This is a genomic window from Brevibacillus dissolubilis (assembly GCF_006170445.1).
Taxonomy (GTDB): Bacteria; Bacillota; Bacilli; order Brevibacillales; family Brevibacillaceae; genus Brevibacillus_B; species Brevibacillus_B dissolubilis.
Map to the genome: position 1 here is coordinate 114,865 of NZ_VCNA01000011.1, position 43,313 is coordinate 158,177.

General features: G+C 52.8%; 40 protein-coding genes and 8 tRNA genes (1 of these 48 running past the window's edge). 8 read left to right on the forward strand and 40 right to left on the reverse strand.

Annotation, left to right across the window (positions count from 1 at the left end; translation table 11 throughout):
• From FGI41_RS19500 to FGI41_RS19520, 5 genes are all read left to right on the forward strand, one after another.
• A protein-coding gene (locus FGI41_RS19500; RefSeq protein ID WP_139491998.1) for an ArsR/SmtB family transcription factor crosses the window boundary here: on the forward strand, positions 1-888 show its 3' portion. 189 nt of this gene lie to the left of the window's left edge; only the last 888 of its 1,077 coding nucleotides appear in the window; its start codon lies beyond the left edge, outside the window; the stop codon is at positions 886-888.
• Positions 878-2,209 (forward strand): MFS transporter, encoded by a 1,332-nt coding sequence (locus FGI41_RS19505; RefSeq protein ID WP_176560358.1) that lies wholly within the window; start codon positions 878-880, stop codon positions 2,207-2,209. The genes FGI41_RS19500 and FGI41_RS19505 overlap by 11 nt, the downstream gene beginning before the upstream one ends.
• A 105-nt stretch (positions 2,210-2,314) precedes the next feature.
• A complete protein-coding gene (locus FGI41_RS19510; protein WP_139492000.1) occupies positions 2,315-3,259 on the forward strand; it encodes an AAA family ATPase in 945 nt (314 codons plus the stop codon).
• Entirely contained in the window at positions 3,256-4,512 is a 1,257-nt protein-coding gene (locus FGI41_RS19515) for a DUF58 domain-containing protein (protein ID WP_139492001.1), read from the forward strand. The genes FGI41_RS19510 and FGI41_RS19515 overlap by 4 nt, the downstream gene beginning before the upstream one ends.
• Positions 4,509-5,810: a DUF4129 domain-containing protein gene (locus FGI41_RS19520; protein ID WP_139492002.1), complete on the forward strand. Its 1,302-nt coding sequence runs from the start codon at positions 4,509-4,511 to the stop codon at positions 5,808-5,810. The genes FGI41_RS19515 and FGI41_RS19520 overlap by 4 nt, the downstream gene beginning before the upstream one ends.
• Positions 5,811-5,847: 37 nt before the next feature.
• On the opposite strand, the gene FGI41_RS19525 is transcribed toward FGI41_RS19520, so the two are convergent.
• Complete coding sequence (locus tag FGI41_RS19525; RefSeq protein WP_139492003.1) at positions 5,848-6,147, reverse strand: hypothetical protein; 300 nt, start codon at positions 6,145-6,147, stop codon at positions 5,848-5,850.
• Between the two features lie 179 nt (positions 6,148-6,326).
• On the opposite strand from FGI41_RS19525, the gene FGI41_RS19530 reads away from it, so the two are divergent.
• Positions 6,327-7,142 (forward strand): DUF2935 domain-containing protein, encoded by an 816-nt coding sequence (locus FGI41_RS19530; protein ID WP_139492004.1) that lies wholly within the window; start codon positions 6,327-6,329, stop codon positions 7,140-7,142.
• An 81-nt stretch (positions 7,143-7,223) separates the two neighbouring features.
• On the opposite strand, the gene FGI41_RS19535 is transcribed toward FGI41_RS19530, so the two are convergent.
• The 23 genes from FGI41_RS19535 to FGI41_RS19645 all read right to left on the reverse strand — a co-directional run bounded on the left by FGI41_RS19535 (position 7,224) and on the right by FGI41_RS19645 (position 29,803).
• On the reverse strand, positions 7,224-8,321 hold the full coding sequence (locus FGI41_RS19535; protein WP_139492005.1) for a citrate synthase/methylcitrate synthase: 1,098 nt from the start codon (positions 8,319-8,321) through the stop codon (positions 7,224-7,226).
• Positions 8,322-8,483: 162 nt separating this feature from the next.
• Positions 8,484-9,383, reverse strand: a complete 900-nt coding sequence (locus FGI41_RS19540; protein ID WP_139492006.1) for a LysR family transcriptional regulator — start codon at positions 9,381-9,383, stop codon at positions 8,484-8,486.
• A gap of 83 nt (positions 9,384-9,466) precedes the next feature.
• Positions 9,467-11,140, reverse strand: a complete 1,674-nt coding sequence (locus tag FGI41_RS19545; RefSeq protein ID WP_139492007.1) for a S8 family serine peptidase — start codon at positions 11,138-11,140, stop codon at positions 9,467-9,469.
• Positions 11,141-11,352: 212 nt separating this feature from the next.
• Complete coding sequence (locus FGI41_RS19550) at positions 11,353-12,459, reverse strand: NAD(P)H-dependent flavin oxidoreductase (RefSeq protein ID WP_139492008.1); 1,107 nt, start codon at positions 12,457-12,459, stop codon at positions 11,353-11,355.
• A 93-nt stretch (positions 12,460-12,552) separates the two neighbouring features.
• Entirely contained in the window at positions 12,553-12,933 is a 381-nt protein-coding gene (locus FGI41_RS19555; RefSeq protein ID WP_139492009.1) for an ACT domain-containing protein, read from the reverse strand.
• Positions 12,934-13,083: 150 nt separating this feature from the next.
• Entirely contained in the window at positions 13,084-15,099 is a 2,016-nt protein-coding gene (locus FGI41_RS19560; protein WP_139492010.1) for a cytochrome D1 domain-containing protein, read from the reverse strand.
• 28 nt (positions 15,100-15,127) lie between these two features.
• Positions 15,128-17,182, reverse strand: coding sequence for a hypothetical protein (locus tag FGI41_RS19565; protein ID WP_255298548.1), 2,055 nt, complete (start codon positions 17,180-17,182; stop codon positions 15,128-15,130).
• Between the two features lie 240 nt (positions 17,183-17,422).
• Entirely contained in the window at positions 17,423-17,743 is a 321-nt protein-coding gene (locus FGI41_RS19570; protein ID WP_139492012.1) for a DMT family transporter, read from the reverse strand.
• A 47-nt stretch (positions 17,744-17,790) separates the two neighbouring features.
• Positions 17,791-18,144, reverse strand: coding sequence for a DMT family transporter (locus FGI41_RS19575; protein WP_139492013.1), 354 nt, complete (start codon positions 18,142-18,144; stop codon positions 17,791-17,793).
• A 6-nt stretch (positions 18,145-18,150) separates the two neighbouring features.
• A complete protein-coding gene (locus FGI41_RS19580) occupies positions 18,151-18,744 on the reverse strand; it encodes a TetR/AcrR family transcriptional regulator (RefSeq protein WP_139492014.1) in 594 nt (197 codons plus the stop codon).
• Positions 18,745-18,957: 213 nt separating this feature from the next.
• On the reverse strand, positions 18,958-19,134 hold the full coding sequence (locus FGI41_RS19585; protein ID WP_139492015.1) for a cold-inducible protein YdjO-related protein: 177 nt from the start codon (positions 19,132-19,134) through the stop codon (positions 18,958-18,960).
• A 108-nt stretch (positions 19,135-19,242) separates the two neighbouring features.
• Positions 19,243-19,629, reverse strand: coding sequence for a VOC family protein (locus FGI41_RS19590; RefSeq protein ID WP_139492016.1), 387 nt, complete (start codon positions 19,627-19,629; stop codon positions 19,243-19,245).
• Positions 19,630-19,644: 15 nt separating this feature from the next.
• On the reverse strand, positions 19,645-20,337 hold the full coding sequence (locus FGI41_RS19595) for an RDD family protein (protein WP_218015245.1): 693 nt from the start codon (positions 20,335-20,337) through the stop codon (positions 19,645-19,647).
• Positions 20,338-20,463: 126 nt separating this feature from the next.
• Entirely contained in the window at positions 20,464-21,045 is a 582-nt protein-coding gene (clpP, locus tag FGI41_RS19600) for an ATP-dependent Clp endopeptidase proteolytic subunit ClpP (protein WP_139492017.1), read from the reverse strand.
• A gap of 44 nt (positions 21,046-21,089) precedes the next feature.
• The gene (locus FGI41_RS19605) at positions 21,090-21,491 is read right to left on the reverse strand and encodes a hypothetical protein (RefSeq protein WP_139492018.1); all 402 of its coding nucleotides are present in this window, start codon (positions 21,489-21,491) and stop codon (positions 21,090-21,092) included.
• A gap of 1 nt (position 21,492) precedes the next feature.
• Positions 21,493-22,056 (reverse strand): winged helix-turn-helix domain-containing protein, encoded by a 564-nt coding sequence (locus FGI41_RS19610; RefSeq protein WP_139492046.1) that lies wholly within the window; start codon positions 22,054-22,056, stop codon positions 21,493-21,495.
• A 252-nt stretch (positions 22,057-22,308) separates the two neighbouring features.
• Positions 22,309-23,766 carry a SulP family inorganic anion transporter gene (locus FGI41_RS19615; protein ID WP_139492019.1) on the reverse strand — a complete coding sequence of 486 codons (1,458 nt, stop codon included), beginning with the start codon at positions 23,764-23,766 and terminating at the stop codon, positions 22,309-22,311.
• Between the two features lie 261 nt (positions 23,767-24,027).
• Positions 24,028-26,016: an Ig-like domain-containing protein gene (locus FGI41_RS19620; protein WP_139492020.1), complete on the reverse strand. Its 1,989-nt coding sequence runs from the start codon at positions 26,014-26,016 to the stop codon at positions 24,028-24,030.
• Positions 26,017-26,173: 157 nt separating this feature from the next.
• Positions 26,174-26,323 (reverse strand): 50S ribosomal protein L33, encoded by a 150-nt coding sequence (gene rpmG / locus FGI41_RS19625; protein ID WP_139492021.1) that lies wholly within the window; start codon positions 26,321-26,323, stop codon positions 26,174-26,176.
• A 58-nt stretch (positions 26,324-26,381) separates the two neighbouring features.
• Positions 26,382-27,596 carry a GTP-binding protein gene (locus tag FGI41_RS19630; protein ID WP_139492022.1) on the reverse strand — a complete coding sequence of 405 codons (1,215 nt, stop codon included), beginning with the start codon at positions 27,594-27,596 and terminating at the stop codon, positions 26,382-26,384.
• Between the two features lie 75 nt (positions 27,597-27,671).
• On the reverse strand, positions 27,672-28,280 hold the full coding sequence (locus FGI41_RS19635) for a DUF4269 domain-containing protein (RefSeq protein WP_139492023.1): 609 nt from the start codon (positions 28,278-28,280) through the stop codon (positions 27,672-27,674).
• A 21-nt stretch (positions 28,281-28,301) separates the two neighbouring features.
• Positions 28,302-28,958 (reverse strand): response regulator, encoded by a 657-nt coding sequence (locus FGI41_RS19640; RefSeq protein ID WP_139492024.1) that lies wholly within the window; start codon positions 28,956-28,958, stop codon positions 28,302-28,304.
• The gene (locus FGI41_RS19645) at positions 28,955-29,803 is read right to left on the reverse strand and encodes a sensor histidine kinase (RefSeq protein ID WP_139492025.1); all 849 of its coding nucleotides are present in this window, start codon (positions 29,801-29,803) and stop codon (positions 28,955-28,957) included. Before FGI41_RS19645 ends, FGI41_RS19640 begins: the two co-directional genes overlap by 4 nt.
• A gap of 137 nt (positions 29,804-29,940) precedes the next feature.
• Here FGI41_RS19645 and FGI41_RS19650 point away from each other — a divergent pair, with 137 nt between their 5' ends.
• Complete coding sequence (locus FGI41_RS19650) at positions 29,941-30,657, forward strand: LysE family transporter (RefSeq protein ID WP_139492026.1); 717 nt, start codon at positions 29,941-29,943, stop codon at positions 30,655-30,657.
• Positions 30,658-31,005: 348 nt separating this feature from the next.
• Here the strand turns inward: FGI41_RS19650 and FGI41_RS19655 are convergent, their stop codons facing one another.
• From FGI41_RS19655 to lepB, 8 genes are all read right to left on the reverse strand, one after another.
• On the reverse strand, positions 31,006-31,827 hold the full coding sequence (locus FGI41_RS19655; protein WP_139492027.1) for an urease accessory protein UreD: 822 nt from the start codon (positions 31,825-31,827) through the stop codon (positions 31,006-31,008).
• The gene (ureG, locus tag FGI41_RS19660) at positions 31,824-32,507 is read right to left on the reverse strand and encodes an urease accessory protein UreG (RefSeq protein WP_139492028.1); all 684 of its coding nucleotides are present in this window, start codon (positions 32,505-32,507) and stop codon (positions 31,824-31,826) included. The genes FGI41_RS19655 and ureG overlap by 4 nt, the downstream gene beginning before the upstream one ends.
• A gap of 28 nt (positions 32,508-32,535) precedes the next feature.
• Positions 32,536-33,252: an urease accessory protein UreF gene (locus FGI41_RS19665; RefSeq protein WP_176560359.1), complete on the reverse strand. Its 717-nt coding sequence runs from the start codon at positions 33,250-33,252 to the stop codon at positions 32,536-32,538.
• Positions 33,253-33,265: 13 nt separating this feature from the next.
• Positions 33,266-35,356, reverse strand: a complete 2,091-nt coding sequence (gene ureC, locus FGI41_RS19670; RefSeq protein ID WP_139492030.1) for an urease subunit alpha — start codon at positions 35,354-35,356, stop codon at positions 33,266-33,268.
• A 1-nt stretch (position 35,357) separates the two neighbouring features.
• On the reverse strand, positions 35,358-35,693 hold the full coding sequence (locus FGI41_RS19675; protein ID WP_139492031.1) for an urease subunit gamma: 336 nt from the start codon (positions 35,691-35,693) through the stop codon (positions 35,358-35,360).
• Positions 35,694-36,026: 333 nt separating this feature from the next.
• Positions 36,027-38,849 (reverse strand): bifunctional diguanylate cyclase/phosphodiesterase, encoded by a 2,823-nt coding sequence (locus tag FGI41_RS19680; protein ID WP_139492032.1) that lies wholly within the window; start codon positions 38,847-38,849, stop codon positions 36,027-36,029.
• 178 nt (positions 38,850-39,027) lie between these two features.
• Positions 39,028-40,389: a methyl-accepting chemotaxis protein gene (locus tag FGI41_RS19685; RefSeq protein ID WP_218015246.1), complete on the reverse strand. Its 1,362-nt coding sequence runs from the start codon at positions 40,387-40,389 to the stop codon at positions 39,028-39,030.
• Positions 40,390-40,762: 373 nt separating this feature from the next.
• On the reverse strand, positions 40,763-41,344 hold the full coding sequence (gene lepB, locus FGI41_RS19690) for a signal peptidase I (RefSeq protein ID WP_139492047.1): 582 nt from the start codon (positions 41,342-41,344) through the stop codon (positions 40,763-40,765).
• A gap of 243 nt (positions 41,345-41,587) precedes the next feature.
• On the opposite strand from lepB, the gene FGI41_RS19695 reads away from it, so the two are divergent.
• Entirely contained in the window at positions 41,588-42,523 is a 936-nt protein-coding gene (locus tag FGI41_RS19695; protein WP_139492034.1) for a PhzF family phenazine biosynthesis protein, read from the forward strand.
• A 61-nt stretch (positions 42,524-42,584) separates the two neighbouring features.
• On the opposite strand, the gene FGI41_RS19700 is transcribed toward FGI41_RS19695, so the two are convergent.
• The 8 genes from FGI41_RS19700 to FGI41_RS19735 form a co-directional block, all read right to left on the reverse strand.
• Positions 42,585-42,658, reverse strand: a tRNA-Gly gene (locus FGI41_RS19700).
• Positions 42,659-42,662: 4 nt separating this feature from the next.
• Positions 42,663-42,739 (reverse strand) — tRNA-Arg (locus tag FGI41_RS19705).
• An 18-nt stretch (positions 42,740-42,757) separates the two neighbouring features.
• Positions 42,758-42,833: transfer RNA gene (locus tag FGI41_RS19710), tRNA-Gly, on the reverse strand.
• A 17-nt stretch (positions 42,834-42,850) separates the two neighbouring features.
• A tRNA-Leu gene (locus tag FGI41_RS19715) sits at positions 42,851-42,933 on the reverse strand.
• Positions 42,934-42,959: 26 nt separating this feature from the next.
• A tRNA-Lys gene (locus tag FGI41_RS19720) sits at positions 42,960-43,035 on the reverse strand.
• Between the two features lie 7 nt (positions 43,036-43,042).
• Positions 43,043-43,117: transfer RNA gene (locus FGI41_RS19725), tRNA-Gln, on the reverse strand.
• Between the two features lie 3 nt (positions 43,118-43,120).
• A tRNA-Thr gene (locus FGI41_RS19730) sits at positions 43,121-43,196 on the reverse strand.
• Between the two features lie 37 nt (positions 43,197-43,233).
• A tRNA-Asp gene (locus tag FGI41_RS19735) sits at positions 43,234-43,310 on the reverse strand.
• Between the last annotated feature and the right edge of the window lie 3 nt (positions 43,311-43,313).

Here is a 43,313-nt window from a genome sequence, read left to right on the forward strand (position 1 = left end):
GAGCTGGTAGAGCGGCACAATACGTGGAAAGCCTTGCTTCAGCTGTTGCATCAGAAGAGTTTCGAGGATATTCAACAGTTTTTGTTCTATATCCAAGAGTTGACGGCAAGTGACCTGCGCTATGGCTGCCTCCCCTATCTCGGGATGCCTTGGCAGGAGCTGCGCCGATTGGCAGCGGAAGGAAGCGTGGATGCGATGCAGGCTCTGCTGGATGAGGTGGCTGGGCATGCCTTTTTCCCTTCTCTCATCTCTTATGTCTGTCAGGTGGATGCGGATGAGCTGCGGCGTCATCTCTGTGATGTGACGGCGGGTTGGTACTCGGCAGTGACCGAAACTGAGCAGGAGCAGATTAGAGGCATCCTTGCGCGGGATGCCGGGGAGAAAATCGCGATGAAAGACAAGCTCCATCCAGAGGCATTGGTGGAATGGGCGACAGGTGGGCTTGCCTATGCACCGGAGCCTGCGGTGACACGGGTGCTGCTCATTCCGCATGTGACCTACCGTCCGTGGAACGTCCACGCGGAGATAGAGCAGACGAAGATTTTTTATTATCCGGTGGCCGATCACAATCTGGAGGCGGAGCCGGATGTCTATCGTCCTGCGCTCTCCTTGGTGCAGCGGTATAAGGCATTGGGGGATGAGCACCGCCTGCGGATCGTGAAGCTGTTGATGGAAAAGGAACGGACCTTACAGGAGCTGACCGAGCATCTGGATCTGGCCAAATCGACGATCCATCATCACCTCTCTCTGCTGCGCTCGGCTCAGCTGGTCGGGGTGACCGATGGGGTGTATGAGGTGAAAAAGGCGGGGCTTGCGACGATGGATGCGGAGCTGCGCCATTACTTGGAGCGGCAGGCGGCTTTGCGGGGTGGCGAGGATGAGCGATAGGCCGCAGACGGGTTCGATCGGCGGGGAACATACGCGGGTGCTTGGAAAACATATCGGCGGGGAGCGCTCCCTCTCCCTCTGGCGTAACCGTCCGTTCGTGATCCTGTGGGCGGGTGAGGCAGTGTCACAGCTAGGCGGGACGCTGGGGGTGCTGGTCTGCTCGGTCTGGTTGTATGAGCTGACTGGCTCTAAGGAAGCGATCGGCGGGTTTTGGCTGCTGTATCTGCTCCCCTCGCTTCTGCTGCAGCTGGTGATCGGGCCGTATCTTGACCGCTGGGACCGCAGGTGGGTGATGGTCATCTCCCAATGGTTACGGGCGGCGGCTTTTGTGCTTCCTCTGGTGCTGATATGTCTGGGTGTCCAGGAAGCGTGGCCTGTCTATGCGGTGGCGCTGGTGAACGGGTTGGTGCAGCCACTGTATGTGCCTTCTGCTATGGCCCTTTTGCCGATGCTGTTGGAAAAAGACCACTTGATTCAAGCCAATGCGTGGATCGATGCCACCTCGCGGCTGATGATGGTGCTTGGGCCGCCTGTTGGCGGGATGTTGGTTACGGTCGTGCCGGTACAGGCTGTCTTTTTGTTCGTGGCGATGGCCTATGCGGCAAGCGGGGGATGTCTGCTGCTGATAAAAGGCGGGAAGCCGGCTACACTCCCTCCTAAAGAAACGTGGGTACAGCAATTCACCGCCGGACTGATCTATTTCCGCAGACAGCGTGTGCTGTTCTGGCTGGGGATGTTTCTCGCCTCGGTACAGCTGGCGGTCGGGGTGACGATGGTATTGAATCAGCCGTATGTGCGGGACGAGCTGGGCGGTGATTCGTTTCAATACGGAGTGTTCATCGCGGGGTTTCCCTTGGGGTACTTCTTCGGTTCGCTGTTGGTCGGACGGCTGGGTGATCGGTGGGATCGGCGGTACATGATGCTGGGGTCGCTGGTGATCGGTGGCAGTACCTTTATCCTACTTGGGCTGGTGACACAGATGTGGGTGGCGGTAGCACTGGAGATTCTCTCAGGAATGACTGCGCCGTTTTTTCATATCCATAGTACCAGTATCTATCAGCGGACCGTGCCCAACGAGCTGCTGGGTCGGGTCTTGTCTGTGCGGCTGTTGATCATCCGTAGTGTGATGCCGCTCGGGAATCTGGTAAGCCTCCCGCTGGCAGAGTGGTTCGGGGTGCGCATGGTGTTCGTCCTGATCGGGGTGATCATCTGTACGGTGTCGCTTGCGGGGATGCTGCTGCCTGTCTTTCGGTTTTTGTCCGATGAACTGTCAGATGATGATGCGCCAAGCGGTCTATCAGCATCTCGGGCTACTCATTAGAATGCGCCGCAATCGACCCGCCCCTACTTACATAATGGGAATCTTTGATTATACTAGAAGGATATCTCTATCCCTACATTTATCTTTCTATAAAGGAGCGTTTCCATGCCTCAATCCAAGGTTCAGAGCCTGCTAGATACAATCAACCGTGTTATTGTCGGAAAAGAACAACAAGTCCGTCTTTTGGTGGCTGGACTGCTTGCGCGTGGTCATGTGCTGCTAGAAGACCTGCCGGGTATGGGCAAAACCGTACTCGCTAAGACACTGGCACAGTCTGTCGGCGGGACGTTCTCGCGGATTCAGTTCACCTCTGATCTGTTGCCGTCTGATGTGGTCGGTCTGCATTATTTTAATCCGAAGACAAGTGAGTTTGAGCTAAGACGCGGCCCTGCTTTTGCCGATGTGCTGCTGGCCGATGAGATCAACCGCGCTACCCCGCGTACCCAGTCTGGTCTGTTGGAAGCGATGGAAGAGCGCCAGGTGACGATTGAAGGGATTACGCTGGAGTTGCCGCAGACATTTTTTACGATTGCAACACAGAACCCGATCGAGTCAGAAGGGACGTATCCGTTGCCGGAAGCGCAGTTGGACCGCTTTTTGTTCCGTCTGTCGCTGGGTTATGGCTCACGGGAGGATGCGCGTGAGATGATGCGCCGCTTCCGTACCGATACTCCGCTGGAAAAAGTAGAGCCGGTGATCAACACGGGTGAACTTGTTCAGATGCAACAGGCGGTACGTGAGGTGCATGTGAGTGAAGCCGTGGAGAATTATATCATCGATCTGACCGAAGCCTCTCGGGCGCATAAAGCCGTCCAAGTCGGAATCAGCCCGCGTGCGATGCTCTCGATGGTGCGGGCCGCCCAAGCGATGGCGTATATCGCGGGAAGGTCGTTCGTACTGCCTGATGATGTAAAAGAGATCGTACCCGCCCTGTTCGCTCACCGAATCGTCCTGACGATGGAGGCAGAGCTTCATGTGCTGGAGCATGAGGTGGTGGATGAAATCCTGCGGAGCGTGCCTGCTCCTGTCGAAGAGGGCGCGCGCGGATGATGAACACGTATACCGCATTTCGCCTGCTCGGCGCACTGTTTTTGTTCTATGCGCTGGTGTCTGGCTCGTGGTTTCTCTGGCTGTTCGGGGGATTCTTCTTTTTCCTGCTGGCTGTTCATCGGTGGTGGTCACCCCGAATCCCCCACTATGTGAGCGTCTCCCTCTCCGCTGAGATGACGCGCGTGATGCCCCATACGCCTGTCGAGATCCGGGTGACGATGCAGAACCGTTCGTGGTTGCCGCTGGCTTTTGCCCGTGTAAGCTTTTCCCTGCCAGAGTCGGTGCAGGTGGAAGGAGCAGATGAGGTGAAATGGATCAATAAGCGCAACTACGTACAACTGGTCATGCAACTCCCCCGCCGCGCGCAGGTGGAGCGTACTTTGACCCTGATTCCGCAGAAGCGCGGGGTGATCTGGCTGACCGAGATGAGCACGGAGATCCTAGGGCCGTACGCCACAGAGGTCAGCAGGCATGATATCCAAGCCGAGCTGTCACTGTTGGTCTATCCCGAGGTGCAGGCGGTTCCTCCACTCTCGGTCGGGCATACACAGCCACAAGGCAACCGCTTGTCCGCCCAACGTCTGCAGGATGATGTCACCTTCATGCGCGGGATTCGTCCATATGCGGCGGGAGACAGGCTGAAGCATATCGACTGGAAAGCAAGCGCCAAGACACGAGAGTTGCAGACACGCCAGTTTGAATATACGGCGTATGCCAATTGGGTGATCGTCGGGCACATCCTGCCTTCCTATGACGCGCGGACGCAGACCAGCAATGATACCATCAATGAAAAGACAATCTCCCTGATCGCCTCACTCGCCACCCGGTGCCGCCGGGACAATCAGATGTACGAACTGCTCCTCAACGTCAAACAGCGTGGAAAAGAGTGGTTTCATCTGGCCCAGGGCAACAGCAAGGCACACCATGTGCAGGTGATGACGCATCTGGCGAAGTTGCATCAGTACTTGCCTACTTCTTTTGTCGTGTTGCTTAGGCGGCTTACACATTCCTGCGAAAAATCTGCGTGGGTGATCGTCACGCCCCGGCTGGATGAGGAAGTGCTTGCGGAAGCGGGGATGCTGGCTCGGCGTGGGCATGCAGTGATCGTATTTGACACTTCGGAAGACAATCCGATGCCACGCCGGATCACGCCGCAGATGGGTGGCGGGGCGAGACAGCTTGCCCAAGAGAACATGGGAACGACGCCATCGATCGCCAGAGGCTTGGCTCACAAGGAGGTGCGTCGCATATGAGATGGGATCAGTCCCTGCGCTGGATGTTGATGCTCTCGCTGGAGGCACATCTCGGAGTAGCACTTTTGGTCTTGCTCGGCTTTCTCTCTGCTGATTTTGGGACGATGCTGGCTTTGGCGGTTGGCGGCTCTCTTCTACTTGCTCTGGGTGGATGGCTGTATCAAGGCGGCGGCCGGAGCATGGTGCTGGTGGTGATGCTGTATCCGCTCGTAGCGGTGGTCGGGCTTGTCAGCTATCTGTTGGTTGGTTCCGCTCTGGTGGCGGTCGTATTGGCTGGTCTGTTCTACTGGCGGATCATGACGGTTGTGCCGTTGCAGTTGTACGACTATGATTATCTGCGCCGTTTTTTCAGTACGGCCGTGGTGTATGGCGCGACTCTGGCCATCATGGCATTCTCAGATAAGGGGCATACGGCGGATGTGTTCGGGATGCTGGCGGTATTGGTCGGCTGGTATGCACTGGTCGGGTACGGAGAGTATCTGACACGGGAGCTTCCCTCCGGTATGTCGGTGGATCAACGGATGCTGGCGAGGCTGACGTGGCAACAGGCACAGGTACAGCTTGGCCTCACCGCTCTCTATGCACTCGCGGGCAGTCTGGTGCTGGGTGTCCTCTGGGGCGTCTGGCTTCTGCTTCAAGACCCTGCCAAAGCAGTCGCCTCCTATATCTTCACCCCGCTGTTTCAGTTACTCGAAGGCGGGCTTGCTCAGTTGACCGAGAAGACCAGCCAGAATAAAAAAGTCCAAGACCTGCTTCAACCCGGCGGTTCTGATCATCCCGGCGCAGACGGCTCTCTCGCGGACGGCCCTTCTCTCGCTACACTGGCGATGCCTTATATCACGGGTGGTCTGGTGCTGATTGCAGTGCTCGCGATTAGCTGGTGGATCTGGAAAAGACGGAACATGTCCCAGATCGATGCCCCGCCTGCACCTGTCACCACAGCCGCTCCTGCTCAAGTAAGCGTGATTCATCCTGCCGATACAGGCTCTGACGGACAGAGCGACCAACTGCGATCACTTGAAACCAAGTGGAGCGTGCCAAAAGACGATCCGGTTCGCCACACTTACTACCTTTTTCTTCGCTATATGGCGGGACAGGGGCTTGTCATTGAGCCGGATGAGACCAGTCAGGAGTTCTTGCGAAGAGTCCGTGCTGTGTGGACGGATGCGGCAAGAATCTTGCTGGCAGAGAGCATTACGCGGGTGTATGAACAGCACCGATATGGACAAGGCGGTATAAAGCAGGAAGATATAGCGCAGCTGCTAGAAGACTTCCACGCCCTAGAATCCGCTCCATAGAGATCGTAAGCACGCATAAAAGAAGACCATCCCGCTGTCACACTGGCGGCTGATGGTCTTTTTTGGTCTTGCGTACGAGGCATTGATTTCTCAACACGGATTTGAGGTATGCATCCAGTTCTTTTTCTCCTGCATACTGGTACTGCTCCAGTTCCGCAAGCGGCAACTCGATCTCCATTTTGCTGTGAACGGCTTTTTCGCCTTCCAGCCTGAATCCAAGCTTGGTCAGCAGGGCGTCCCTTTGCTGTTCCCGTGTCTGTTGCTGTTCCTGTGTCTGTTGCTGTTCGCGCTGCCGTTCCTGTCCTTCCTTTGCAACCGAATCTGGCCGTTCTATCATCTGCTCGACCTCCTTTCTCCATGCGGACGATGCCCATACCCACGCCCAGACGCTTCGGCTCATCTCGTCGCCTTTTCCCCCATCGTATCACACCTCCCGCAATTTTTTTACCTGATCTGTGACTCAACTAGGCATAGGCACATATCTTGGGGATGTAGAAATAAGGAGGGAAGACACCCGTGAGCACAGGCAATTTTGTTGAAGCCGCTTTGTTTGAACATCGTTTTTGGTTGCAGGTGATGGGGGATCATGGCCGGTTTATTCTGGAGACCGTTTCCCCAAAAGAAATGGAGATCGCCAAGCGCGCCCAGTATTTTGTGTTTGTATTCGATCATCTATTGGCACAGTCCCGTCAACCACTCTCCGCGGGTGAGCTGTCCACGGTGACCCAACAAGCCAATTACTATACCGCCGAGATCCGCCAATTCAAGCTGGATCTGCTCGCCATGCATCTTCGTTCAGAGATTGCGATCGGTTTGACACCGACTTTCTTTAATCATATGGTCAATGAAGCTGAGGAGTATCTGCGTGTCCTTGGGTTCCTGCTGGCAGGCGAGGTACCGCCGCCATGCCATCCGTTGCATTATCACCTGCTCTGGCTGCCAGACTCGGTCGGTCACGCTGCGGGGATTGCCGATAATCTCGACCCTGTAGAGAAGAAGCTGAAGAAAAAACTCATGGAGTATATGAAGCAGTTCGAAGTGTTCTTCATCAAAGCAACGGAAATGGCGGGGTATCTGCGCACCAACATCAGCCAATTCCCTGCCCTGAGCCGTTTTAACACCGATGTCGAGCTGGAGATGAAACTGTTCACTAGCTTCCTCAAGGAAATCGAAGAACTGGAGCTGGACGAAAAAGTCCTGGCACGACTCAACGCCCTGATGCCGGATCACATGGCCCGCGAGCAATGCTACTATCTGATCAAGCTGTCTGAGGTCTCCATCGTCGAGCCGCTCGAAGGCTGTGATCCGACCAAGCCACGCACGATGGAATAGAGGCTACAGTCAGTCAAAAAAAGAGTACCTCCTTCGCCGGATGACCAGCGAAGCGGGTACTCTTTTGCATGTGATTGTATGTTACTCAGGCATTGGGCCGGTATACTCGGAGCCTGGACGGATGATGCGGTTGTTCTCAGCCTGCTCCAGTGCATGGGCGCACCAGCCGACAGTACGGCTCATCGCGAAAGTCGGGCTGAAGATAGAATCATCAAGACCGACTGCACGCATGACCGCTGCCGCGTAGAATTCTACGTTCGGGTAGAGCTTGCGGCCTGGTTTGTATTCATCAAGCAGCTTAACACCGAGGTCTTCGATATGGGTCGCAAGGTCAAACCATGGATCTTCTCCAGTCAAGGAAGAGGCTACGACGCGAAGTGCTGTCGCGCGCGGGTCAATGGTTTTGTAGACACGGTGTCCGAAGCCCATCAGACGCTCACCGCGTTCGAGTGCGCCGCGGAGCCAAGGCTCTGCATTTTCCTTCGTGCCGATCGCTTCGATCATCTCGGTTACCTCAGAAGGTGCTCCACCGTGTAGCGGGCCTTTCAGTGCGCCGATGGCAGCGGTTACAGCAGAGACCAGATCAGAGCGGGTCGAGGATACGACGCGACAAGTGAAGGTAGAAGCATTCATCCCGTGCTCTTGTGTCAGGATCAGGTACGCATCAAGCGCGCGCACATGTGCCGGATTTGGCTCTGTGCCTTTGAGCATGTAGAGGTAGTTGGCGGTGTGGCCCAAATCGGTACGAGGAGCCAGTGGTTCGCGCCCTTCTACGCGTGCAACACGGTGAGCGATAATCGTCGGTACTTTGGCAGTAAGAGAGATCACCTGATCCATTGTCGGCGGCCAATCATGACCAGGGGTACCCAGAGCAGATACGCCTGTACGAAGCGCACTCATCAGGTCGACATCTGCCGGGAGCGAGTCGATAATCGCTTTGACATGTGCAGGAAGTTCACGCTCCGCCTTGAGCTTGGCGTCCAGCTCAGCAAGCTCTTGCTCACTTGGCAGATGACCGTACCACAGGAGGTGTGCCACCTCTTCAAATGTGTTGTTAATCGCCAGATCGCGTGCCCAGTGACCACGGTATACCAACAAGCCGTTCAAACCGTCCACCAAGCTCAGTTTTGATTCAGCAACAACGATACCTTCCAGACCGATCGCAAGAATTTTTTCCATAAAACGTTCACTCCTTTCTCTTGACTTTAGTATAACCATGAACTTCTAAAAGCGGAAATAAAATAAATCGACGTGTTTGATTATGATTCATAATCAATGGAGCACATTTTCATTCATGCTTTTCCTGGGAAATGTTCAGTTGAACTTTTCAGACAACGTAGGTTAATACACCTGTGGCAAAGGCGGGTATAAGCTGGACAGGATATCGTTAAAGCGCTGGGCAGCCGGACTCGTGTTGATTTTTGGCGTGACCAGATAAGACGCTACCTTGGGCAGTTCCAGACCAGGAGTGGGCAGCTCCATGAATCGGTTCTCGAACAACTCACGGCTGATCGAAGAACGCGGCAAAAAGGAAACCCCCAGCCCTTCCTCAATGAAGCGCTTGGTCACATCCACATGGGAGACGGCCATGGTGCGCAGGACAAAACCGCGCTGGCGCAAAGCAATCAACAGCTGATCCCAATACACCGGATGATTATGAGTCAGCAGGCGGTTGTTCGTCAACTCACTCTCCCAATCAGGCAGCGGTGCATCTATATCCCCTCCATTGTGCGGGACAGCGAAGACGACCGGGTCTGTCTTGATCAGATAGGCGGACAGCTGAAAATTACGCGGGATCATCCGCGACAGACCGAGGTCTGCCTGTCCGCTCTCTACCATGGAGCCGATGTTGGCGGAGTCGGTAATCAGGATCGAAATGTCTACTTCTGGGTCTTGTTTGGTGTATCGGTGCATGAGGCTGGGCAACGACGTACGGGCAATCATGGGAGAGACGGCCAGACGAAGTGTCTCCCGATAGCCTTGTCGCCAAGAGACCATATCCTCCATCCCAGCCTGCCACGTATTGAGCAGATCCTTGGCATAGGTGAGAAAACGTTTGCCGGCGGGCGTCAGCTTGACCCGTTTGCCGCTTCGGGTGAACAGCTCCATCCCCAGCTCTTTTTCCAGCAGACGGATATGCTGGGTCACAGTCGGTTGGGCGATGAACAGCGCTTCTGCGGTCTGGTGAAAATTCTCGTAGCTGGCGGCCACCAAGAAGGTCTGTAGGATTTTCAGATCGATAGAAGATCACCTCGGTTCATAGGGAAACCTCGTCTGTATCGGCACGGACGAGGTTTCTTACTCTTATCTTCTATTCTAATTGATTAGTAGCTAACTTTCACTTGATGAATCCAAACTTTGTCAGTCGGAGCATCTATGGACTCATCCTTGAGGTAGCGGAACTCCAGCGTATGCTTGCCTGCTGTAAGCTCTCGCGCCGGAGCAGCGGTCTTGGAGACATCACCAGATGTACGCAGGATCAGACTGCCGTCGAGATAGACTTCGAGGAAATCAGCCCCGGACTCGGTCGCAAGCTCATAGTCGAAGCTAAGCACCGCCCCGTCTTTTACCTCAAACATCGCGGCAGTGGACGTCACACCATTGTCGCTGATCCCGCCGGATTCCAGGATCGGCTCCCCGATCAGATTGGCACCTGCGTATGACCAGTCTCCGTAAAAATCAGTACCGTGGAGAACGGTTGTCTCTTCGATCACAGGTACCACCGGGAGCATCTCGGACGTCAACTGCACCAGCCCGCTGCCGTACTCGTCGTCTCTGCCTGCTGCCCCGAGATCAAGCGCTTGTTCTTTCATTTTTTTCACCAAAAGGGATGCTGGATAGTGCGGGTAGGCGCTTTTCAGCAGGCCGAACGCCCCTGCGGCATTGGCGACCGCATTGGAAGTACCACCGAACGGTTCATAGGTCGGGACGCCATCATAGGTGACTGGAGCGATCGTATCGGTCGGAGCGACAAAATCAAGCTGTGGTCCATAGCTGGAGTAGACGACACGGGTAAGCTCTGGGCTGACCGCACCGACAGAGACCGTAGCCGTGTAGCGTGCGGGCCAGACGAGACCACCATCCCAGCCTGGTCTTGGCTTGGCTGGATCGGCATAGTTGCCTGCCGCCGCTACCATAGTTAAGCCGCTTTGGTAGGCGCGGATGACAGCCGCTTCGAGTGCGGAATTGTATTCTTTCAGCGAAATATTGAAGGTGACGATATCGATTCCGTTGTTCAGGCAGTATTCGAGTCCGCTGATCACATCGGTGACGGTTAGTTTGGCATCATCGCTGTGGATCTTGAGATTGGTAAAATTCGCACCATAGGAAGCGCCATAGACGCGGTCTGGATAGTTGGGTGCGACATTGTCGGCGATCATCGCCATCACTCCGATGGTTGCCGTACCGTGGCTGTACAAGGGCCAGTCGTAGCGGTTGGTAGCCAATGGGCTGATCAGCACATGCTTGATCTCATCCGTATTGATGGCGGGATGGTCGTTGAGTCCCGTATCCGCTGCGGCAATCTCAACGCCTTTTCCGGTGTAGCCTGCCTGCCAGAATGTACGCAGACGCATCGCATCCGTGCCCCAGTCTGGTTTGGTCGGGTCAAAGAACGGCACTTGCTCCTCAGGCTCGTCCAGCATGATCTGTTCGACTTGTGGATGACGCTCCAGCTTGGCTGCCGCTTTGGCGTCGAGGGAGACGCTTATGTATTCTGGGATGAGTTCGAAAGTTTTGATAATTTTACCGCCGGCTTGTTGGATTTCGTGGGAAAAGGATGCGGCTTTGGCGGCTTTTTTGCCTTGCGAACGGAATTTGACCAAGTATTGCTTGGTGTCGGATTGCTTCTCTGTCTGTCCGGCGGATGTGGCTTGTCCTGTTGTGGATGGTTGGAACTGCTGGTCTGCCGTCTTCGCACTGGCACCATCAGTCAGTACGGCGGCATGACCTGCTGTGACCAGACTGGTGGCTAAAGCGAGGTGTACCATTTTTTTCATTTGAAAAGACCCCCTATTTATCTAATACATGTTACAAATGAATAATATCATTATTCATAATTTTCTTTCATTTATATTTACTTAATTATTGTTTATTTTTACAGTTTTTCTAAAAAACAAAACACCTTCCTGCTCTGGCGCGGGTTACTCGGCACGTCCGAGATCCTGTTTTTTGAGCAGTAAGGTGTTTTCTCTTTTCCGTTTTCTCTTGGTTATCCCTGCAAAGCTTGAATACGCCGTGCTGCCACTTGGGCCTCGCGCATGATGGTCTCGACGATCTCGCGTGCTGGTTCTGGCTCGCGGAGCTGGGCGACACCTTGGCCTGCCCAGAGAGACATATAGTTGGCATCACCGCGACGGGCTGCAGCTTGGCGGATTTCGCGGGTCAGCGCGTTTTGGATCGGGTATGGCAAGGCGGACAGCTCGGCTTGAGCGAACGAATCCAGCATCCGGTTGGAGAGACCGCGTGCCGGACGCCCGGAGAAGGCACGGGTGATGGCAGGCTCCGTCTCTTTGGCTTCCAGTAACCGGGCTTTGTAGCTGGCATGGGCGGTGCTTTCCTCGCAGGCGAGAAATCTCGTACCCAGCTGTACCGCGTCTGCTCCCAGTGAAAGTGCGGCGACCATCCCGCGTCCGTCCATGATGCCACCAGCGGCGATAATCGGCAGGTCTGGCAGCGCCTCGCTTACCAGTCCGACAAGTGGCAGGGTTCCGATGCAGGCCCCGTTATCCTTTTTCCCGACCTGATAGGTTCCACGGTGTCCGCCTGCCTCTCCCCCTTGGGCGACGATGGCATCTACGCCTTGCGCTTGCAGAGCTAGTGCTTCGTCCAGAGTTGTCGCCATGCCGATCAGCTTCATCCCGCGCTCCCGGGCGATCGTCCCGTACTGATTCGGCAGAGAAAATGCACAGCTAAACACTGGCACACCTTCATCGAGGATCACCTGAAAGCAGTCGTCCAGATCATCGACAACGGTCGGCAACTCACCATTCCATGCTTCCAGACCGACTTCGTGACGCATCTGGTTGAGCCACTGTACCAGCTCGTCAGACACCACTGGAGTCTCGGTCAGAGTAGAAGCATCGTACAGCAACAGATTGACGGCAAAAGGCTTCGTCGTCAGCTCCTGAATCCGGCGAATCGCTTGGCGCAAGGCATCTGCTGACATGTAAGCGCCGCCCAAGGTACCCAGCCCACCAGCCTCAGATACCGCTGCGACCAGCTCCGGTGAGGTGATATTACCTGCCATGCCCGCGAGGACGATTGGTTTTTCGATACCGAACTGCTCACAAAAACGAGTTGTAAACGGAGATTTCATTCACTGCCACTCCTTTTTATCAGTACGTCTGTTTAGAGAAGGCTTATCTCATGCTCATTACCAAAAGTACCCTCATGATAATTCAGAACCTCTTTATGGGTTCAACACTTCATAGCCCGCCTGTGCCAAGACTTCGAGCGCTTTGTCGAGCGTATGTTCCTTGACGAGCAGATAATCGGTATTGTAAGTCGAGATCGCAAAAATACTGATTTGATTCTCCGCCAGCGGCTGTGTCAGTCCCGCAAGAATACCGGTCAGTGAAAAATCGAGGATGCCCTCTACCTTGACCGCTTTCCAGTTGGGTTCGACATGCTCATACTCCGCTACGTAAGATTCAGGACAGACGATGGACAGCTCATCCTCTGTGCGGGTAATGGATAAAAAACCGTCAGACTGTGAGACCCAATTGGGAATGTTGGACTCCGGCGGCAGTTTGACGACAGCATATGTGCCTCCCTGTACGCTCAGTTTCATGCAAAATCCCCCTTATCGACATAGAATTTGTCGGATTTTATACTTCCATATTATACCTTGTCTTGTCAAAAAAGAAACACTCGGTCTAATTGACTGAGTGTTTTCTTGATTTTATGGGTGAACCTGATGATTCAATCGTACGCTTAGGTGTTATTCAATCGAGTTGACATACTCCACAAGCGCTTCGATCTCGTCCTTGCTCAGCCCTTGGACATTGCCATGCTTGCCTGCTGTGTTGCGGGTCACCAGCACGTCATAGATCGTTTGGGCGCTGCCATCATGCAGGTACGGAGCTGTCGCCCAGACACCGCGCAGTGTCGGCGTATCGAAAAAGCCTGGTTTACGCGGGTTTTGGTAGTGACCGCGACCGTCGCCTTTTGGATTGCCGACATCTGCCTTGGTGCCTGTACCGACATCGTGGATGAATGCCGTGTTGGCGGTCGTCAGCTCACCTGTCTTCGCATCTACAGCCTTGGGACTGTCCGTGAAGTCGGTGTCTGTCGCGTGGCAGGTGATACAGCCTGCTTTGCCGTTGAACAGCTCTTCGCCGAGTGCTGCTTGGGCTGTAAGCTGACCGTCTGGCTGGCGGTACGGGCTTTTTGGTACGGGGAATGTATCGACGTGGTCGAGATAGGCTTCGAGCTGGTCGTACATCAGCTGCACGTCCGGCGGGAGCGGTTGGGTCGGGTCGAATTTCATCATGCCGCCCATCTCATCCTGTACCGTATGCAGATAATCCGCGAACTCATCCCGGCCTCCATCCCATGTCATCAAGCCTGTCTTGGTAGCGAGGACGTTGCTTGGTGTGTTGCGCGGCCCTTTTGGCGTCTGGAGCGTAAGTCCGTTGATCTCCCCATCGAAGTGACAGGAGGCACAGCTCATCCAGTTCTTCCCGGTGATATCTGCCGCGTATTCATCGCTGTTGGCCGAGAAAAAGATTCTCTTGCCCGCCCGGACATCGACCGGAAGCGGGTCTTCGCTGATCAGGCTGATCGCATCGCCGTCCACTTGGGGCTTTTTGTACGGGTCATTGCCGCCTGTGGCGATGGTGACGAGATCATGGCTCATCGCGTTGTGTACGTAGAGTGTCTGACCGTCTGGGGAAAGCACCATGCCTCGCGGGTTATCCCCTGGGATGCGGCGCAGCAGATGTGTCGCTTTTCCTCCGCGCTTCAGGTCGAAGGTCAGCAGATCCTCGCTCCCACCCAAGACGACGAACGCTTTGCTTGCGTCCGGCAAAAAAGCTACGTCGGCCGGGTTGGAGACGATTTCTGTTTCATTTTTGGTGTTTGTGATATTGATCTGTTGGAAAAGATGCTTGCGCTCGTCTGCCTGCTCAGCCTTCTTCGCCGTGTCCACGATCGAGACGGTCGGGAAGATGGTGGATTCGAATTGAATGTTCGTATCCACATTCGTAAGCAGATGCGGAAGCCAAAGCAGCTTGCCGTCCGGGGAAAAAGTCATGTTCTCCACCATGCCGGGGAGCCCTTGGCTGACCTTGGGATCATGGCTGGCAGGCTCCGGGGTCTCCGCGAGCGGGATCACCTTATCCACCTTGAGTGTATCGGTATTGATCGCGCTCAGGTGGCCGTGGATGTAATGGCTCACATACAGGGTTTTGCCGTCTGCGGAGATAGCCAGGCCGCGCGGTTCAGCGTCTACCTTGATCTTCTCGGTAACCTTGCGCGTCTGGGTGTCGATCACAGCGACATAACTGCCCCGATACGACGTGACATAGAGACGGCCCCCATCAGGGCTTGTGACGATGCCGAATGGCTGGAATGGCACATCGATGGTTGCAGTCATCTTTTGCTTGGACAAATCAATCACATCTACCTTGTCATCGTACATCGCGGTGACATATGCCACCTGATTGTCCGGCGAGAGCGCGATATTGCGCGGCTCTTTGCCTACTTTGATCTCGGCGGTCACTTGGCGTGTCTTGGTATCGACTACGGTGATCGTCGGCACGTCGATGTTGGCGGTAATCACCTGTGCCCCGTCGCTGGTCATCGCGATCGGACGGCTTTCTGCGGCTGTGCTGCGTGTCACCTGTGCAGGGGCGGTCGTCTCTTCGTTGGTTCCGATCTGACAGGCGGACAGAGTGAGCATCAGGCCCACTCCGATCCCCAACCATTTTCCGTACCGTTTGCCTTGAGGGTTCATCAAGGGTCATCCTTTCATTGCCGTTCGATTACTTCGCTTGCTTGATGACGACCGGAACCAATACGGGTGCAATGCCGTTCGGGCCGCCTGCCGCTTGGATCTGCGGTACCGTGTCGCCGTCGGTGTTGCCTTCTTTGGCCTTATCGGTCTTCTCCAGATACGCATCGCCTGTATCCCAGAATTCGCTGGTCTGCATCCCCTGTTCGAGGGTTGGGCCGTTGATGACATTGCGGTAGAAGCGGGTGTAGGTATCTGTCAGCTTGCCGAGTTCAAGGGAGGTGTACTTGTCTTTGTCGGCATCGGTATTGACGAGGTTGAGCATCCCGATGCGCAGGGCAGCAGAGACTGCGCCGGCTTGGAAGGAATCATAGGTGTAATCATCCACCTTGTCAGCAGTGTCGCGGAATGCGGATGCTTTTTCATCCCAGAAACGGGTAAACACGGTATCGTAGAGCTTGCGGGCTGCGTCACGGTATTTCTCATCCTTGGTCGCCAGGAACGCTGCATTGAGACCGCGGATTGCGCCGAGCTGAGCTGGGAGTGCCTTGGATTCTTCTTTTTTGCCTGTGCCGATGGTGTAGCTGTTGGCAACGAGGCCGTCTTTTTCATCAATCAGCTTGGTCATGATGAAGTCTGCTTGTTTTTTGATCATGCTAAGTGCTTTTTCACCCTCTGGCGTATGCAGACCTTCTGCCGCATCTCCGTTGGCATAGCCGAGTGGCAGACCGTCTACAGCACGTACGAAGAGACGGAGCGCTTCGATGGAGTAACCGGCTTGGAAGGTATCGACAGTGTTGCCTTGTCCGTTGGCTTCACCGGAGTGCTCTTGAACCAGTGTGCCTTCTTGGGCATTCCAGTGCATCGCTTCCATGTTGGCAAAAAGCGTATAGAGTACATCGCGGTTGAGCGAGTATGGGTCATCTGCTTTCACATCGTTGGCGGTGTCTGCATCCAAGTTGGCCGCAGGTGCGGACGGGAATGGCTTGCCGTCGAACAGTGCGAGGAAAGCAGGGTTCTTATTCGGATTAGCCGGGCGCTGGTCGGTTGTGCCGTAGAATTCAGAAGCGGCCCACATCATCAGCCATTGGTCTTGGAGCAGACTGCGCTTATCGGTGACACGCAGTTCTTTTACTGCCGGGAACTGCTCATCGCCGTTCTCGATCACCTGTACCGCATGCGGCAGATAGACGAGTCCTTTGGCTGGGTCATACTTGGTTCCTGCGGTAGCGCCGAGCTTGCCGTCCTTGGCTGAGATGAACAGGTTGTCGCGGATGAAGGAGAGCTTATTCCAGACACCTTCAGTCAGGAATACCCCCTGCAGGCCGTCTGCCGAGCTTACGCCAAGACGGATATTGGCATCACTGTCCTGTGTCGCGGATGTCGCTTCCAGCTCCTCATCCTTGTCAACCGTGTGCAGACCACCCATGAAGTCGCCGAGCCACAGTGCCTGCTTGAGGAACGTACCTCCGAGTGCAGACGGGGTCAGAGTCTTATCCATCTTGCTGCGGTCCCAGCGCAGGGTACCGTAATCTACCTGATACTTCGGAATATACTTGCCGTCTTCCCCATCAGCGAATTTGCTTGTATCCACTTTGGTAATATAATGCGGGTCACCGGACGAATACTCCAGATACGTCGGGAACATGTTTTGGAAAATTTCATCTGGAGCATACCCGACCGCATCCGCCAGCTCAAAATAACGCTTCGCCAGTGCCTCACGCCCATCACCGCTGCCCGCACGCTTCAGGTTGACCGGACCGTTGGCGAGATGCAGGCCAAGACCAGACTTCTCCACGACCTCATACAGCGCCTCTTCGGAGTATTCGTATGATTCCACCCCTGCTGTATAGTCAAAAGGTGTCGGAGAATCCAGCTTCCCCACATCCAACAGATCAAGATCAAGCCCGAGCGTCTCAGCCAGCGGCTCCCCAGACAGCTCGAACTCCGCATAGGCAAACATATTGCCCGCTGTATCGAAGGTATGATTGGTCTTCGTCACGTTATAGGCTTGTGACCCACCTTCTTTTCCCTTCTCATCACCTGAGGTGGAAGCCGGAGTCGTCTGTCCGGTACAGCCCGCCATCAGTGAAGTAGAGAGCAGGATGACGCTGAGTGGATATGCACGATATTTTTTATCAAATAAAAAAGACACGATAATGCCTCCCATTTTTTAATTCATCTAAACATATAAGCAAATGATAATGAGATTTATTCTCAATGATTTCCGCCTCTAATTATAAAGATTATGTCGACTTCTGTAAATGAAAAAAGCCAGCCCTCCAGATTTCACCTGTCAGACTGACCTTCCCCACCCTTTATTCTTTTAATGACCGGACGTCACTTTCAATCCTATGGCACCGATCATGATCATCATCAGGAATAGGACCCGCTTCCAGTCCCGCGACTCTTTGAAAAAGAGCATCCCCAGAATCACACTTCCCGCCGCTCCGATCCCAGTCCAGATCCCATACGCCGTGCCGATCGGCAGACTTAAGAGAGCAAGCGACAAGAAATAGAAGCTGCTGAACCCAGACAAGATTGCCCCTAGTGTCCATTTCTTATTTTTATAGCCGTCTGACAGCTTCAGTGAGGTGACCCCTGCCACCTCACTGAGACCTGCCAAGAACAGATACAGCCACGCCATGTTGCGATCATTCCTTCCACTGTCTATTTCCCTGGATGCTTTTTTGTTTACGATGCAGATCTCTCTTCTTTTCCGCCTTCTTCATCAGATGAGACCAGCTTCAATCCGACGATCCCGCTGATCAAGAGCAGGACGAACAGGATTTTGGCGGTGTTCGCCACTTCGCCCAGATACAGCATCCCAACCACTGCCGTCCCCACCGTACCGATCCCGGTGAATACTGCATACGCCGTCCCAATTGGAATCTGCTTCATCGCCTTGGAAAACAGATAAAAGCTAAAAACGAGCAAGGTCACCGTCACCACACTCGGCCAAAAAATCGTAAACCCCTCCGAATACTTCAACCCCATCGCCCAGACCACTTCAAGAAGCCCAGCGATCAATAGATACATCCATGGCATGCCACACTACTCCCCTTTCTTCGTCTCCCGTATCCCTTCCCAGAAAAAGCCCCAGGCCACCTGCAATCGCTTCTGGTAGGTCTCTCTGTCGTAATAATGACTCTGCGTGAACAGTCCGTCGAGCAGGCAATAATACGCCCCGAGCAGATCATCCGTATCACGCGGCTTAATCGTGCCCGCTGCGATCCCTGCCTCAAATACAGGCTTGAGAAAGCTGGACTGAACCCCTTCCATCTCCATGAACTTGGTGTGAATCGCCTGCTTCATCTCTTCCGGACTGAAGAACACCACACGCTTAAAAAACTGCATCTCATCACTCTGATATCGGCCCGAGTAAAATTCAAGGATCGCAAAAAGCTGCTCCTCCACGCTCTCCATCTGTGCAATCTCTGTTTCGGCAAACGACTGAAAGCTCTTCATCTCCGTCTGAAATGCCTCGTCGAGCAAAGTGAGGAAGAGATCGTCTTTGCTGGCAAAGTGATTATAGATAGATGGCTTCTTGATCCCCACGCCCTTGGCGATATCGGCTAATGTCGTACCTTCATAACCGTGCTGGGCAAACAGGGACAAGGCCACTGTTTTGATTTTTTCATGGTTCATCGTCGAGATTAGACCCCTTCCGCAAAACTAACTACCGTTAGTTAACTGGTTATTATCTTAACACGAACTCCCCCACTGCTCAAGGCAGAAATAAAAAAAATCACAGCCGCCATCATTAGGCAGCTGTGATTGGTGGACAGCCTGTCCTCCATTCCCAAACATGAAGCGAAGCCATCTGCTGTGTTGTTGCATCCGGCTCCGCCTTGCACTCTATTATTCTACGCGGATATTTTTCATTTCTTCAACCATTGCACTGCTGCACAGTGGGCAGACAGGCTCTTCTGCCGTAACAAATTCTTTGCGTGACCAGCAGTGACAAGCTGAACATTGCCACACCATTGTGTCCTGATACACATGCTCTTTTACGGAGCGCTTCGAATAATAGGCCATGTTGTCCTCCTATTCGTTGGATTGTTAGTCTATTCTATGCGACACAGGTTGGCAATAGTACCTGTACGTGCGAGGAATCCATCACTCTCGCAGGACAGGTCCTATGCGTCATGATCCCATAGGAGTGCAGATTTCTATATAATGCCCATCTGGGTCAGCAACATACGCGACAGTCTGTCCCCAAGGTTTAACAATTGGCTCCTTCAATACCGGAACGCCCTGCTCACGAAGCCGGTTAACGGTGCCTTCCACATCCTCGGTCACAAATCCCACTTCAAAGGTCTGGCTGCTGCCCTCGCCCTCGGGGACCTGGAGCTTGGTCGTCTCACGGGCATTCCCGCGATCAAACAGGGAAAGAATCACCGCACCTGTATCCAGTTCGATATAGGTATCGTGATCCGCTCTGACTGCCAGACCCAGCTTGTCGCGATAAAACTCCAAGGACTTTGCCACATCATGGACATATAGGATGACATATCTCATCGACAATTGCATCTGAACCGTCCCCTTTTATGGTTTGATTACGTACGTACCGGCAATCAGGTCATGCATCGCCTCTTTTTTCTCTCTCATGCCCGCCATCATAAATCCGATGCAGAGCGTGAGACCGGACAGCGCTTTGGACCAATAACGAAGAGATGCTTTGCCAAAGGTCAGACGGTTTCCAGCTCCATCAGTCACGATGAGAGCGAAGACGCGCTTGCCCACGGTTCCCTGCCACGATGAGCTTTCCATATAAGCACAGTACAGCCACGGGCCAACAAGTAAAAACAACCAGCTAAAACTCGTACTGACCTGGTTCGCCATATAATTAGGAATCATCAAGACGACACTATCAATCAATACGGCACTCACACGTACCCAAAATCCCGCGTACGAGCTATTTTCAGTAATGACATAGCCACTTGATTCTGCCGCTGGTGCAGGCTGATCAGGTGCCGGATAGAGCTCTTGCTGCTGCGGCTCAGTCGACAGTGCTTCATGAAAAGTAGCCACTTGCTGTTGGCGGGCTGCTTCGGCTAAGGCTTCTGCCGCACCGGCACGCGCAGCTTCTTGGCGCATCTTCTCCGCTTCTTCCTCGGCTCGGCGTTGTACGGCTTTTTCATGGGCCTCCTGGTCTCGTTGGGCAGCCAGATTGTTACCGCAGACGATACAATAGCTGGCATCAGGATTGGCTCCTGTCCCGCATCTGGAACAATTCATGACTCTTCCCTCTCCTTCTTCGTTCCAATCGACTATGGCAAGTGTACTGATATTTCCCGTTTTTTTCAAGTTAAATCGGCACAGAGAAAAAGCCGCAGGCGAGATGCCGTGCGGCTTGGATGAAGCTTACACCTTATCGATTACCTTGTCGATCAGACCATAGGCGAGGGCTTCTTGGGCTGACATGAAGAAGTCGCGGTCTGCATCCTTTTCGATCTTTTCATAGGGCTGACCGGTACGCTCTACGTAGATATCATAGAGGGTCTTCTTGGTCTTGAGGATATGCTCGGCGCGGATTTGGATATCGGACGCCTGACCTTGGGCACCGCCCCACGGCTGGTGGATCATGACTTCGGAGTTCGGCAGGGCGAAGCGTTTGCCTTTGGCACCGCCAACGAGCAGGATCGACCCCATGGAAGCAGCCATCCCGATGCAGATCGTAGAGACATCCGGCTTGATGAACTGCATCGTGTCATAGATGGCAAGCCCGGCGATGGTGGAGCCGCCTGGGGAATTGATGTAGAGGCTGATGTCTTTGTCAGGGTCGTCAGCAGCGAGGAACAGAAGCTGGGCTACGACTGCATTGGCCACCTGATCATCGATTGCACTGCCGACGAAGATGATGCGGTCTTTCAGCAGACGGGAGTAAATATCGTACGAACGCTCGCCACGACTGGTAGACTCAACAACCATAGGGATCAGATTCATAGGAAATGCCTCCTTCTATTTTTAGATGGGTATGAAAAGCAGGATTACGCAGCGAGAGCAAGAGCGCGGCACATCACTGTGCTGGTGAAGCGTGCCTGTGCACGGATGGTGGTGAAGCCGGATGATACCATGACCAGTTTGACCGGTTGGACAGGAGTGCCGACTGCCCATGTGACGACAGTGGTCTCTTGCATAGTAGCCCGTTGTGGGGCGGATTGGAATGGAATCACGTTGTCTGCCTGTGGTACGGGATCGGCGTCAGATGGGTTGTTCGTTGCAGGAGCGGTGGTGCCAGGCTGCTCCCATGTGATGACGGGCGTGCTCTGACGTTGGTGGGTCACTGTAGTCTGGAGCTGTTCTGCGGTCTGATTCTGTCCGCTTGGATCGTGGCCGGACTGTTGCTCCTCCTCCTGCTCCTGCCCGACTGTCTTGATCGGATTGCTCATGTTATGCCCCTCCTTGCTTGGGTTGTGGATAGACGGCAAGCATGACATTGTACGCTTCATTCGCTGATGATGACGGATCGGCAGATGGCTCTTCGCTCTGATACTTCGCGGCCAGTTGTTGGACGAGTTGGACGTATTCTTCGACGAATGCGCTGCGCTGTTCGGCGCTGGCGAGTGTGATCTGCGTATGTAGAGTGGCGCTTGGGATGACTTCGGCCTGATCGGATTGCTCCATGAGCTGCAGGGCATCCTTTTTGATCCGTTCTGCTGTGGTAATCATATGCGAGAGCGAGCCTTGGTCTTTCAATTTCTGGGTGGTCTCGGGATGAAGTCCAAGCGATTCAGCCAGGACGAACGTACGGGCAATCGCCTGATACAAGACCTCTACCAGATTACGCACCTGGCGTGTGCCGATGCGCCTGACCAGCCCCACCTTCTCCAATGCTTTGAGGTGGTAGTTAATCCGCTGAGGGGTCTGACTCATCGTGCGTCCCAATTCGGCTGCGGAGGCCGGTACGATCAGATGGGCAAGAATCTCTGCCCGCAATGGATTCAAGAGTACCATCGCCTGTTCAGGTGCTTCGACGAGGTAGGTGTCTAGTTGCTCGGATGGTGAAGACAAGTGCAGATTCACCTCCTAATAAAAGGATTGATTCACGTAAAAACATTTTATTACGTAAATCGATTGTTGTCAAACACTGGACACAAAATGGTTATTTGCCTACTCTGACAGGATAACAACAAAAAACCTCCTGCCAGCCTAGCTTACAAGCTGGGTCAGCGGGAGGTTCTTCTTTTTTTACTATGGATGTGAGTATTAGTGGCCGGATGGGACGCCGAGACCGACGCGATCCACCAGTGATTTGCTTTCTTCGTTGAGACCAATCAGTTGAACGGTCTTACCTTGGGATTGATATTTATGAACGACTTTGGAGATCGCTGTGACGGCTGAGAGGTCCCACACATGCGAATGCGAAAAGTCGATCATGACCGTATCCGGGTCACCTGCCGGATCGAACTGATCGATAAAATGCGTCATCGTGCCAAAGAACAGCTGACCAGAGACCGTGTAGACTTTGCTTGCGCCGTTGTTTTCGAGGCGGGTCGTGGTACGCATACGAGCCATTTTCCACCCGAAGATCAGGGCACTGAGGACGACACCTGCGAATACGCCCTTGGACAGGTCATGTGTTGCGACGACGATGGCTACGGTGACAACCATGACGAGGGCATCTGGACGCGGCATTTTGTTCAGTTCCATCACGGATTTCCAGTCGAATGTACCGATGGATACCATGATCATGACACCGACGAGTGCGCCCATCGGGATCTGTCTGACGACGTCACTTAGAACCAAGATCAGGAACAAGAGGAACGTACCTGCCACGAATGCGGACAGACGGCCTCGGCCTCCTGATTTGACGTTGATCACAGACTGACCGATCATCGCACAGCCTGCCATCCCACCGAAAAAGCCGGTGACGATGTTGGCGATGCCCTGACCTTTCACTTCGCGGTTCTTCGAGCTTTTGGTATCTGTCATCTCATCAACAATGGTTGCGGTCAACAGAGACTCCAAGATACCAACAATCGCCAAGGCGAAGGAATACGGAAGGATAATCCACAAGGTGTTAAGCGACAGCTCCACTATCGGGATATGGAACAGCGGCAATGCGCTGGTGATCTGTCCCATATCGCCTACGGTGCGGACATCCAGTCCCATCGTAATCGACAGAACCGTCATCACGATGATCGCAACGAGCGGCGATGGGACTGCTTTGGTCAGACGCGGCAACAGATAGATAATCGCCAGTGATCCCGCCACCATCGCATACATGATCCAAGACGCCCCGACAAAATGAGGCAGCTGCGCCATAAAAATCAGAATCGCCAGTGCGTTGACGAACCCAATCATGACCGAATGAGGCACGAAGGTGATGAAGCGCCCTACCCGCAGGATGCCTAATCCGTATTGAATGATTCCGGTCAACACGGTAGCTGCAAACAGATACTCAATCCCATGCTCCTTCACCAAGGTCACCATCAAAAGTGCCATCGCCCCTGTAGCCGCCGAAATCATACCCGGACGACCACCCACAAAGGCAATCACCACCGCGATACAAAACGACGCGTACAAGCCCACCATCGGGTCTACCCCGGCAATGATCGAAAACGCAATCGCCTCTGGAATCAGCGCAAGCGCAACCGTCATCCCGGACAGTACGTCACCACGGATGTTGGAGAACCATTCTTGTTTTATTGTAGCTAAATTCATCTCGTACCTCTCTTCCTTGTTTGGTAGACAAAACTTGACTTTCCCCTCTCAGAAAAGTCGGGCCGTTACTCACAAGGTTCAATTATACCGAGTATACGCTGTGATAGCGAATGGGGCGGTAAGGATGAGGTACGATTAGATTGTCCATATGGCGCTATTCTCTCGATCCCTCTTTTTTACGTATCTATCACACTTATCGCACACATAAAAAAAACCCGTCCCCAGATTGAAAATAGGAGACGGGTGGTATGAGTCAGAAAGTTAGTACGTGGTTGAATTGAAGTGAAGCCCAGTAGCCGTGACGGTATTGTCGGGATGAATGATGACATCTACGTGACCGACTGTGTCTCCCGGTTTGAGTGCCCCAATGGTTTCTTGAAAATTATTTATGGAGAAGAGAGCACGAGGGTCCACATTCACGGTAATTTCCGCCATGGATACCGTTGATTGCTTAAAGACTGGCCGGGAGATGCGGATGCTGTTGCCGTTGATAGACTCGACTACACCTGATTCAAAAAAGGCGATGGTATCCGCTTGCGCTGGTGTTGCGCTGTCATCCTGGGCCATGTCCATTTCAATAGCTTCCCCATAGGTGCGGTAATGATCCTTGTACGTAATCAGCCCCTTTGCGCCAATTTTCAGATCAGCAAGGGTGGCCGGTTGGCCGTTGATTTGGAATACGGTATCTTCCGGCACTTCAAAGAACCGCAGCCATTTATAGTAAGAGGAATTGTCTTCTGTAATGATGCTGGAGTTCACAAGGTCTACCGCGATCACTTTGACATTCTGTTCGGTCGTCCAGACGATCTCAGACACAACCAATTTGGTGGCGTAGAGCTTTTTATCTTTGATCACACCATCTGCTTGGAGGAATTCACTGTACGGCTTGATCTGGTCGAGGGTAATCGGAGTATCGTTGTCCATGATGATGGTCTGATCGTCCACCACAATCGTAAGCGGGTCTATGTGATACGTGTCGTACGGAATGTATTCGCGTATAGCCTCTGCCACCACAATTCCATTGGCAACGTCTACGCTTCTGATCATGCCGCCTTTTACCGTGAAGGCCGGGTCTTCTACGATGATCTTGCAGGTATCTTGATACTTACCGTCAGCAGTGGAAACCGTGATATTCGCCACACCGGTTTCCATCGACATCACATGGACGAATCTGCCAGAACCGCCCACCACGGCAACTGCTTCGTTGTCACTGGTCCATCTCAGGCTGTATTCATCTGCTCCTTCTGGCTGGATCGTGGCGTCGAGGCTGATTATTTTATTTGGTTCCATCAGTACTTCATGCTGATCAAGTGTAACACGGGTGATCGCGTTCGGGTCTTCTCCCGGATAGGCTGGAATATCGGTAAACGGACCTCGGATATGTACCATGGTAGCTTCGATTTGGTCACCCTTCAGAATCCCTTCCACATGGCGCACGGTATCACCAGGTTGAATCTCATTCAATGTATCTCCCGTGTTATCACGGGCAACCAGTGCATTCGCATTCATCACCAGCGAAGCGGTCGGCATATTCGCTGTGGCAGGGTCGTATGCCGGGTTGGTGATCTGGATCGTCTTGGCGGCTTGATCCACAGACTCGACCACACCGTTCTCGATGAAGACAATCGTGTCTGCCGGATTGGTGTTCGGACCCTCTGGCTGTGTCATATCGATGCTTTGAGCCTTCCAATAAGTGCGGTCATAGATCAAGGATTCAATACTGCCTTCTGCCCCGACTTTCAAGTCAGCAAGGGTGGCGGCTTGTCCATTGATCATCAGAGGTGTACCCGCCGGCACTGCAAAGGTAAACCAGTAGCTGTCATAGTATTGCAGAATAATACGGGAATTCACAGGGTCTACTGCCTTGACTGTACCTGTGTATGTCCCTCCGCCAATAGATTGCATCACCTGAACCTTCGTCGCATGCAGGACGTTTCCTTCCAGCACACCTGTCGCCATGTCCAATTCTTCAAACTCATGAATCTGGTCAAATGGAATCGCTTCTCCCTGACGCTCGATGATCGTCTGATCGGTGACAAGAATTTTGAGCGGGTCGGCATAATAAGGAAACTCTAATTCAGGGGAAAATTGCAGCGGAGACTCTACGATGATCGCGCCTGTATCTTTGTTCAAGCTTTTGATCATCCCCCCTGTCACTGTCGTAATTGTCTCAGCGCCTGCGGCAGTGCCGAAGGACATCAAGAGCATGGCGAAAACCAAGGCATGTACCAAATACCGTTTTGCCATCATGAAAACTCAACCCCTTTAACTTAATTAATTTAATTAACAATGTAATCATACTGTTTTTTGCTAGTTTTACAATAGATATAAAGACACAAAATATAAAAAAATCCTTTTTCAGGCATACAGCCCAAAAACGGATTCTTCTTGGTAACCAATCTTGATCTTATTTGGTTTCGCGGTGCAGCGTGTACCGCTTCAGACGGGGCGAGTATTTCCGCAGCTCCAGACGCTCTGGATTGGTGCGTTTGTTCTTGGTGGTGATGTAGTTGCGGTCACCGGTTTCGGTGCATTGCAGGGTGATGTTGACTCTCATAATGGATACCTCCTGAATTTTATTTTTTATGGGATTGAAAAAGCTGTGTCGTTCCTGATCAGCTTGAAAGCTCCGTCTCGACGATCACATTGCTCTGCGGCAACGGGTCTGGCAGACGGCTCCAGTCTTGTGTCATCTCTTCCGGGGTTAACAGACATCCATCGAGATCGCTTGTGATCTGCTCCCGGTGAAGCCCGATCCCGATGAAAACTAGCTCATTGATCCGGTCACCGTAAGTGGCATCCCATTCAGCCGCCCACTCGGATTCTTCGGCGAGGATGGCTTCCAGCTCTTCCTGTGGCAAAGCAGCCGTCCAATATCCCGCCGCACCGATCTCAATGGACGGGCCTGCCTGACTCAAGGTGATCGCTACGTCATGACGGGTAGCCAGCCAGACGAAGCCTTTGGCACGGACGACCTCCTCCGGCCATTCTTCCAGCCAGAGAGCCAGACGCTCTGGATGAAACGGGATGCGGCGACGATAGACAAACGATGAGATGCCATACTCCTCTGTCTCTGGAACATGATGATCTTTTTGCAATTCCTGCAGCCAACCCGCCGATTGGCTCGCCTGCTCGAAGTCAAACAACCCGGTGTTGAGGATGTCGCCAGGATCGATCTGCCCTCGAACGGAGCGTATCAATCTGGCCCTTGGCTGAAGCTTACGCAGGACCGCCTCCAGCTCCGCCAGATTCTCCTCTGACACCATGTCACATTTGTTGAGGATCAGCACATCGCAGAATTCGATCTGATCCACCAGTAAGTCCACCACCTCACGCACATCGTCTCCGTCTACAGCCTGCCCGCGATCCAACAGCGTCTCCCCTGAGGAAAAGTCGTGCCAAAAACGGTTGGCATCCACCACCGTCACCATCGTATCCAGTCGGCAGATACGGGACAGATCGATCCCCTGTTCTTCATCTATATAAGTGAATGTCTGGGCAACCGGAACCGGTTCACCTATGCCTGTCGATTCGATCAGTATGTAATCGTACGCGTCTTCTTGAACGAGGCGCTCCACCTCGACGAGCAGATCTTCCCGCAGGGTACAGCAGATACAGCCGTTGGACATCTCCACGACCTTTTCATCGATGCGGCTTACACCCATAGGGCCCCTCACCAATTCTGCATCAATATTGAGTTCGCTCAGATCATTGACGATGACAGCGACACGAAGCCCGATCTGATTGTGCAGGATATGGTTGAGGATCGTGGTCTTGCCAGCGCCAAGATAACCGCTGAGTACGGTGACAGGTATTCTCGAATCGTTCATTCCAGGTGACTCCTTTCTTAAATCGTAATCATTACGATTTGATGTTTAACATAATAGCCGATCGGCGTCAGGGCGTCAATCCCCTTTTCCGATCAGCATCATTAATTCCCGGTCACTGAGCCCTTCCAATTCCAGCAGGCGCAGGTACGGATCGTCTCCCCCCAGCTGAAAATAATCGACAAACGCAGGCTCTGTCTTCATCCCAGACTGCTTTCGCCGCACGATTTCAGTACGTGCCGCCTCTCCTGCCAGCTGCAAGAGCCGGGCCTCGATCAGCATATGGCGGTAGGCATTTTGCCTGATAACCGGCACTGACTGTGCAAAAATCTCGAACTCGAACCCCCCGTAGAAAAATCCGGTGACACTTGAGTGTACCACTCCAATCGGATAGCTCCGCTGTGAAAAGCCGGGCTGCTCCCCCCATGTAGATCGGAGCAGCTGTTCAAAAGCGGTAAAGTCGTCCGGTCTGACCTCGCAGATGATGTCTAAGTCGCTTCGTTCCACGTCGATTTCGATCGGAATGGTTCCCGTGAGTACAGGCATGTATGGCTCCAGAATCGTAAAAATACGGCTGTCTGCCAGCACCTGATACGCTGCGCGTTGGCGTTGATTGCCGTTTTGCAGATAGGAGATGTTGGTGTAATCCGTATGCAGATTGGTTTGATTCAGTCTGTTTCGCTTCATGATCTTCCTCACTCTCTACTTCTACTCCTGTTCCCGCTTAATCCCGTGCCGGTGCGCATAGGCAGCCAGTTGAACGCGGTTTTCCAAGTAAAGCTTCTCTAGCAGATTTTTGATATGATTCTTGACCGTATGTTCGGTGATCACCAGATGATTGGCGATCTGACGGTTGGTTTCTCCGAGTGCCACGTATTGGAGGATCTCTGTTTCACGCGGTGTCAGGATACTCGGACTGGGCTCGTCTGTTTTGGCCGAAGCGGGCCGGAACTGGTGAAACAGACGCCCTGCCATCTCACGTGATACGGTCGCGTCCTCGGTAAGCAGTGAGCGCAGGTAAGCGAGCCACTCCTTGGGCTGCATATTTTTGAGCAGGTACCCCTGTGCGCCGAATTGCACAGCTGTGAACAGATCGGCCACATCATCGGAGACACTGAGGATCACCACCTTGATCTGCGGGTAGAGATGCTTGATCCGCTTGGTCGCGTCTAATCCATTGCACCCCGGCATATTGATATCCATCAGTACGACATCAGGCTGGAAGACCTCACACAGTCTCACGCCTTCCTCCCCATTGTCCGCCTCCCCCACTACGATAAAATTCGGATCATCAGCCAGCATACTCCGGGTCGCACTCCGGGCCAGTGGATGGTCGTCGACGATCAGTACACGGTAGCTTGTCATGATTGGATTCCCTCCTTAACCTTGGATCTGGGCTTGGACTCGGTCATAGGCCCCATCTTGGCAAAGGTCAGGCTCACTTCTGTCCCCCCCTGCTCATGTGTGACAATCCCAAAAGCCGCTCCCAGCTTATCTGCCATCTCCTGCATCATCCGAATCCCGTAATGGGTCACATCGGCAGGCATGTCATCCAGACCGTTGCCATTATCGCGGATGCTTAGCCGATTCCCATCCTTCGCCTGCTCCCAGCAGATCCACACCTGTGTCGCATCAGCATGCTTGCGGATATTGTGAAATGCCTCTTGAACCAGACTGAACAGCTGCACCTCCTGTTGCGAGGAGAACAAGCCGTCTAGCCCCTCCCACTTTTTCTCTACCGAAATCCCTGTCAGCACACTCCACTCATACAGCCATTTTTCCAGCCGCAGTGTCAGTGAACCAGTCTCCTCGGGTGTGGACCGCAGATTAAAAATCGCCTGCCGCATATGATGATCAATCTCGGCCACCGCATGCTTCGACTCCGCGAGATCGCCCTGGTTTAATTTGACGTTGAGATAAAACAGCGTCTGCGCGATATGCTCATGCAGCTCACGGGCCAACCGCTCCCGTTCCTCATAGACCGCCCGTCGCGACTGTTCCTCTGTGATGCGCCGGTTCATCTCATTGATCCGGTTAAACATCCAGGTCGCAAACAGATAAGCCAACAACAACGCCAGCAGAGTAATCACAAAATTCCCCTGCTCCATCGTCAGATAAGGAAAATGCACACTATGCCGAAAAAACTCAAACCCGCCGATCACCGATGTCGGCAGAATAATCGTGATCCATTTTAACGTCCGGTATGTCATCTGCTGATATTCACCTCTTATTCCTGTTCCATTAGCAGGATTTTGCCCGGTAAAAGGCGAATCTCTGTACGTTTTATGATTATCGCGGTCATCGGACCTTTTTTGTACATCATACCAAAAAATAATGGGGTGTTAGAATGGAAGAAAGCTTGCTGGCTGTCCTGTCGGTCGGGTTTGTGCTGGGGATCAAGCACGCGATTGAGCCAGATCATATGATCGCAGTCTCCACGATTGCAGGCCACAGCAAAAATCTGTGGCGCTCGTCTTTGACCGGAGTCTTCTGGGGGATCGGGCACACCGCGACACTGTTCATCGTCGGTCTGTTGCTCATCATGATGAAAGGGGAAATCCCGGAAAAGTGGGCCATGTCGCTCGAATTCACCGTCGGCATCATGCTGGTCTACCTCGGTGTGACCAATCTGTTTGCCTTTGGCCGTAAAAAGATGCAATGGCTCGCCCACGAGCATGACGGACACGAGCATCATCATATCCAACCTGACCCATCTGATCACCAAGACATACATACCAAAACCAAATCTTCTTATCTGAAATCCGTCCTGATCGGCTTCGTCCATGGTCTGGCGGGCAGTGCCGCGATGGTGCTCTGGACGATGAGTACGGTCGCAAGCGTCTGGGAAGGCGGCTTGTACATCCTGATCTTCGGCGCAGGCACGATCCTCGGAATGCTGCTGTTCACGACCCTGCTCGGGATTCCGTTCGTCTTGACGGCGAACCGCCTGCAGTTTAACCGCCGTCTCACCCAAGCGACCGGGCTGGTCAGCGTGGTGTTCGGCGTGTATTACATGTACAATCTCGGGATTACGGAGGGGCTTTTCTCCCTTTGGATGCAGTAAAAAAGAATCTACCCTCCCGCTCAAGCCATCTATGTGAAGATGTGCTTGGGCGGGGGTGGTAGATTTTTTTTGGTGAAGCTCGGTTTTCGTTTTGTCCTGATTTTTGCGTTCGGGACCGAGTTTCTGACAATGATCGTTGGATCGCGGGACTCGGCCTGTGATTTGCTATCGTGAGCAAAAACAGGTGATGCTGTAGGAAAACATGAGTGCAACAGAAGGAAGAACAGAGGTATTACGAATGTATGTGGATCCCTTTATCTCTCTGTATGCAGTATAACGGGGGCTAGTCTTTTCTGCATGACTCTAAGGGGCTATCTACTTACCAGTCATTGTTGGCATACCTTGCTTTTACTTCCTAACTTTCAAAGCCCCCTTCCCCCGCATCTCCACACTCACCATCTCCCAACACTCCTGCATGACCTTTTCCAACTGCCACACCGACCTCCCCAACAGCCTCACAACCAGCCCATTTTTACTCAACCGGCTCACCCCCGCGTACACATCCCCCTCTTTACACGGAGCCAAGAACTCCTGCAGCAGCCGCAGATGCTCCCCACTCACCTGCTCGGACAGAACCCACAGCGTCGCCACATGCGTATACTCCCCCAACAATCCAAGCGATGTCTCCCATGACTTCGGCTCTAGCAACAGCGAATCCCACACCGCCAGCTCCCCGTCCCAATACACGGATAAGCGGCTCATCATCCTCTCATAAGCCCAGACCTCTCCATGCCCCACGCGCCCCGGAGTAATGATCTCACTCACCACAGCCTGTCCACCTGTTGCCAGATGCACTACCGTCTCCCCCTCATGCCGCGACCCCTGATAAGGCACCAACGGCTCAGGCCGATACTCCAGAAAAGCCCCCTCCCCAACATAAAACGTACTCACCTGCCTGCTGCCCGCCTCCACCTCCACAGATGGATGCAGCTTGCACGAGGACTGGTTGGTCAGGTACAGCTCCGCACCCGCCTCCAAGGTGCAGGTGATCTCCTGTTTATCCCCATTAAAAAGACCGGGCGAAGAATCCATCAAATACAGGATCAATTCTCCGTCCGGCCCTACAAAAGGCTTGGCTGTCTTCATCGGTGCCTGGTGATGGGAATGAGCGAGAAAGCTTCGTCCCCCGCTCAGACCGATCACCCCGCTCCATGAACCGTTGACTCTCATAGCGAAGGAGGTGTCATGCCTTCGTGATAGGCAGCCGAGATGAAGGCGGCAATTTCCGCTGTCCCATCGTTATCTAAGAGATTGGTAAATACATACGGCTTCTCCCCGCGCATCAGCTGAGAGTCGCGGTCCATCACCTCTAGGCTTGCGCGTACGTACGGAGCCAAATCTTTTTTGTTGATCACCAGCATATCAGAGCGCATGATACCTGGCCCGCCCTTGCGCGGGATCTTCTCCCCTTGGGCTACATCGATGATATAGATGAACAGATCGACCAGCTCCGGGCTGAAGGCAGCCGCAAGATTATCCCCGCCACTCTCGATAAAAATAATATCCAGCTCACCAAATCGTCGCTCCAGATCAGTCACCGCCTCCAGATTCATCGAGGCATCTTCACGGATTGCTGTATGCGGGCAACCACCTGTCTCTACACCGATGATTCGGTCAGCAGGCAGGACGCCAGTGCGGTTGAGGATTTCCGCATCTTCTTTGGTATAGATATCATTGGTGATTACCGCCACGCTGTAGGTTTCTTTCATCGCCCAGCACAGCTTTTCAACCAGCGCTGTTTTGCCTGAGCCGACAGGGCCGCCGATTCCGACACGCATCGGGCGTCCTCCTTGGTAACTGCGATGCTTCCATTCATGATGATGATGGTCATGACCTTGACCTTGGCACATAGGTATCTCTCCTTTTTTCTATCTGTCTCTATGACATGAACAAACGGGAATACAGCGTTTCATGGCGCATCGCTTCGATCTCCTGCATCAGGTTATGGCAGGAAAGGCTCGCCTCTGAGACCGGGGTGAGCACCATCTTGCGTGCCTCCGCCTCGATGATCGGGATCAGGGCTTGCAGTACCTTTTGCCCGTCAGTCTGGCCGATTGCCATGGAGCGGAGCGCATTTTGTACGAGACTGTTGACCGAGGCGTACATATGACTGACCACCGTGAGTGCCGGAGCCTGCAGCAGGTACGCACAGATCCAGCCATGCACGATGCACGAGTTGCCGAAGCACTCGCCTTGCGTGACCCAAGACTCGTATTCTTTCAACCCAGAGTCAGGGTACAGCTCCAGCACGCTGTAGAGATAGCGACGGCCGATTTTCATCCCACCTTCACGGGATTCACGCGCCAGCTTGGAGAGCGTCAGCTTCCGGTCCAGTTCTTTGAGGTTCTCACGGGTCAGCTCCGAATTCGGCTCCTCTGCAATCAACCGTTGGGCTAACTGGTAGGCATACAGCACAGCGGCTCCTTCCATCGGGGAGAGGCTTCCGGTCACATACGAGCGCAGCCATTCGGTCAACTGCGCGGCATTACGCACACGTCCCTCCTGCATGGCCGTCTCCAACCCGAACGAGTGGGAGAACGAGCCTGTCGGAAATGCGGAATCGATCAACTGTACCAGTGGCAAAAAAGTTACCATCCTCATTCCCTCCTTAGAATAAAAAGTAACGCTGTGCCATTGGAACGACCCGAACCGGCTCACACGTGATCAACTCGCCGTCCACCTTTACCTCGTATGTGTCCGGATTCACCTGAATATCCGGGGTGGCTGCGTTGTGAACCATTTCTTTTTTTCCGATCCCGCGACAGTTTTTCACAGGCACTACCTGCTTTTGCAGACCCAGTTGCTTGGCGATTCCTTTTTGATAAGCAATCTGGGAGACAAATGTAAGCGAAGTCTCGCTCAACGCCCGGCCAAATGCGCCAAACATCGGACGCCCCATCACAGGCTGCGGTGTTGGAATCGATGCGTTGGGATCGCCCATCGCGGCATAGGCAATCATGCCGCTCTTGAGCACCAGCTCCGGCTTCACCCCGAAAAAGGCGGGCTTCCACAGCACCAGGTCAGCCACCTTGCCCACTTCAACCGAACCGACATACTCATCGATCCCATGGGTAATCGCCGGATTGATCGTCAGCTTGGCGATATACCGCTTGGCTCGGAAGTTATCATTGTCCCCTGTCTCCTCCGGCAATGCACCACGCTGTCGTTTCATCTTTTCCGCCGTCTGCCACGTACGGGTGATCACTTCCCCGACCCGCCCCATCGCCTGCGAATCCGAGCTGATGATGCTGAACACTCCCATATCATGCAATATATCCTCTGCCGCAATCGTCTCCGGCCGAATCCGCGAATCTGCAAATGCCACATCTTCGGGTATCCGGCTGTCCAAGTGATGACAGACCATCAGCATATCCAGATGCTCATCGATCGTATTGACCGTAAAAGGCCGGGTCGGATTGGTCGAGGAAGGAATCACATTACCCTCGCCCGCCAGACGGATGATATCAGGTGCATGACCACCGCCCGCGCCTTCGGTGTGGTAGGTGTGGATCGTTCTGCCTTTGATCGCCTTGATCGTATCCTCGACGAATCCTGCTTCATTGAGCGTATCTGTATGAATCGCCACCTGCACATCATACTGATCCGCCACCGTCAGGCACGTATCAATAGCTGCCGGGGTCGTCCCCCAGTCCTCATGCAGCTTCAACCCGATCGCTCCCGCTTCAATCTGTTCCGCCAAGGCCGCTTCCCCGGACGCATTTCCTTTTCCCAAGAAACCGATGTTCATCGGAAAAGCCTCTGCAGCTGCAAGCATCCGGTGAATGTTCCACGCCCCCGGTGTACACGTCGTCGCTTTCGTCCCCGTCGCAGGCCCTGTTCCGCCACCGATCATGGTCGTGATCCCCGAAGCCAGTGCCGTCTCGATCTGCTGCGGACAGATAAAATGAATATGCGTATCAATCCCACCTGCCGTCACGATTAAGCCTTCCCCTGCAATCACCTCTGTCGAAGCCCCCACGATCAGCTCCGGTGCGACACCTTCCATCGTGTCGGGATTGCCAGCCTTGCCGATCCCGACGATCCGGCCATCCTTCACCCCGATATCTGCTTTGACAATGCCCCAGTGATCGAGAATCAGCGCATTGGTAATCACCAGATCAGGCACACCCTCATCACGCGTTGTCCGGGACGCCTGCCCCATCCCATCACGCAAGACTTTGCCACCGCCGAATTTACACTCATCTCCATACACAGTAAAATCCTTTTCAACTTCAATGAATAATTCTGTATCAGCCAGTCGCACTTGGTCTCCCGTCGTCGGGCCGAACATGCTTGCATAGGCTTCCCTCGTAATCAAGAGCCCCTCTGTTCCGGCAAGCGGTGTGATCTCAGTATCTACACATTCTTCACAATCTTCTGTCATCATAAGCTCTGGCAACGGACCATTGACCAATCCATTATGACCATACATCTCCCGCTTGCCGCCATACGCGACCAGTGTCACCGGCTTCTCTTCACCCGGCTCGAAGCGCACTGCTGTCCCCGCTGCAATATGCAGCCGCATCCCCAATGCCTTTTCACGGTCAAAATCAAGCTGGCTATTCACCTCATAAAAATGATAATGGGACCCTACCTGCACAGGACGATCCCCTCGATTGACCACCAGCAATTCTACAGTCGGCCGCCCCGCATTGAGGCGAATCGGCCCGTTCCCTAATCGATACTCCCCCGGCTTCATGCTACGCATCCCCCTCTGCCGCCACCAGTCTCTTCGGGCGAATCGGCTGATGCACCGTGACTAGCTTCGTCCCATCTGGAAAAGTCGCCTCTACCTGCACTTCCTCGATCATCTCCGCTACACCTTCCATCACATCATCCTCGGTGAGGATCGTCGCCCCCCACTGCATCAACTCGGCTACAGACTTGCCGTCGCGTGCACCTTCGAGAATCTCATAGGTAAGAATCGCCATCGCCTCTGGGTAATTCAGCTGCAACCCACGCTTTTGCCTCCGCCGTGCCAAATCAGCGGCTACCACGATCAAAAGCTTCTCCTTTTCCCGCTCTGTCCAATGCATGAAGCTCCCCCTCGAATTTATGTAAAAGTAAGAAACATCAGAATTCATAACATCCTTTAACATAATAACCCAGTGTTTTTTTAAAAACAACCTCATATGTCAGGTTATCTCACATGTAAGGGCTTACCTTTTTGAACTTTTCTCAACAAGCTAATGAGGATATCTAATCCAATTGTGAAAACGCTTACAATAATGAAGATAACCTGATTTTTGAGGCAAATCAAATAAAAAATCATAAATATTTGGCAAATCATACACAATAAAGGAACCCCTTCCCCTTTTCTTCACCCAGATCAAAAAAGAGAAGTGGTTCCTCCATCATCGTCCTATCAATTATCCTATCTGTCTGCAACAAGCCCCTAACATCCCAGCCACTTCCTCGGCCGACATCGGCTTGCCAAAGAAATACCCCTGCATCTCATCACATTTTAATTCACGCAAAAAGTCCAGCTGTTCTTGGCACTCGACCCCTTCAGCGATGACCCCCAGCTTGAGACTGTGCGCCATCACGATGATCGCCTCAACAATCGTCGCATCATCGTTGTCCGTTGTGAGGTCACCTACGAACGAACGGTCGATTTTGAGGGAGTGAATCGGGAACTTTTTCAGATAGCTAAGCGATGAATAGCCTGTCCCGAAGTCATCGATCGAGATATGCAGCCCCATCTCCTTGAGCGCTCTCAGCTTGGCCTGTACATCCTCCACGTTATGCGCGGCAATGCTCTCTGTGATCTCCAATTCCAGATATTGAGGTGAAAGCCCTGTCTCTTCCAATACACCCGCTACTTGATCAACCAGATTTTTCTGTTGGAACTGATAGGTGGACAGGTTGACCGCGACACGCACCTTCGGCAGCCCGGCATCTTGCCATGCCTTGTTTTGCCGGCAGGCTGTCCGCATCACCCACTGGCCCATCGGCACGATCAGCCCCGACTCCTCCGCCACAGGGATGAACTGTCCCGGTGCCACCATGCCTTTTTCCGGATGGTTCCAGCGGATCAAGGCTTCAATCCCGCGAATCTCGCCCGCCGAATCGACAATCGGCTGATAATGCAGGACGAACTCATCCCGCTCAATCGCTTTGCGCAAAGCATTTTCCAACTCCAGACGCGGCAGGGTGTGGTTATCGAGGATCGACGAATAGAGCTGATAGTTGTTGCGCCCCTGATCCTTCGCCCGATACATCGCAGCATCTGCATGCTTCATCAGGCTTTCCGTATCCTCGCCATCCTCCGGGTAGACCGCGATCCCGATACTTGGTGTCGTATGGAACTCCTGCCCCCCGAAGAAAAAGGGATGTGACAGCGAATCAATAATCGAGTGCGCCACCTGTGTCACTTTTTCCTGAACGTCGACATTCGGGATCAACAGGGTGAACTCATCCCCACCCATGCGCGCCACCATAGCACCCACCGGCAGACAACTCTCCAGACGCTCCGCCACCGCCTGCAACAGCTGGTCACCAAAAGCATGTCCCAGTGAATCATTGATCAGCTTAAACCGATCTAAGTCGATGAACAGGACCCCCAGCTTTTCTTTATGTTGCTTCGCGTGATCCAGCATCTCCATCAGCCGCTCGGTGAACAGGCGACGGTTCGGCAAGCCGGTCAGCTCATCATGATACGCCAGATAGTTGAACAGCGCCTCCGCCCTTTTCTGCTCGGTCACGTCCTTGGCGATTCCATAGATCCCAACGAACTCCCCGTGCACAAAAATCGGCGTTGTCGTGACCTGCAGCTCAATCGGATGCCCCTGCTTATGTAAGAATGTTAAGTCAAAATTCTGCGGCTCTCCCATCTTTCCACGCCGGAAATGGTAGAATGCCTTTTCCTTCTCACTCAGCAGCAGCATGTCCCGAAAATTGGAGCGCACCAGCTCAGACATCTCATACCCGGTAATCTGTACAGCCGCTGGGTTCATACTGGTGAAGTTCCCCTCCAGATCCAGCGAAAAAACCGCATTGGAGTTATATTCGAACAGACACTTATAACGCTGCTCACTCTCTTCAAGCAACTTCGCCGCCCGGCGGTTTTCCGTCACATCACGGGACACGACGATGATGCGGTCCACTTCTCCCCGTTTATCAAACAGCGGCATGCACCGTGCCTCCGCCGTAATCCAGACTTCATCCGTAGCCCGGAACAGACGGATTTCGGACTGCACAGGCGTTTTTTCTGTATATAAAATCTTTAATTCTCCTGCCAACCGCTCCAAATCATCGGGATGGGTGAAGCTCGCTACATTCCGCCCTTCATATTCCTTATAGGGCAGACCGAGTATCCGCTCATGTGACGGTGACGCGTAAGATAGGTACCCTGTCCGTTCCACAATACAGATCAGGTCAAACATGTTGTCCATGATCGTCCGATATTTTTCCGCATTGAACCGCAATTCCTGCTCCAACGCTTTTTTCCGCGTGATATCACGGGCGATACTGGCGATGGCGGAGACACTCCCACCCTGATCGCGGATCGGAGAGATCGTCAGACTGATAATCAGCTCTGCCCCATCCCGGCTCAGACGCACCGTCTCAAAGGCCGGCACTTCCTTCCCCGCAAACACATCTACATAGATCGCATTCATATCTTCCTGGAACTCTTCTGGAATGATCGGCAGCTCCTTACCCTTCAACTCCTCATTGGTATAACCGAACAACCGCTCAAATGCTGCGTTGACTCCAATCACGTTACGGTCTGTATCTAGGATGACGATAGAATCACCGGTATGAGAAAAGAAAGACTCCAGCTTTTCCCGTGTCAGCCATAATTCCCGCTCTGCTTGCCGCCGCTCCGTGAGATCGCTGGCAATCCCATAGATTCCAACGTACTCGCCCTGATCCAGTATCGGCACATGGGTTACCTGCCACTCAATCAGTTCCCCGTCTTTGCGGACCATCTCCAGCTGCAGCTGCATGGACTCACCCTGCTTGATCTGTATCATTGATTCATACACTTGATCGTGATGATGGAGAGCTACTTTGTTTTTCCAGGACGAACCCAGGATCTCTGCACGCTCATACCCGCTCAGTCTGACAAAAGCCTGATTAGCGCTGATAAAGCGTCCCTCCGCATCAAGCGCATAGACCGCATAAGGATGATGATCCAGAATCTCGTGGCAACGTTGAATCCGCTCTTCCATACATTTCACTTGTTCCATTTCTTTCTGCACCTTTTGCAATTCGATCACCTTCGCAACATTAATAGCAAGGCCTGGTTATGACTGATCTTTTTGCTCTTCCCGCTTTTTCCGTATTCAACACCCATTCCGCACAAGAGACTGGCAGAAGGACAAGAAAAACTGGGCAACTCAACCCAGTTTCTAGATGTGTGACGCTCTATTCACAGGCTTCACTGTGAGAGATCGTCTTCAGATTGCATGTGAGGGATTCAAGCTCTTTAAAACTATCCACAATGGTAATAATCCGACGATGCTGTTCTTCTACGCTGGCGAGCACCTCTTCAACCAGTCCAGTGCTGTCCTCTGTTACACTGGATATACTTGTTACCTCTTCATAGATCACACGTGATGTATGCTGCAGATCGAGGACTTCCTTGCTGACGTTTTCTGCCTGCTTCACAACGTTGCCTGTGTTGTCACTGATCTGTTTGAGCACATGGTCTACCTTCTCTGTCGCTTTGCTGCTGGACTGGACGGCATCACGGCCATTTAAGATATGGCCCGACAACTCCTGCGTCTTCCGCTGAATATCTTCCAGAATCCCAGAGATCTTCGCGGTTGACTGATGCGAATTCTCTGCAAGCTTACGCACTTCGTTAGCTACTACAGCAAAACCTTTTCCATGTTCACCCGCACGCGCCGACTCAATCGCTGCATTGAGTGCCAGCAGGTTTGTTTGAGAAGCAATATCGCTGATTGTATTGAGGATTTCGCTGATTTGTCCCGCTTGTTTATTTAATTCATCTGTAAGTGTAACAGTTTTTTGGATAATATGGTTTACATTATCCATCTCGCGGGTAAGAGATAACATATGCTCATTGCCTTGCTTGGCCACACCGTCCATGGAAATCGACAAATCACGCATCATTGTCGAGGCCATCGCCACCTCGCTGACACCACTGTCCACCTGGTGCATCGAGTGAGTGATATCGTTTACACTCGTGGTCTGACCCTCAATCCCTTTTGCAATCTCACCGAACACTTTGGTCACTTCATTGGAGATCTTCCCAGTCACGTTCACATTGGCTTGCAGGTTTTCACTGAAGCTGCTCAGTCCAGCAATCGATTCACGGATTTCCACCAGTAATTCTTCCATCTCTTCTTTGGCTACCAACGCTTCCTTACGACTTTTTTCGACATCTTTCAGCGTTTTTTCGCCAAATCGGCCTTGCGCCACCAACAGTGCAGTCGTCAGAATCAAGTACAGATTCATCGAAAGCAGTCCATGCATATCAATTCCTGAGAACATATTTTCTTTATAGATAAAGTAAAAAATATTCGTGTAAATCAATCCGATCAAGCCTGTTAATATAATGGGGCGCGGATTTTGATAGAGAGAAACAACGGCCAGACTAAAGTAGATCATGAAGTAACTGACGATACGCGGATCACTTTCGACTACAGCCCAGGTCATGGCCGCCAATACTACCACTACGACATACATTACAGAAAGCTCATAGATCCGTTTGTACGTCATGACCGTAATCAGAATACATATGGCAGAGCCAGCTACCGCCATGACTATCATCCCCATAAAGGGCGCACCGATGATTAGGTCCAGAGTCGTGGACAATATAAGGGAAGTCCACAACAAAATGACCATCAGCTTATTCCGACGATGCATCGTCTCCCTAAAATCCATGAAAAATTCCCCTTTCTCTATTTGTTTTTTATATACACGTCATAACGGAGTGACAAAAATAGACACGTATATTTTCTAATTATACATTTTTTATTACCTCCGTAAATAATGTTTCGATAAAAATACTCAAACAATTGTAACATTTTTTATATAATTTTATAGAAGATAAGAAAAACAGACAGGTTTCCCTGTCTGTTTTGTCGTTTTTAGCTACTATTTTGGTGATTTTTGTCGAATCAGGAAATCAGAACTAATGAGCTAAACGTATATCTGTAAATGGCCAGTATACCAACTCCGTACGTCCTACCAGCTGTTCAAGTGGAATAGGACCCAATTCACGGCTATCTCTGCTATTTCGGCGGTTATCCCCCATGACAAACACATGTCCAGGCGGCACAGTGACCGGCGCAACATTCTCCGTCAATGGAAGCCCCATATCCGCTGCCTCTTTGCGCTTCTCGGCCAGATACGGCTCGTCTACTGCCTCGCCATTGATATAAAGCACATCATCTACCACTTCCACCCGATCACCCTCCAAGCCAATGACACGCTTGATGTAATCCTCTGTTGGGGTAGCATGGAAAACCACGATATCACCACGGTCTGGCTGCTGGAGATGATAGATCGCTTTATTGACAACAACGCGCTCATTATTATGCAGGGTCGCCATCATTGATTCTCCATGAACCGCATACGGCGCTCCCAAGAATGAATAGATCAATCCCGCCACGATCGCTACCGTCCCAATCGAGCGTCCCCATTCACCAAGCTCCTTCTTCCAATTCGTTTTTGTTCGATTAGTCTCTGGTTCTATCCCCGTACTTCTATTCATCGTGGACTGATTGTCTGTCGATTGATTCACCGTAGAATTCTCTTTTGCCATCGCTCGAATCCTCCTACTTTGGATTGTTACCCATTAATACGTAATGAACGAGAGCCTGGTTTCAAATATCAGGAAATTTTTTCAACTGAGAACATTCCCCGTTTGATAACTGTAAGGAAGTATACTATGATGTTGGCAGATTGTATATTTGTTATTATTCCCAATCGAATGAGAGTAAAAAGGAGCAACCAAATGAGAAAAATCCCCATCTATCACGTAGATGCTTTTACCTCAACCCCTTTTGGCGGCAATCCAGCCGGAGTCGTCCCCGATGCAAGCAGCTTAAGCGAACAGGAGATGCAGTTGATCGCCCGTGAAATGAACCTGCCCGAGACAGCCTTTCTGCTGCCGTCTAATCATCCGGAGGCCGATTTCACCGTCCGCTACTTTACCCCTTCGAGCGAAATCAATTTTTGCGGTCATGCCACGTTAGCCCTCGCTTGGCTGCTCGCCACCGAACAAGGCTGGAGCGACAAAACAGACCAAGTCCGGCTGCAAACCAAAATCGGTCTCGTTCCCGTCGCCTGGATCAAAGAAAACGGCGAGCTGAAGACCGCCATCATGACCCAAATCGCTCCCCAAGTAAAAGAGGTCGCCATAGACGCGGACATCGTAAGCCGCCTGATCGGTGTCCCAGCCGAAGAGATTGACCACCGCTATCCGATCCGTCTGGCTAACACCGGCAACTGGCATCTGATCATCCCTGTTCGCACCCGGACAGCAATCGACACTGCCAAACCATCCCTCTCCGAGCTGGAAGCACTCAACCGGGAGCTTGGCGTGAGCACGACCCATCTGTTCACCCTCAATGATCCTCTCCACGATGTATATACTAGAGACTTTGCCCCTGCTGTAGGAATCCCTGAAGATCCAGCAACCGGCTCCGCCAATGGTGCCCTCGCAGGTTACCTCGTTCTCGAAAAAATCCTCTCTCCTGATCAGAATCATCAGCTTACCTTTGGTCAAGGGCACGCCATGAGCCGCCCCGGCACATTACTGGTCTCAATCGAAACAAGCAAAACTAATCATTCCAGTGTAACCAACGATGGAACAGGTGCCACTGCCCCTATCATCAAGGTTGGCGGTGCAGCCGTTCTCACCATCAAAGGAGAACTTCAACTCCCCTAATCTCTACGCATATAAAAAAGGCTAGAATGTCTGAGCATTCTAGCCTTATCGTATGTAAGTATGGAGCGGGTGATGGGAATCGAACCCACGCGACCAGCTTGGAAGGCTGGAGTTCTACCATTGAACTACACCCGCATAATGGCGTGCCCTGAGAGATTCGAACTCCCGACCTTTTGATTCGTAGTCAAACGCTCTATCCGGCTGAGCTAAGGGCACATCTGTTATGAAAATAAATGGAGCGGACGAAGGGTCTCGAACCCTCGACCTTCGCCTTGGCAAGGCGACGCTCTACCAATTGAGCTACGTCCGCATGTTTTGTATGTTGTGTGGTGCGGGTGGAGGGACTTGAACCCCCACGGTCGCCCGCCAGAACCTAAATCTGGTGCGTCTGCCAATTCCGCCACACCCGCACGATTTTGTTGTTCATCTGTAAAAATGGTGAGCCATGAAGGACTCGAACCTTCGACCCTCTGATTAAAAGTCAGATGCTCTACCAACTGAGCTAATGGCTCTCAAAAATGGCTGGGGTACTAGGATTTGAACCTAGGAATGACGGAGTCAAAGTCCGTTGCCTTACCGCTTGGCTATACCCCAACGTGGTGCCGGCGATAGGACTTGAACCCACAACCCCCTGATTACAAGTCAGGTGCTCTACCAATTGAGCTACACCGGCATATGTTATTATTTTTTCGCCTTATCTTTTGAAAAGATGGCGGAGCTGACGGGACTCGAACCCGCGACCTCCGGTGTGACAGACCGGCGTGAACTCCAACTTCACCACAGCTCCATA

Bases quoted from the DNA above. Each gene is read 5' to 3' on its own strand.
- FGI41_RS19515 (WP_139492001.1), top strand. From the start codon at position 3,256: ATGATGAACACGTATACCGCATTTCGCCTGCTCGGCGCACTGTTTTTG.
- FGI41_RS19520 (WP_139492002.1), top strand. From the start codon at position 4,509: ATGAGATGGGATCAGTCCCTGCGCTGGATGTTGATGCTCTCGCTGGAG.
- FGI41_RS19650 (WP_139492026.1), top strand. From the start codon at position 29,941: ATGGAAGAAAGCTTGCTGGCTGTCCTGTCGGTCGGGTTTGTGCTGGGG.
- FGI41_RS19505 (WP_176560358.1), top strand. From the start codon at position 878: ATGAGCGATAGGCCGCAGACGGGTTCGATCGGCGGGGAACATACGCGG.
- FGI41_RS19630 (WP_139492022.1), bottom strand. From the start codon at position 27,596: ATGAACGATTCGAGAATACCTGTCACCGTACTCAGCGGTTATCTTGGC.
- FGI41_RS19565 (WP_255298548.1), bottom strand. From the start codon at position 17,182: ATGGCGGGCTGTACCGGACAGACGACTCCGGCTTCCACCTCAGGTGAT.
- FGI41_RS19620 (WP_139492020.1), bottom strand. From the start codon at position 26,016: ATGATGGCAAAACGGTATTTGGTACATGCCTTGGTTTTCGCCATGCTC.
- FGI41_RS19585 (WP_139492015.1), bottom strand. From the start codon at position 19,134: ATGGCCTATTATTCGAAGCGCTCCGTAAAAGAGCATGTGTATCAGGAC.
- FGI41_RS19615 (WP_139492019.1), bottom strand. From the start codon at position 23,766: ATGAATTTAGCTACAATAAAACAAGAATGGTTCTCCAACATCCGTGGT.
- FGI41_RS19560 (WP_139492010.1), bottom strand. From the start codon at position 15,099: ATGAACCCTCAAGGCAAACGGTACGGAAAATGGTTGGGGATCGGAGTG.
- FGI41_RS19610 (WP_139492046.1), bottom strand. From the start codon at position 22,056: ATGGTACTCTTGAATCCATTGCGGGCAGAGATTCTTGCCCATCTGATC.
- FGI41_RS19640 (WP_139492024.1), bottom strand. From the start codon at position 28,958: ATGACAAGCTACCGTGTACTGATCGTCGACGACCATCCACTGGCCCGG.
- FGI41_RS19590 (WP_139492016.1), bottom strand. From the start codon at position 19,629: ATGCAATTGTCGATGAGATATGTCATCCTATATGTCCATGATGTGGCA.
- FGI41_RS19680 (WP_139492032.1), bottom strand. From the start codon at position 38,849: ATGGAACAAGTGAAATGTATGGAAGAGCGGATTCAACGTTGCCACGAG.
- FGI41_RS19655 (WP_139492027.1), bottom strand. From the start codon at position 31,827: ATGAGAGTCAACGGTTCATGGAGCGGGGTGATCGGTCTGAGCGGGGGA.
- FGI41_RS19570 (WP_139492012.1), bottom strand. From the start codon at position 17,743: ATGGCGTGGCTGTATCTGTTCTTGGCAGGTCTCAGTGAGGTGGCAGGG.
- FGI41_RS19635 (WP_139492023.1), bottom strand. From the start codon at position 28,280: ATGAAGCGAAACAGACTGAATCAAACCAATCTGCATACGGATTACACC.
- FGI41_RS19685 (WP_218015246.1), bottom strand. From the start codon at position 40,389: ATGGCGGTAGCTGGCTCTGCCATATGTATTCTGATTACGGTCATGACG.
- rpmG (WP_139492021.1), bottom strand. From the start codon at position 26,323: ATGAGAGTCAACATCACCCTGCAATGCACCGAAACCGGTGACCGCAAC.
- FGI41_RS19595 (WP_218015245.1), bottom strand. From the start codon at position 20,337: ATGAATTGTTCCAGATGCGGGACAGGAGCCAATCCTGATGCCAGCTAT.
- FGI41_RS19695 (WP_139492034.1), top strand. From the start codon at position 41,588: ATGAGAAAAATCCCCATCTATCACGTAGATGCTTTTACCTCAACCCCT.
- FGI41_RS19575 (WP_139492013.1), bottom strand. From the start codon at position 18,144: ATGCCATGGATGTATCTATTGATCGCTGGGCTTCTTGAAGTGGTCTGG.
- ureC (WP_139492030.1), bottom strand. From the start codon at position 35,356: ATGAAGCCGGGGGAGTATCGATTAGGGAACGGGCCGATTCGCCTCAAT.
- FGI41_RS19550 (WP_139492008.1), bottom strand. From the start codon at position 12,459: ATGAAATCTCCGTTTACAACTCGTTTTTGTGAGCAGTTCGGTATCGAA.
- FGI41_RS19525 (WP_139492003.1), bottom strand. From the start codon at position 6,147: ATGATAGAACGGCCAGATTCGGTTGCAAAGGAAGGACAGGAACGGCAG.
- FGI41_RS19605 (WP_139492018.1), bottom strand. From the start codon at position 21,491: ATGAGCAATCCGATCAAGACAGTCGGGCAGGAGCAGGAGGAGGAGCAA.
- FGI41_RS19555 (WP_139492009.1), bottom strand. From the start codon at position 12,933: ATGAAACTGAGCGTACAGGGAGGCACATATGCTGTCGTCAAACTGCCG.
- ureG (WP_139492028.1), bottom strand. From the start codon at position 32,507: ATGTGCCAAGGTCAAGGTCATGACCATCATCATCATGAATGGAAGCAT.
- FGI41_RS19580 (WP_139492014.1), bottom strand. From the start codon at position 18,744: ATGAACCATGAAAAAATCAAAACAGTGGCCTTGTCCCTGTTTGCCCAG.
- FGI41_RS19545 (WP_139492007.1), bottom strand. From the start codon at position 11,140: ATGAAAAAAATGGTACACCTCGCTTTAGCCACCAGTCTGGTCACAGCA.
- FGI41_RS19645 (WP_139492025.1), bottom strand. From the start codon at position 29,803: ATGACATACCGGACGTTAAAATGGATCACGATTATTCTGCCGACATCG.
- lepB (WP_139492047.1), bottom strand. From the start codon at position 41,344: ATGAATAGAAGTACGGGGATAGAACCAGAGACTAATCGAACAAAAACG.
- FGI41_RS19665 (WP_176560359.1), bottom strand. From the start codon at position 33,252: ATGGTAACTTTTTTGCCACTGGTACAGTTGATCGATTCCGCATTTCCG.
- FGI41_RS19535 (WP_139492005.1), bottom strand. From the start codon at position 8,321: ATGGAAAAAATTCTTGCGATCGGTCTGGAAGGTATCGTTGTTGCTGAA.
- clpP (WP_139492017.1), bottom strand. From the start codon at position 21,045: ATGAATCTGATCCCTATGGTTGTTGAGTCTACCAGTCGTGGCGAGCGT.
- FGI41_RS19675 (WP_139492031.1), bottom strand. From the start codon at position 35,693: ATGCATTGGACAGAGCGGGAAAAGGAGAAGCTTTTGATCGTGGTAGCC.
- FGI41_RS19510 (WP_139492000.1), top strand. From the start codon at position 2,315: ATGCCTCAATCCAAGGTTCAGAGCCTGCTAGATACAATCAACCGTGTT.